This window comes from Polaromonas sp. (assembly GCF_039930745.1).
Taxonomy (GTDB): domain Bacteria; phylum Pseudomonadota; class Gammaproteobacteria; order Burkholderiales; family Burkholderiaceae_C; genus Polaromonas.
Window position 1 is genome coordinate 1 of the sequence record NZ_JBDTTH010000011.1, and the last position, 56899, is coordinate 56899.

Here is a 56899-nt window from a genome sequence, read left to right on the forward strand (position 1 = left end):
TGTTCATCTACCGCGACGAGTACTACACCAAAGACGCCTGCAAGGAACCCGGCGTGGCCGAGGTCATCATCAGCAAGCAGCGTAACGGCCCGACCGGCACTGTCAAGCTGGCGTTTATCAACCGCATCACCAAGTTCGAGAGTTTGGCGCATGGGGGCGGTGGGAATTTCTAGGAAATTCCGATGAAAAGTGATTGTGGCCCTCTATTTATGAGCGTCTATGGCTATGTATTTGATAGCTATCTGGCGACGAGCACTTCCTTTCTCCCACCTTCCAAGACTTGAGGTCTAGGCGCATCTATTGCGTCGGGGCCTCTGTTGATGCCGACTGCGACGTAAGCCTGGCAGTCAGCGTATTTCAGGAGCGGAGGAGAGTTATCCACAGGGCGTACCTCCACCAAGGTTTGTTCGCGGGCTTTCAATGACGGAATGGCTCGAGATGCTTGTCGATTCCAACTTGCAGAATCCTCCGACGACGGTGGACATGGCCGCCACACTTGGCATGGGCGTGGTTAGATTTGCCCGTGCGTTCAAGACGAGTTTTTCGGCGACGCCACATCAATACATCCAGGCGCGGCGACTGGAGCATGCGCGGGAGCTGCTTTGCCGCACTGACGCGACGCTCACCGCGATCGCGCTCGACACCGGCTTTGCGAGCCACGCACATTTCTCAACCGTCTTTCGGGCCACGACGGGCGTCACGCCCATCAGCTACCGCCGGGATGCTCTTCGGCCTGGATAATCGGCCCCGATCAGATCTTCTGCTGCATTCGCAGCGTCCTTGTGCTCAGGTGAAGGCTGCTTGCGACCAGGAACAGACTTGATTCGCGCTGCCCAGATCAAGATACGATTCGTCATTTTTATGCGTGGCCAAGTCACGCTGTTATTGATCTGACCTGACCTGATTGACGCGACATGCGCAAACAAAAAATCTTTCTGGCGACGCTTGTTGTTATCGCTACGCTTTATGTTTTCAACGCTTCCTGGCGAGTTCCGCCGGCAGAAGCAGGCGACCTGCGGCTGATTTCCCATCGAGGGGTGCATCAGACCTATCACCGCGAAGGACTGAAGAATGACACCTGCACGGCCCAGCGAATCTATCCCCCGGTGCACGACTACATGGAAAACACCATCCGTTCCATGCAGGCAGCCTTTGCTGCAGGTGCCGACATCGTCGAACTGGACGTGCACCCCACCACGGACGGACGTTTGGCGGTCATGCACGACTGGACGTTGGATTGCCGCACAGAAGGGAAAGGCGAAACACGCCGCCATGACCTTGCCTATCTGCAGACCCTGGACGTAGGGTATGGTTATACGGCAGACGGCGGCCGCACTTTCCCCTTGCGCGGTCGAGGCGTTGGCCTCATGCCTGAGTTGACGGAAGTTTTTGCTGCTGTTCCGCAAGGCCGTTTTCTCATCAACTTCAAGAGTCGCGAGGAACGTGAAGGCGACATGCTTGCTTCGCTCATTGCCAAGCAACCCGCGTGGCGGCCTGCCGTGTGGGGCGCTTATGGCGGCGACGAACCGACTTTTCGCGCTGCCAAGTTGTTGGGTGGCGACCTCAAGGTCTGGTCGCGCCGTGGCCTGGTGAATTGCCTGGGTCGCTACTTGGCACTGGGTTGGACAGGCTTTGTTCCGCAGGCTTGTAGAAACACCACAGTCATGATTCCGCTCAATGTCGCGCCTTGGTTATGGGGTTGGCCCCATCTGCTTGTTGGGCGGTTGCACGAAGCAGGTAGCGAAGTGATTTTGCTTGGCCCTCTGGAAGCAGGCGATCCCGGTACAGCGGGCATAGATACGCTGGAGCAGCTTGCGAAAGTGTCAGCCGGATTTTCCGGATACCTCTGGACCAACAGGATAGAAATCATCGGCCCCGCCGTGAAGCGATGAGGGTGTTTATCGTTGGGACTCGATCAGACAGAGGTGGATTGGTTGAGGGGCGTCGGCCACCGGCGCGATCGGCATCAAGGTTCGAGGGCATACCTGGTCGCCAACAGCACCTCGATCCTCTCTCCAATAGCAGCGCATTCCTCCGCCTCCAAACGACTGAACTGCGCGGCCCAGCTTTCTGAGAAAGCAAACTTTGGAAACTGCGGTGGCTCGCCCCATTGCCAGTCGGCATGGGTGGCCCGTGGGCTTCTTCCAAAAACATGCAGATGCATTTTCCGGTGAAGCTGTGGGGTCTTGGGTCCTGGCGGTTGGGTCAGCTCGTTGAGGGCATTGTTGCCTGCTTCCCAGTAGTTCAGACACCCTCCGGCGAGTTGAGGCAGCGCGTCCAGCATGGCTCTTCCTGTGGCGGCCACCAGGCAGGCCCATCGCGCCAATTCATCGGGCGTCAGTTCGCTTCTTTCCCACACCGGGCGCGGTGGATTCACCAGCAAATGCCCGCCATCGCTGCGGTGGTTCATGGGCTTGACCGGCAAGGCTACCGTGCCGCCCGCGCAGCTGAAAAGCGTGTGGTGAATGTCCAAGTGCAGGTCTCCGGAAGAAGTGGATGAAAGAAGAGGGCGGTGACGGATGGTTGTTCAATCGCTGCGCTGCTTCAGGCAGGCAAGGGCCGTTGCCGACAGAAGCAGCGCAGCGACGCCGTAAATCCATGCAGATGGCGCGATGGGCAACAGCAGGCCGGCCAGCACCGGGCCGGCGCCGGCCCCCATGTCGCGCCAGACCGAGCGCGTGGCCAGGGCCTGTATTCGGCCGGGACCTGGTGTGCGAAGGGCAACCAGCGGCGGCAGTAGCGGCAACAGCAGGGCACGCAAAATCACGATGGCCAATGCGCAAGACCACAGCCAGCCGAAACCAAAGCCGACCAAGGCTACAGAAGTCAGCACAGAAAAGATCACCAACAAGGTTTCGGCACCGTGTTTTTCGGCCATGTGTCCACTGGTAGAACTCAGAACAATTTCTGCCAGGTAGCGAATCGACAACAGAAGGCCTGCCACGATGACCGGATTACCCGGCAGCAGGTCGCGCCCCAGGTAAGACAGGCCGATGATGAACAGGCCGTCTAGCACGAGGCCTTCAATGAAGGAAAAGTTGTCCAGGCTGCCCGGAAATTTCAACCATTTTTTTCTGGGTGGCGGCTCTGCATGGGGGATGGTTGGCAGTTGCCGCGTGACCAGCAATGCAGACAAGGCGACCGCCGCGAACAGAAAGAAAATAACTTTGGGGCCAAACCAGAGCGCACTCACGCCACCTAAAGGCAACGCAAGCATGGGCCCCAGAGCCGTGAATGCACGGGAGCGCCCGGCACGGCGCGTGGCGCCTGCCGGTTCGGCCGTGGCCAAGGCCTGCGTCGCCAGGTTCAGCGCCGCGAAAGCCAGGCCCCACAGCAGCCGCAGGAAGAGCAAGGCGATGAAGCCGGTGAGTGTGGCGTAGCCCAGCGCACACACTGCAGCGGCAAGCACGGCGATTGTGCAGGTGCGCCGCTCACCGTTCCGGGCATAAAACCTTGCCACTGCGCCGTACCCTGCAATGCGTATGAGGCGGTTGGCGGCCAACAAAATGCCTGCTTCGGGCAGGCTGACGCCAAACGCGGAAGCGAACATCGGCAAAAGCAGGTAAAGCACCGTGTCGCCCGGCAGTGCCAGCCCGAGCGCCATCGCCGCATGACGCGAGTTGCGGTCGGGGTTGTGTGCAGTTGAAGCAGGATTCATGAGTTGAATCGTGCCGGACATCGCGTCTGCCCACAAACGACATTAGTGCGCTACACGTGTGAGAAAATCGCACGCATGTTGCCCCGCCTGCCTCCGTTGAATGCGGTCCGTGCCTTCTCGGCGGCGGCGCGGCATCAGAGTTTCACCCGGGCTGCCCTGGAGCTGTACGTGACGCACAGCGCCATCAGCCGCCAGATCAAGGCGCTGGAAGCTCATCTGGGGGTCGACCTGTTCGAGCGGAAAACCCGGCAGGTCCTTCTGACTGCAGCCGGCCACCAGTTTCACGCGCAGGTGGGGCCGGCACTGGCGCAAATAGGCGCGGCCGCCGAATTGCTCAGGGGTGCCACACCCTTGCGTGCTGTCAGGGTCAACGTCAGACCTTCCTTCGCGGTGCGCTGGCTGATCCCCAGGCTGCCAGGCTTTGTGGCGAAGCACCCAGACATCGAACCGCAAGTCATGACCAGCACCTTGCCGCCGGACAAGGCTGTTGACGAATTCGACCTCGCCATCCGGCGAGGTGCCAAGGGCTGGCCAACGGGGATGCAGATTCATCCCTTCCTGGAAGATGAAGTTCTCGTCGTGGGATCACCCGCCTTGTTCGCCAGCCGTCCCGTCACCGGTCCGCAATCGCTGGCGGCGCATGTCTTGCTGCTGTCCAAGTCGCGCAGCAAGGATTGGGAAAACTGGAAGAAGCAGGTGAACGCACCTGGGTTGAAGCCCGCCAACTGCCTGCAATTTGATCATTTGCATTTCGTTCTGCAGGCAGCCGTGGATGGGTTAGGTTTTGCGTTGGCACCGGTGTCGCTGGTGACGCAGGACATTGCTTCAGGACGCCTGGTCTGTCCTTTGCCGGAGTTGCGGATGGCTTTGAGCTGCCACTATTTTGGTTTGGCGCGGAACGCGGCCCCTGAGACGCAGGAATTTGTGCAATGGCTGATGGATGAACTGCAAGCCACGCCCCGGGTGAAGCGGCTTCCGGATCCAGTCGAGCATTCGCGGCGCTAAGCCAGCGCGGGCTTCGCCACCATTAGATAAAACACGGCCAGCATCGCCACAACGCCGGATAGCCCAGCCATTCCCACCACTGCGCGTAGCGCCAGTAGGCATCGGGCAACGCAGCTCCACCGCGCACTGCCTTTTGTGCCATCGCCACCATGCGAATCTGCAGCCACACCACAGGCCGCCAGCACGCGCCTGCAAAAACAAACAGTGCAATCGAGGCCACCAGCCAGGGCGTGCCCAGCGGCAGGCCATTATCAGCCGGGCCCGGTTTGCCGATGGAGGAATGGGGCCGTTAGCGGGAGGTTTGGATAGCTATCAAATCAATAGCTGCTCGTGCTGGCTGGGAAAGGGCTGCAGGTACAAATGACGTATAAATGAAGCCGCAGGCCAGCTGACGGGGCTGGTTTGGTTTTTGAGAGCAATTTCTGCCTCCAGCCCAATAATGGCGGGCACAGGCAGCTATGAATTCAGAAGTGTCCGCACGTCGGGGCGGTCTACTCCAAGTCTTCCATGGCCAGCATATGGTATTTCTGGCCGTAGGAAAAGGGTTGCTTTCGCACCACCATCATCACGCGTTCGGTGTCTTTTTCAGACGGTGCGTGCACCATCAGGGCGTGATGGCCTTCGCGCGCCAGGTCGACATACTTGCGGACCGTGGCGCCTTCGGTGCCCACCGACGGCAGTGAGACATCCGAGTCGCCGTCCACTTGGCCGATTTCACGCAGGATGGCCTCGGGTGTCAGCACTGTGATGGCCTGGCTTGGAAAACCGCCGTCTTCCAGCTCGCGTGCGGCCTGCTCGGCCTGTTCGGCTTCCGGAAACATGATGAAGGCGTAGCCCTTCGGGTAGAACACGCCCTGCAGGGTCAGCATTTTGGGGTGAAGTGCAAACGCTTTCATGGTGGATCCTTGTAGTGGGGACCCACCATTAATGCATGGACGCGTCACGCTGTCTGTAGGCCGGTTCGCACAAAATGCGTGAACCGGACGCGCCCCGGATTACTCCGCTAACGGGGGAAAGAAAGGGAAAGGCAAGGGCGCTTCAGGGCAGATCTTCGGCGCGCAGCGCGGGCTCCGACATCACACGGGCGACGTTGTCCAGGCTGTCGATCAGCTGGTTCGCGAAATAGCTGCTTTGGGTGTCCGGCTCCAGCGCGGCAATCACCAGGTTGGACAGGGGCTGGTTCAGCGGCACGTAGTAGCTGCCGGTGGGCGCATCAACCACGCCGCGCACCAGGGCTACTTCGGTCCTGACGATTTGTCCGGCGTCGGCGATGGCGCCGCGCACGTCCTGCCGCGCGCCGGCAGCCCGGCTGGTTTCACGGTAGATGTCGCCTAGCATGGAGCCGGGCTCGGCCACGCGCAGCACCTGCACGCCATGCAGGCGCAAGCGCTCCACCGCTGTTTTCGATCCCGCCGAGAGCCAGTAGCCGCAGGGGCGCACGCGCGTCTTGAGCTTGCGCAGCGTCAGCGCCGAGTTCCATTCCACGCGGATCGCCCTGTCGCCACCGGTGACCGGGTCCAGCATGATGAGTTCCTGCTGACCCAGGGTGGGGCCGGCCTCGACCACGGCCTCTTCCTTGCAGGCCATGGTGCTCAATTCCTTTTCCACATAAGGCTTCAGCTGACCGAGGTCGCCGGCGCGCTGGGCCGTGCTGGCAAGCACGCTGGAGATGGCGCTGACATGGGTGTGCACGCGGCGCTGCAGGTGCAGGCGGCCTATGCCCACACCACGCGTTTCAATCAGCAGGCTGACAGTGTTTTTCAAGCCGTTGACGTTGCGGCCGGTGTCGGGCTGGGTGCCGCCCATGGAGACTTTCTTGTCCGCCAGGTCGGTCGAGGTGGTGTAGTACCACTCGGCGCTCAGCCCCTGTGTCCTCAGGGCGGTCAGCAGCGGCCGGCGGAACCACTCCTCAGCGGCCTTGGTTACAAACTCTGGAACGTTGGCGGTGGTCGCGTACTGCAGCAGCGCATCGTATTTCTGGATGGCGCCGAACTTCTGCAGGAAACGGCCAACCACGGTGTATTCGTGGGCATCGACCACCACGGTGGGTCGGTAGTCACGCGTCAGGCGCGCCAGGGCCTGGGCCTCTGGCGTGTTGAGCAGCAGGTGGTCGCGGTTCATGTCCAGACCACCGGCGGTCACGCGCTGGCCGACCGCCGCGCCGTCCGGATTGGCACGCGGCACGATGATGACGTTGATACGTTCCAGCATCGGCCGCAGCAGGCCTTGCGTGAGCTCGCGCGCAATCACCAGCAGGGCCTCGCTGCCGGCCGGCTCGTCGCCGTGCTGCTGGCCGATCAGCAGCACCGTGGGCCGGCCGGAAGCCGCCAGGGCGGCGGCGTCCGCGCCGGCGGCGCGTGTCAGTACCAGGGCTTCCAGGGCTTCGCCTCGCTGCGACTGGCCCATGGGCAGAACCGCGGCTTTCAAGCCAGGTGAGCGGGAAGCCTCGGCCGTCAGGTCGCGCAGCCAGGTCTGGATTTCCGCATTCGAGGTGAAGCTGCTGCGTCCTTCCTGCAGGCCGGGCGTGTTGTAAATGATGGACGGTGCCGGAAAGCGGGCCGCCACGGCGGCACTGTAGGGTGCTTCGGCTGCCGGCGGAGCAATGACCATACCCGGCCGGACGGGCACTGGCTGGGCGATGGCGGCCGGTGCGGCGCTGGGGGCCGGCGCAGCAACAGGCGGCGCCTTGGGCGTGCCGCCCGGAGCCGGCCACGGCGGCAGCGGAACGGACGTGCAGGCGGCCAGCGAAAGCAGCAGGGGCAGCAGCAGGCCTGTGCGGCTTTTGTCCGGGGTGCGGCGCGGCGGCCGGGCCGGGGTCATTGCTTCCGGATAGCGGGGGGAAGAGGTCATCCGTGATGGCAAGTCTGTCATGGTCATGGCTGGGTAAGGAGAAAAAATAGCCGGTGCGCCCGGGCTGCTTATTATCCGGCCTGCAGCGCAGAGCAGGTGTCGGTGCCTACCCGCTGTGCGGCAATTTCACCACGCCGGCGCCCCCCGCGGGCCCGCGTGAGAAACTATGGCTTTCATGCAGACCGAACCCGCTCTCCCGATGCTCCCGATGACCCCCGGCGCTTTCCCTTCCCACCGCCTCAGCGTTGCCCCAATGATGGACTGGACGGACCGGCATTGCCGCTACTTTCATCGTCTGCTGTCGCGCCACGCCTTGTTGTACACCGAAATGGTGACTACCGGTGCACTGGTTCATGGCGACGTGGCGCGGCATCTGCGTTTCAACGCTGAGGAACACCCGGTGGCGCTGCAGCTGGGCGGCAGCGAGCCGGCCGATCTGGCGCATTGCGCCCGGCTTGGTCAGCAGTGGGGATATGACGAGATCAATATCAATTGCGGCTGCCCCAGCGAGCGCGTGCAGCGCGGTGCCTTCGGTGCCTGCCTGATGGCCGAGCCGCAACTCGTGGCTGACTGCGTCAAGGCCATGGTGGATGTGGTGGATGTGCCGGTGACCGTCAAGCACCGCATCGGCATCGACAAAACCGAGAGTTATGAATTTGTGCGCGATTTTGTGGGCCGCGTCAGCGAGGCCGGCTGCACGACCTTCATCGTGCATGCCCGCAATGCCTGGCTCAAGGGCCTGAGCCCGAAGGAAAATCGCGAAGTTCCCCCGCTGCGTTACGAGCTGGTCTACCGTCTCAAGCGCGAGTTTCCGCAACTCGCCATCGTCATCAATGGCGGCATCACCACCGGCGGGCAGGTGGCCGGCGAGCTGGAGCAGCTTGACGGTGTGATGGTGGGCCGCGAGGCTTACCACAACCCCTGGTGGCTGGCCTCATGGGATGCGGACTTCTTTGCGGATGCGCCCCGGGACCTCACGCGCGAGTCGGTCGAGGAGCAGATGGTGGCTTACATGGCGCGTGAAGCCGAGGCGCATGGCACACCCTGGCCCACCATTGCGCGCCACATGCTGGGCCTGCGCCATGGCCTGGCCGGCAGCCGCCGCTGGCGCCAGGTCTGGAGCGATCACAAGCTCAAGAGCTGGCATCCACGCGATGTGATGGCGCTGGCGCACGCACAGCCGCCTTTGATCGAAGGCGGCGCATCTTTGCTGCAAGCCGCGATGGTTCATGCCTGACGCCGCGCTGCGCGAAACGCGCCGGGCCCTGGTGCTCCTGTGGCTGGTGCCCGCGCTGTGGGCCGTCAACTACATCGTGGCACGCAAGGCGCCCGGTGTCATTGGCCCCTACATGCTGGCACTGGGCCGCTGGGGCCTGGCCGCGCTGATTCTCGTGGTGATCACGCGGGGCGAGCTGTGGCAGCAGCGGGCCGCGATTGCTCGTGCCTGGCGGCAGTACCTGGTGCTTGGCACCCTGGGCATGCTGATCTGCGGCGCCTGGGTGTATGAAGGCGCGCGTTCCACGGGCGCCATGAATATTGCATTGATCTATTCGGCCTCTCCGGTGCTGATCAGCCTGGGCGCCATGTGGTGGCTGGGTGAAGGTTTTGGTTCGCGCCAGAAGGCGGGTGTGCTGCTGGCACTGGCGGGTGTTGTCCATGTGGTCGTCAAGGGGCAGTGGACCGCCTTGGCTGACGTGCAGTTTGTGCCCGGCGATGTGTGGATTCTTGCCGCCATGGTGTCGTGGGCGGGTTATGCGCTGCTGCAGAAAAGATGGCCCAGCTCCCTGGGGGCCACCGCACGGCTGGCCGCAATCTGCATAGGCGGCACCGTGGTCCTGCTGCCTCCGGCGCTTTGGGAAACCACGCGCCCCGGGGCAGATACCTTGAGCGCTTATGCCGTGTGGTTGATGGTGGTGGCTGCGCTGATCCCCGGCGTGGGCGCCTACTGGATTTACGGCTGGGCGCAAAAAATCCTGGGTGCCAGCCGGGTGGCAGTGGCGCTTTACCTGGGCCCGCTGTACGCGGCCGCTGCCGCCTGGGGCCTGCTTGGCGAGCCGCCGGGCTGGCACCATGCCGTTGGTGCGCTGCTGATTCTGCCGGGTGTGTTTCTCGTGACGCGTCCAGCAAAGCAAGCGCTTCCGGTGCGTTCCTGAGGAATTGCGTACAGGCGCACGGTAGTTTCGGCGCCAGGCGCGACAGCACCTCCTTGATGGCCTGAGGGTTGCCACCATCGGCTCGCGTAGTCACTGGCAATCATGCACCATCTTGAGCCGCTTGCATGCCTCCATGTCAGCCTCGTTGCTTTTCTGCAATCAGCGCAGGTCAAATTTAACGCAGCGGATCCTGTGCAAGGATGAGAGAGCTACCATGAACTGCTCTGACCTTGCAATGGAGGCACCATGGACGCTGATCTTGATCACATGTCGCGGGAGCAACTCATCGCCGAAGCCAGGAAGCTCAGGCACGGCATTCGCGCGCATCGCGACAGCACCGGCCACGAACTGTGCTGGCACCACCCGGCCTTGTGGTCGCTGTTGCCGGAGAAAACGGATCCGCTTCCCGTTGTCCCTGAGTGGCCGCAGTTTCTCCTCGGATGTTTGCGTTACCGTGAATCGCTGGACACCCAGCTTCCGGATGCTCCACGAAATGATAAGCCCTTCACGCCTGAAACAACATAAAACCCTTTGCACTGTTTTTCTGTCTGCAGCTTGGCCAATAACGTTGTACGCTGTAGCCTTGGGTACCGGGAACTTTTTTTTCATTGACCCTGCACTTATCCGGTACAGCCATCAGATGTAAACAGTCGAGTCACAGCGCGGTTACCAGAAGCGATTTGGCGTCACGGGTCAGCGATCCTTCCGGTGCAGCGTGCATAGGAGGCCCTATGAATGTCGTCCGCAATTTTCTGACGCGTTACGAACAGACGCGAGAAGAAGAACTGTCCATCGAGGAATACCTCGATGCCTGCAAAAACGATCCCCTGGTTTACGCAACGGCGGCTGAGCGCATTCTTGCCGCCGTGGGTGAACCCGAGCTGGTTGATACCCGCCACGACCAGCGCCTGTCCCGCCTGTTCGGCAACAAGGTCATCAAGATTTACCCGGCATTCCGCGACTTCTATGGGCTCGAAGATCCGATCGAGCAGGTGGTGTCCTACTTCCGCCACGCCGCGCAGGGGCTGGAAGAAAAAAAGCAGATCCTCTATCTGCTGGGCCCCGTGGGCGGCGGCAAGTCATCCATTGCTGAGCGGCTCAAGCAGTTGATGGAAAAAGTGCCCTTTTATGCGCTCAAGGGTTCGCCCGTCAATGAGTCGCCGTTGGGGTTGTTCAACAATGCCGAAGACGCGCCTGTGCTCGAAGCCCAGTACGGCATTGCGCCGCGTTACCTGCAGCGTGTGATGTCGCCCTGGGCCGTCAAGCGGCTTGAAGAATATGGCGGTGATGTGCGCCAGTTCCGCGTGCTCAAGCGTTATCCGTCCATCCTCAAGCAATGCGGTATTGCCAAGACCGAGCCCGGTGACGAGAACAACCAGGACATCTCTTCGCTGGTCGGCAAGATCGACATCCGCAAGCTCGAGACCTACGCGCAGGACGACCCCGACGCGTACAGTTATTCCGGCGGGCTGTGCCTGGCCAACCAGGGATTGCTCGAGTTTGTCGAGATGTTCAAGGCGCCCATCAAGGTGCTGCACCCCTTGCTCACCGCCACGCAGGAGGGCAACTTCAAGGGCACCGAGGGGTTTGGCGCCATTCCGTTCGATGGCATCGTGATGGCCCACTCCAACGAAAGCGAATGGAAGGCTTTCAAGAACAACAGGAACAACGAGGCGTTCCTGGACCGCATCTACATCGTCAAGGTACCTTACTGCCTTCGTGTCACGGAAGAAGTCAAGATTTATGAAAAACTGATTCGCAATTCATCGCTGAACAACGCGGTCTGCGCGCCCGGCACGCTGAAGATGATGGCGCAATTCGCCGTGCTGACGCGACTGAAGGAGCCGGAAAACTCCAGCATGTTCAGCAAGCTGCAGGTGTATGACGGCGAGAATCTCAAGGACACCGACCCGAAAGCCAAGAGCTACCAGGAGTACCGCGACTACGCCGGCGTGGATGAAGGCATGAACGGCATTTCGACACGTTTTGCTTTCAAGATCCTCTCCAAGGTGTTTAATTTCGACTCCACGGAAATTGCCGCCAATCCGGTGCACCTCATGTATGTTCTGGAAAAGCAGATCGAGCGCGAGCAGTTTCCGGTCGAAACCGAGCAGAAGTATCTGGCCTTCATCAAGGAAACGCTGGCGGCACGTTATGCCGAGTTCATCGGCAAGGAAATCCAGACCGCCTACCTGGAGTCTTATTCGGAGTACGGCCAGAACATTTTCGATCGCTACGTGACCTATGCCGATTTCTGGATCCAGGACCAGGAATACCGCGACACGGACACCGGCGAAATCTTCGACCGGTCCTCCCTGAATGCCGAGTTGGAGAAAATTGAAAAGCCGGCGGGCATCAGCAACCCGAAAGATTTCCGCAACGAAATCGTCAACTTCGTTCTGCGTGCGCGGGCCAACAATGCGGGCAAGAACCCGACTTGGACCAGCTACGAAAAATTACGGACCGTGATCGAGAAGAAGATGTTCTCGAACACCGAGGATCTGCTGCCCGTGATTTCATTCAACGCCAAGGCCAGCGCGGACGAGCAGCAAAAGCACGAAGACTTTGTCAACCGGATGGTCGACAAGGGTTACACCACGCGCCAGGTCCGATTGCTGTGCGACTGGTACCTGCGGGTTCGCAAGAGTTCCTGAAAACCAGGGCATGTTGCGCGAGCGCGCCATTTTGCATCAGACCAGGGAACCCCATGCTCCAGCAAGTCATTGACAGGCGCCTGTCGGGCAAGAACAAGTCGATCGGCAACCGGGAACGTTTTCTGCGCCGATTCCGGGGGCAGATCCGGGACGCGGTTCGCCGCGCGGTTTCCGGCCGCAGCATCCATGACATCGAGCAGGGCGAAGACATCACGCTGCCGCGGCGCGACGTGTCGGAGCCTGTTTTTAGCCACGGTGCCGGCGGCAGCCGTGAAATGGTTCACCCCGGTAACCGCGAGTACGTGCGCGGCGATCGCATCGAGCGGCCGGAGGGTCGGGGCGCTGGCGGGTCGGGGCAGGGCGCCAGCCAGGACGGGAGCGGCGAGGACGATTTCGTGTTCCGCATCACGCGTGAAGAGTTCATGCAGTATTTCTTCGACGACCTGGCGCTGCCGCATCTGATTCGCACCCAGCTTCTGCCGGACGCGCCGGAATGGAAGTCGCAGCGCGCCGGCTTTGTTTCGGAGGGTACACCGACCAATCTTCATGTGGTGCGTTCCATGCGGGTGGCGCTGAGCCGGCGTATTGCGCTGGGCGGCGAATCCCGGCGCAAACTGCGTGAGCTGGAAGCGCAGCTGGCGGAAGCCTTGCGCCTGGGCCCCGGTGTGCCCGACGAAACGCCTGCCCTGAAAGCGCAGATCGAAGCGTTGCGGCGTCACCTGCGGCGCGTTCCTTTTTTTGATCCATTTGATCTGCGCTACCGCAACCGCGTCAGGGTGCCGGTGCCAACCGCCAAGGCGGCCATGTTCTGCCTGATGGACGTCTCCGGTTCGATGGATGAAGCGCGCAAGGATATTGCCAAGCGCTTTTTCATCCTGCTGTACCTGTTCTTGCAACGGCATTACGAACGGACCGATGTGATCTTCATTCGCCACCACACCCAGGCCGCCGAAGTTTCTGAGGAAGAATTTTTTCGCTCGGCCGAGACCGGCGGTACCGTGGTGTCCAGTGCCCTGACATTGATGCAGCAGATCATTGAGGCCCGTTATCCGCCCGGGGAGTGGAATATCTACGGCGCCCAGGCGTCGGACGGCGACAACTGGCACCAGGATTCGTCCAAGTGCCGCGAACTCCTGGTGGGAAAGCTGCTGCCGGCCTCCCGGTACTTTGCCTATGTGCAGGTCGGCGATGAAGACCAGAACCTGTGGCAGGAGTATTCCGAGATACTCGGCACCCATTCCAACTTCGCGATGCGCAAGATCAGCGAGGCAACGGAGATTTATCCTGTGTTCAGGGACCTCTTCAAGAAAGAAGGCGTCAGCGTATGAGCGCAGCAGAATCCGCCTCGCCCACGCAGATGACGGCGTCCGACCTGCGCGCCACGAGCCGGCGCGAGCGGCTTCCTTCGCCGTCGGACTGGTCGTTCGAGCTGATTGAGATTTACCACAGGGAGATCGCGCGAACCGCCCGGTCTTTTGGTCTGGACACCTATCCGGTCCAGCTTGAAGTCATCACGGCCGAGCAGATGATTGATGCCTATGCGGCGGTGGGCATGCCGGTGAGCTATAGGCACTGGTCCTTCGGGAAACAGTTTATTTCGACTGAAAAAAGTTATCGCCGCGGCCAGATGGGGCTGGCCTATGAAGTGGTGATCAATTCCGATCCCTGCATTGCCTACCTGATGGAAGAAAACACCATGCCGATGCAGGCACTGGTGATGGCACACGCCTGTTACGGCCACAACTCCTTCTTCAAGGGCAATTACCTGTTCCGCATGTGGACGGACGCCACTTCCATCATCGACTACCTGGTGTATGCGCGGGCCTACATCGCCGAGTGCGAGGAGCACCACGGATGGGATGCGGTCGAGCAGTTGCTGGACTCCTGCCACGCACTGATGAGCCATGGGGTGGACCGCTACCGGCGTTCGCAGAAACTGTCGCTGGCCGAGGAAGAGGCGCGCCGCAAGGACCGCGAGGCTTATCTGCAGCAGCAGATCAACGATTTATGGCGCACCGTGCCCAAGTCGGCAGAAAAGCAGGCGGACGGTGAAAAGGCCAGCCGGCGCTTTCCGGTGGAGCCGGAGGAAAACATCCTTTACTTCATTGAAAAGAATGCCCCTTTGCTCGAGCCCTGGCAACGCGAGGTGATCCGCATCGTGCGCAAGGTCGCGCAGTATTTTTATCCGCAGCGGCAGACCCAGATCATGAACGAGGGCTGGGCCACGTTCTGGCACTACACATTGCTCAACACCATGTATGACGAGGGTTTGCTGACCGATGGTTTCATGATCGAATGTCTGCGCTCCCACACCAACGTGGTCTACCAGCCGCCGGTGACGCACCCGGGCTACAGCGGCATCAACCCTTACGCGCTGGGCTTTGCCATGTTCAGCGACATCAAACGCATTTGCCAGGCACCCACGGAAGAAGACCGGCAGTGGTTTCCCGACATCGCCGGGTCCGACTGGCTCAAGACGCTTGACCACGTCATGCGGCATTACCGGGACGAGAGTTTCATCGGGCAATACCTATCGCCGCACCTGATGCGCGAGTTCCGCCTTTTTTCTGTGCTGGACGATGCCGCGGACACGGAACTTGAAGTTGCCGCGATCCACGATGAGGCCGGTTACCGGCACGTGCGCGAGGCCCTGTCGCGCCAGTTCGACATCAGTTACCGCGAACCAAACATCCAGGTCTGGGATGTGGACGTGCGGGGCGACCGTTCCCTGACATTGCGCCATTCCCGCCATGACGACAGGCCGCTCACGGAGGACGTGCAGGAAGTCATCAAACACGTGGCCCGGCTCTGGGGGTTTCGGGTTCAGCTCGAGAGCGTGGACAAACACGGCAAGTCGCTGCAGCGCTGGGATGCGAAGCCGCACGCCTGAGCTGAGCACAGGCTGCTATGCCTTGGGCGGCTAAATGGCTGCTTCCAGCCCGCTTTTGAAATGGGTCTGCATGGTTTGCATGGCGCCCGGCGAATCATGCCGGGCCAGCGCATCCATGATGGCGCGGTGTTCAGCCAGCGATTCCCCGATGCGCCCGCTTTTGAGCAGCGAGTTGTGGCGATTGAGTTTCATCACCTTGCGCAGGTCGGCCACCATCTGGTCGCGCCAGCGATTGTTGGCGATTTCCAGCAGCCGCATGTGAAAACGTTCATTGATGGCGAAAAATTGTTCGCGATCACCGGTTGCGGCTTCCAGCTGCGCATGCAGGCCCTGCAGTTCGCGAAGCTGTTCTTCGGTGGCTTGCGCCGCCACCACGCCGGCGGCGTCGCTTTCCAGCAGGGCCAGCAGATGGTAAACATCGGCCAGGTCACGCTCTGAAACTTCGGTGACGTAGGCGCCACGCCTGACCTTCATGGTGACCAGGCCTTCAGTCGCCAACACCTTCAGGGCTTCGCGCAGTGGCGTGCGGCTGATGCCGTATTCCTCAGCCAGTTTGAGTTCGTCAATCCAGCTGCCGGGCGCCAGCTCGCGGCTGAAAATCCGCTGGCGCAACAGCTCCGCCACCTCTTCATAAAGGGCGCGGGGGGTCAGTGAAACAGCGGCCATGTTTTTGGTGTTGTCAGTGGGTAGCCGGAGGGCTGGACAACGCGATCTTATCTGAAACTAAATTTTGCATCAATAATTATAAATAATGTAAACTTCCTAAATCGCCGGACGGGCCGACCAACAGACCGATTGCACACGCCATGAGCACCTCCAAACCCCTCGCCAGCCCTGAATTTGCCCACGCCAGCATGGAGGCCTGGGCCAAGGCGGCCGCCAAGTCGGCCCCCGGTGGCGACCTGAACGCGCTGGGCTGGCAGACGCCCGATGGCATCACGGTCAAGCCGCTGTATACGGCAGAAGACGTCAAGGACCTGCCGCATACCCATACCTTGCCCGGCTTCGAGCCCTTCATCCGCGGACCGCAGGCCACCATGTATGCCGTGCGGCCGTGGACCATCCGCCAGTACGCGGGTTTTTCCACCGCCGAAGAATCGAATGCGTTTTATCGCAAGGCCCTGGCTGCGGGTGGGCAGGGCGTGTCAGTGGCATTCGACCTGGCCACACACCGCGGCTATGACAGCGATCACCCACGCGTGACGGGCGACGTCGGCAAGGCCGGCGTGGCGATCGACAGCGTCGAGGACATGAAAATTCTGTTCGACCAGATTCCGCTGGACAAGGTGTCGGTGTCGATGACCATGAACGGCGCGGTGTTGCCGGTGCTGGCAGGTTATGTGGTGGCAGCCGAAGAGCAGGGTGTGAGCCAGGACCAGCTCAGCGGCACCATTCAGAACGACATTCTCAAAGAGTTCATGGTGCGCAACACCTACATCTTTCCGCCGGCGCCCAGCATGCGCATCATCGGCGACATCATCGAGTACACAGCGCAGAAGATGCCCAAGTTCAACTCGATCAGCATCTCCGGCTATCACATGCAGGAAGCCGGCGCGAACCAGGCGCTGGAACTGGCTTTTACGCTGGCCGACGGCAAGGAGTATGTGAAAACAGCCATTGCCAAGGGCCTGGACGTCGACGGTTTTGCCGGACGCCTGAGTTTTTTCTGGGCCATCGGCATGAACTTCTACCTGGAAGTGGCCAAGATGCGTGCGGCGCGCCTGCTCTGGTGCCGCATCATGAAAGGCTTCGACGCCAAAAGCCCCAAGAGCCTGATGCTGCGCACGCATTGCCAGACTTCTGGCTGGAGCCTGACAGAGCAGGACCCGTACAACAACGTCGTGCGCACCACCATCGAGGCCATGGCCGCGGTGTTCGGCGGCACGCAGAGCCTGCACACCAACAGCTTTGATGAAGCGATTGCGCTGCCGACAGAATTCTCATCGCGTATCGCCCGCAACACCCAGCTCATCATCCAGGAAGAGACCCACATTCCGAACGTGATCGATCCCTGGGCCGGCAGCTACATGATGGAAAAGCTCACGCAGGACATGGCCGACGCGGCCTGGGCCATCATTGAAGAAGTTGATGCCATGGGCGGCATGACCAAGGCCGTGGACAGCGGCTGGGCCAAGCTCAAGATCGAAGCCGCTGCTGCCGAGAAACAGGCGCGCATCGACAGCGGCAAGGACGTGATCGTCGGCGTCAACAAGTACAAACTGAAAACTGAAGATGCGATTGAAACCCGCGACATCGACAACGTGGCAGTGCGCGACGGGCAGGTTGCGCGCCTCAAGGCCGTGCGCGCCAGCCGCGACAGTGCTGCCGTGCAGGTGGCACTGGACGCGTTGACCGCCGCCGCCGAGAATAAGGATGGCAACCTGCTGGACCTCAGCATCAAGGCCGTGCGCCTGCGTGCCACGGTGGGGGAGGTCAGCGATGCTCTCGAGAAAGTCTACGGGCGCCACCGCGCCGATACGCAAAAGGTGACCGGTGTGTATGCAGCAGCCTATGACTCGGCCGAAGGCTGGGAAAACCTCAAGACTGAAATCAACGCTTTTGCCGAAGCAGAAGGCCGCAGGCCGCGCGTGATGATCTCCAAGCTCGGCCAGGACGGCCATGACCGAGGCGCCAAAGTCGTGGCCACTGCGTTCGCCGATCTGGGCTTCGACGTTGACATGGGCCCGCTGTTCCAGACGCCCGAGGAATGCGCGCGCCAGGCGATTGAAAACGACGTGCATGCGGTGGGTGTTTCGACCCTCGCCGCCGGCCACAAGACCCTGGTTCCGGCGATCATCGCCGAGCTCAAAAAACAGGGCGCTGACGACATCATCGTGTTTGTCGGCGGCGTGATTCCGCGTCAGGACTACGAGATGCTTTATGAAGCAGGCGTCAAAGGCATTTACGGCCCCGGGACGCCGATTCCGGCCAGCGCCAAGGATGTGCTGGAGCAGATCAAGGCAGCACTGAAGTGAATCCGGCCGAACTGGTGGATGCAGTGGGCAACGGCGATGCTGCCGTGCGACGCCGCGCTATTGCCAAGGCCATCACGCTGCTGGAGTCGACCCGTGCCGACCATCGCGCGCAGGGCGATGAGCTGCTGACGGCACTGTTGCCGCATACCGGCAAGGCCTTCCGCCTCGGCATCAGCGGCGTGCCCGGCGTCGGCAAATCCACCTTCATCGAGGTGCTGGGCCTCTACCTGATAGAGCAGGGCCACCGGGTGGCCGTGCTGACCATCGATCCATCCTCTAGCGTTTCGGGCGGCTCCATCCTCGGCGACAAGACGCGCATGGAGAAGTTGTCTGTTCACGAAAAAGCCTACATCCGCCCCAGCCCTTCGTCGGGCACGCTGGGCGGTGTGGCCGAAAAAACGCGCGAGGCCATGCTGGTCTGCGAAGCGGCGGGTTATGACGTGGTGATCGTCGAAACCGTCGGTGTTGGCCAGTCCGAGACCGCCGTCGCCAACATGACCGACATGTTTGTGCTGATGCAGCTGCCCAACGCCGGCGACGACCTGCAGGCCATCAAAAAAGGCGTGATGGAGCTGGCCGACCTGGTCATCATCAACAAAGCCGACATCGACGCCGACGCGGCAATGCGAGCCGAGGCGCAGATCACTTCTGCCATGCGCTTGTTCGGCTTGGTCAACAACGCCATGAGCAGTGAGCAGGCTGCCAACTTTGACAAACACTGGCATCCGCAGGTGCTCCAGCTCAGCGCGCTGCACAACAAGGGTGTCGACGGTTTCTGGAAAGCCGTGACGCAGTTCAAAGCCTTGCAGACGGCCAACGGCCAACTGACTGCACGCCGTCAGCAGCAATCGCTGGCCTGGATGTGGGAGCGCATTGATGCGGGCCTGAAGCAGACCTTCCGTCATGACCCGCAGGTTCGCGAGCGTTTACCTGGCCTGCTGGCCGAAGTGGCGCGCGGCGAGGTGGCTGCATCGACAGCTGCCAGAAGCTTATTGGCCCTGGCATCCAAGAGGTGGAACTCATGAAGAAATTTGGCATTCTTTGCGCGCTGCTTTTCCAGGCCTGCATGGCCTGGGCCAGCGGCATGGTTGCCGGTGAGTCGCAAAGCTTTGTCTTTACCGACAAAGGCTATTTTTCGGACAAGCCCGTCACTGTGCATTACTACAAGGCCCGCAGCGCCGGTCCCGATGCCAAAGTGATGATGGTGATCCACGGCGCGGAGCGCCAAGGCTCGCGCATGCGCGACAACTGGATGCCTTTTGCCGAGAAAAACAGGTTGATCGTCCTGGCGCCTGAGTTCGACGAGGCGCGGTTTTCTTCACGGTTGTTCAACATGGGCGGCATCGAGAGCCGCGACCGCAGCCAATGGTCCTTCCAGATTGTCGAGCACCTTTTTGATTTTGTCCGCGCCCAGGAAGGCCTCTCGACGCCCGACTACTTGCTGTTCGGCCATTCGGCGGGTGGTCAGTTCGTGCACCGCTTCATGCTGCTGGCCGAGGCGCCGCGTGTTTCCGTCGCCGTGGCGGCAAATGCCGGCAGCTACACCATGCCCAGCTACCCAAGCCTGATGAATGACAGGTTCCCCTATGCGCTCGACGAAGGCATCGTCAGCCCGGACAAGCTCAGGCAGGTTTTTGCGCGCAGGCTGGTCGTGCTGCTCGGTGAAACTGACACACAAACCGACGCGGCCAATCTGCCCAAGGCCAGGCAGGCCACGGCCCAGGGCGCGAACCGGTTTGAGCGCGGCAGCAACTTCTTTGCGCAGGCCACGGCGCAGGCGCAGAAACTGGGCACGCCCCTGGCCTGGGAGCGCGTGACGGTGCCGGGCGTGGGGCACGACTCACGCCGCATGAGCCAGGCCGCCGCGCGCCTTCTGTTTGAACCGGCCAGGTAAATTTTCATCGTCAATTCTCAGAATACATCATGCAAGAAATCCTTGAACAACTCGAAAAAAAGCGCTCCGCGGCACGCCTGGGGGGCGGACAGAAACGTATCGACGCGCAGCACGGCAAAGGCAAGCTCACGGCACGCGAGCGGCTGGAGTTGCTGCTTGACGAAGGCACGTTTGAAGAATGGGACATGTTTGTCGAGCACCGCTGCACAGACTTCGGCATGGAGAACAACCGGCCACCGGGCGACGGCGTGGTGACCGGCTACGGCATGATCAACGGCCGCCTGGTGTTTGTCTTCAGCCAGGACTTCACCGTGTTTGGCGGCGCACTGTCCGAAGCGCACGCCGAGAAAATCTGCAAGGTGATGGACCAGGCCATGAAGGTCGGCGCGCCTGTCATCGGGCTCAACGATTCGGGCGGAGCGCGCATCCAGGAAGGCGTGGCTTCGCTGGGTGGTTATGCCGATGTGTTCCAGCGCAATGTGATGGCCTCCGGCGTGGTGCCGCAAATCAGCATGGTCATGGGGCCTTGCGCCGGTGGCGCGGTCTATTCGCCCGCCATGACCGACTTCATCTTCATGGTGAAGGACAGCAGCTACATGTTTGTCACCGGCCCTGAGGTGGTGAAAACCGTGACGCATGAAGAAGTGACCGCCGAGGAACTGGGCGGCGCCACCACGCACACCACGCGCAGCGGCGTGGCCGACCTCGCGTTTGAAAATGATGTCGAGGCGCTCTTGATGCTGCGCAGGCTCTACAACTATCTTCCGCTGAACAACCGCGAAAAGGCCCCGGTGCGGCCCAGCGCCGACCCGGCCGGCCGTATGGACCTGAGTCTGGACACGCTGGTGCCCGAGAACCCGAACAAGCCCTATGACATGAAGGAACTGATCGTCAAGACGGTGGACGACGGCGACTTCTTCGAGCTGCAGCCCGAGTACGCCAAAAACATCATCATCGGTTTCGCGCGCATGGAAGGCCAGAGCGTCGGCATCGTCGCCAATCAGCCCCTGGTGCTGGCCGGTTGCCTGGACATCAAGAGCAGCATCAAGGCCGCGCGTTTTGTGCGTTTCTGCGATGCGTTCAATATTCCGGTCATCACCTTTGTCGACGTGCCCGGCTTCATGCCCGGCACCAGCCAGGAGTACGGCGGCATCATCAAGCACGGCGCCAAGCTGCTGTATGCGTACGCCGAATGCACGGTGCCCAAAATCACCGTCATCACGCGCAAGGCCTATGGCGGCGCTTACGACGTGATGTCTTCCAAGCATTTGCGCGGCGACGTCAACTTCGCCTGGCCGAACGCCGAGATTGCGGTGATGGGCGCCAAAGGCGCCGTCGAGATCATCTTCCGCGAAGACAAAGGCGACCCGGCCAAACTCGCCGCGAAAGAAGCCGAGTACAAGGCGCGTTTCGCCAACCCCTTTGTCGCCGGTGCGCGCGGCTTCATTGACGACGTTATCTTGCCGCATGAGACGCGCAAACGTATCTGCCGCTCGCTGGTGATGCTCAAAGACAAAAAAATCGAGAACCCGTGGCGCAAGCACGGGAATATTCCGCTGTGAACGCGCGGAGCCGGGCTCGCCTGGCGCCAGCTCTGCTGGGGCTGTTTCTCACGTGCAGCGCGCATGCGGTCCTGGATCGCGTGGACATGCCTGCCCATGAGGACGCGTTCACCAATGAGGCCGTTGTCCGCGGCGTCAAGGCGACCGCGGCGCAGTGTGCAAGCGTGCCGAATGCAGTGTGGGCGCAACCGGAGGGGGCCAGCGGCGAATGCCTTCGCTACTGGCATGCGGGCCTGAAGGAGGGGGCAAATCCGAGGGTGCTGTTTTTCTTCTCCGGAGACCTGCTGGTGCAGGACACGGTGGTTGACAAAACCTATGCTGGCACGACACCCGCCAGGATTCAGGCCGTCGTAGACACCGTGCCGCAGCGTTTCGGTGTGCCCTATATTTTTATCGGCCGACCTGGTACCTTCGGCTCCTCGGGCGCGCACAAGGAGCGCAGGCGAGCGCCCGAAGCGCGGCTGGTATCCGCCGCCATCGACGAAATCAAAAGACGCCATGGCATTGAGGAAGTAGCGGTCGCCGGGCTGAGCGGAGGCGGCCATGTGGTCGCTTCGCTGCTGGGTTATCGCTCTGACGTGGTTTGTGCGGTTCCGACCTCGGCCGTGTCCTCGCCGGGCCTGCGCATGAAGCTGCGGGGCTGGAGTGTCGATGCGACAGGGTATTCCGATTCCTACGAGCCCATGGACCACCTGGACAAGGCGCGCATGAACCCTGGATTGCGGGTTTTTGTGCTGGGCGATCCGGCCGACACGAATGTTCCGTGGGCGGTGCAGACGGCACTGGCTGACCGGTTGCGGTCCCTGGGCGTCAAGGCGGAAGTCGTCCAAGCCGAAGCCGTGGGACCCGAGCGTCATGTCATCGTCAGTTCGGCGCTGCTGATCGGCGCCTTGTGCACACTCAACCAGACCACCGAACAAATCCAGCAACGCGCGGCAAAAGGCCTCAAGGGCTAGAGCCGCGTACAGCAACGACCGAATGGAGAAAGCATGTTCACAAAAATCCTGATCGCCAACCGCGGTGAAATCGCTTGCCGCGTCATCCTCACCGCCCGCAAGATGGGCATCAAGACGGTGGCGGTTTATTCAGACGCCGACAAGGACGCGCGCCACGTCGAGCTGGCGGACGAAGCCGTCAATATTGGCCCCGCGCCCAGCCGTGACAGCTATCTGCAGGCAGAGAAAATCATTGCAGCTTGCAAGCAGACCGGAGCGCAGGCTGTGCACCCGGGATATGGCTTCCTCAGTGAAAACGCCGGCTTTGCGAAGCGCGTCGAGGAAGAGGGCATCGTCTTCATCGGCCCAAAGCATTATTCGATTGCCGCCATGGGCGACAAGATCGAGTCCAAGAAGCTGGCCGGCGCCGCGGGCGTGAATTGCATTCCGGGCGTCAACGACGCCATCGAGACGGCGGAAAAGGCGGTTGAGATTGCCAAAGGCATCGGTTATCCGGTGATGATCAAGGCTTCGGCGGGCGGCGGCGGCAAGGGCCTGCGCGTGGCTTTCAACGACAAGGAGGCCCTCGAAGGCTTCACCTCCTGCCGCAACGAGGCCCGCAACAGCTTTGGTGATGATCGGGTTTTCATCGAAAAGTTTGTCGAGGAGCCGCGCCACATCGAGATCCAGCTGATGGGCGACAGCCATGGCAACGTGATTTACCTGAACGAGCGCGAATGCTCGATTCAGCGGCGCCACCAGAAGGTGATCGAGGAAGCGCCGTCGCCCTTCATCAGCGACGCGACGCGCAAGGCCATGGGTGAGCAGGCGGTAGCCCTGGCCAAGGCGGTGAAGTACCAGAGCGCCGGCACGGTGGAGTTTGTGGTCGGCAAAGACCAGAGTTTTTACTTCCTGGAAATGAACACGCGCCTGCAGGTCGAGCACCCGGTGACCGAATGCATCACCGGCCTGGACCTGGTCGAGCTGATGATTCGCGTGGCGGCGGGTGAAAAGCTGCCGCTGGCGCAAAAAGACGTGCAGCGCAATGGCTGGGCCATCGAGTGCCGCATCAATGCCGAAGACCCGTTTCGCAGCTTCCTGCCATCGACTGGCCGGTTGGTGCGTTTCCAGCCGCCGAAGGAAACCATGTTTTCGGCGGATACCGCGCAGCTTTTGGGTGTGCGCGTCGATACCGGCGTGCAGGACGGCGGCGAGATCCCAATGTTCTACGACTCGATGATTGCCAAGCTGATCGTCCACGGCAAGGACCGTAATGAGGCGATTGCGAAGATGCGCGAGGCGCTGAATGGTTTCGTGATTCGGGGCATCAGCAGCAATATTCCGTTTCAGGCGGCGCTGCTGGCCCACCCCAAATTCATGGCGGGTGACTTCAACACCGGCTTTATTGCCGAAAACTATGCGAAGGGCTTCCACGCCGAAGACGTGCCGCATGCGGACCCGAACTTCTTGGTTGCGCTGGCTGCTTATGTGAACCGCCGCATGCTGGGCCGTGCGGCCGGCATCAGTGGCCAGTTGCCGGGGCACGGCGTGCTGGTTGGCGAAGAATTTGTGGTGGTCAACCTGGGCGCGGAGGGCAAAAACCGTTCGCAGGCTGCCACGGTGCGGGATTATCAAGCCCAATCGGGCTCCAGTCGAATAGATACGGGCGCTAACAGCTATGAAATTTGTAGCAACTGGCACTTGGGCGGCGCCCGCATCCGCGGCACGGTCAACGGCGAGCCCTTCGCCGCGCAGGTGGAGCGCGGGGTGGGCCGCAACCCGCTGGCCATCCGCATCGCGCACAACGGCACCCGGCTCGACGCCATGGTTCTTACACCGCGCGCGGCGAAGCTTCACGCGCTGATGCCTTACAAGGCGCCGCCCGACATGAGTCGTTTTGTGCTGTCGCCCATGCCCGGCCTGCTGGTCGAGGTGGCGGTTCAGCCGGGCCAGAAGGTTCAGGCCGGCGAACGTGTGGCGGTGATCGAAGCCATGAAGATGGAGAACGTGCTGTTCGCCACGGCGGATGGCGTGGTGGGCAAGGTGCTGGCCGACAAGGGCGAGTCGCTCAGCGTTGACCAGCCGATCGTGGAGTTCGTCTAAAAAATATGGCCTCCACGCTTGTCACTGCGTGAGCCTTCGGCGCGCTGCCCCTCGCACGGATAAAAGGGGCACTGCGCCTGCGGCCCGGCAAAGCCGGCTTCGCGGCCCCGGCTTGAAAAGAACTCCCGTGTGTTCGTAAGGAAAACAAAATGACACGACCCTTCAAAGTGCTGGGTATCCAGCAAATCGCAATTGGCGGCACCGACAAGCAGCGCCTGCAAAAACTCTGGGTCGAGATGCTAGGCCTGGAAGTCACCGGCACCTTCCGCAGCGAACGTGAAAACGTGGACGAGGACATCTGCGCCATCGGTAGCGGTCCCTTCAAGGTTGAGGTGGACCTGATGCAGCCGCTGGACCCGGACAAAAAACCGGCGGTGCACACCACGCCGCTGAACCATGTCGGCCTGTGGATCGATGACCTGCCCAAGGCCGTGGCGTGGCTCACGGCCCAAGGCGTGCGGTTTGCGCCGGGCGGCATTCGCCAGGGCGCTGCCGGGTTCGATATCTGCTTCTTGCACCCCAAGGCCAATGATGAGTTCCCGATTGCCGGCGAGGGCGTGTTGATTGAAATGGTGCAGGCGCCGCCGGAGGTGGTTCAGGCTTTTGCCCGGCTCGCTTCATCGTCCTGAACTGCGGTCGGAATGGGTCCGCCGGGGCCGCTCAGGGCTTTCGGTCGGCGGGCGTGGGCCTGTGGGGCCAATGCTTGTTCTGAAATGAGCGCACTTGTGCCTTCTTTTCCGGCATTGGCTTAGTCTCTGGTAAGTCCACTCAGGAGCTTGCCATGCAATTCAAGGATCTTAGCGCCAGCCTATCAGCGGCAACGGCCAGTTTCCTCTGGCCGGCACCAGGCCACCGCCCCGAAAGCGCGCCACCCGATCTGTTGCGGGCATTTGCCCTGCGCATGGCCAGCCACGGCGAATGGATCAGCAGCGCCATGATGCGGTGCGACCGCCGTTACGCAATGCGGCAACTGGCAAGCGCCCATTGCACCGATGACGACACCCTGCGCGCGATGGCCATGGCGCTGTTTCGCGATTTCGAGAACCGTCCGCCCGGGCACCCCTTGCCATTCAATGATTGAGATTTCCATGACGCGAGCTTTCATGCGGCCCGGCCTGTGGCTGATGCGGCGCCTGCCGCTTGCAGGCAAATGCCTGCTGCTGGCGGCCGGGGCAATGGCGCTGCCGGTGGCGGTACTGACCCAGTACTTGATAGCCCGGCCCAGCGGTGCCGGTCCAGCGCTGATGGCCTGGCTGGGCAGTGCCTGCCTGCTGGTGTCCGCTTATGCCCTGACCGCCTTTTACCGCAGCCTGGTCGATGACCTGGGGCAGGTGGTGCAGGCCATGGACCAGGTGGTGCGGGGTGATTTGCGTGTGGCGATGCCGGCGCGCAGCCGCGACGAGCTGGGCCGGCTGGCCCAGGCCATGGCCAGCATTGGAGCGACGGTTTCCGCCATGGTGGCCAATGTCCGCAGCAACGCCGCTTTTGTTGCCCATTCAGGCCAGAGCCTGGCTGCCGGCAACCGCGAACTGTCGGACCGTACCGAACAGCAGGCGGCCAGCCTGGAGCAGACGGCTGCCAGCGTTGCAGAGCTGGCTTCCACGGTGCACAACAATGCCCAGGCGGCTGGCCAGGCCAGCGGCCTGGCAACTGGTGTGCGGGACCTGGCCGATCAAGGCGCGTCCACCATGGCCCAGGCCATTGAAGCGGTGGAGGCCGTGCAGGGCAGCGCCAAGCGCATGGGCGACATCGTGGGCGTGATTGACGGGCTGGCGTTCCAGACCAACATCCTGGCGCTCAATGCGGCGGTGGAGGCTGCCCGTGCCGGGGAGTCGGGCCGGGGCTTTGCCGTGGTTGCCAGCGAAGTCCGGTCCCTGGCGCAGCGTTCGGCCGACTCGGCCCGCGAAATCCGCCAGCTGATCGGGGTGTCATCGGGACAGGTGGCGGCCAGTGCGGAAAAAATCCGGGCAGCAGGCGCGAACATGACCGAGATTGTGTCCGGCATCCGGGACGTGGCGGCGAACATGTCGCAGATATCGGCCTCCAGTGCCGAGCAGAGCACAGGCCTGACTGAAATTACCTCGGCCGTGCGCCAGCTCGACGAGATCACGCAGAGCAATGCCCGGATGGTGGGGCGCGCCGTCGGCCAGGCCGTCAACCTGGAGGCGCGGGCTGGCACGCTGGTGCAGTCTGTGGCATCTTTCAAGCTGCAGCAGGGCTCGGCCGAGGAGGCGGTGGCGCTGGTGGAGCGTGCTGTAGCGCACCGCCGACACACGTCGAAAGACGCTTTCCTACGCGACCTGACCCAACCCGCCAGGGGTTTTCACGACCGCGATATGTATGTATTTGCACTCGACAGTCAGGGCACCTACCTGGCCTTCGGCGGCAACCCGTCCAAGGTCGGCACGCATGTACAGGACATCGCCGGCATTGACGGCGACGGGCTGCTCCAGTCCATCATCGACCAGGCCAGCCACGAGCCGGGTTGGGTCGAATACGGCATCACCAACCCGACCACGGGCAAGGTCCAGGCCAAAATGTCTTTTGTGCAGCAGGTGGACGACGTCTTTGTGGGCTGCGGCGTCTACAAGAACCTGGTGGTGGGCTGAGGCCGCGCACGGGCGGTTGCAGACTGAGGGATTCACCCGAGAGCGCCCTGTGGCAAGCGAAGCGTAAACTGGTCTGACCTCCTGGCCCTGTTGCGGTACTAAAAGGGGGCAAGGAGCCAGTACGTGCAGCCAACCAACGTAGCCAATCCGTCCTACTTTCACAAGGTCGTCGATTGCCAATGGGCTTGTCCGGCCCATACCCCCGTTCCAGAATACATACGCCTGATAGGCCAGGGCCGCTACAGCGATGCCTACATGGTCAACTGGGTGTCGAATGTGTTCCCCGGCATCCTCGGCCGCACTTGTGACCGACCCTGCGAGCCGGCATGCCGCCGCGGCCGCGTCGAGGAAAACAATGGTGAACTGCCCGAACCCGTAGCGATATGCCGGCTCAAGCGCGTAGCGGCTGACATGAAGGACGATGTCCGCCAGCGCATGCCAAAACTCGCACCGAAAAATGGCAAGCGGATTGCCTGTATCGGTGCCGGCCCGGCCTCGCTGACAGTGGCGCGCGATCTGGCGCCGCTGGGCTATGAAGTCACGGTGTTTGACGGTGAGGCCAAGGCTGGCGGTTTCATTCGCACGCAAATTCCGCGCTTCCGTCTGCCCGAGTCCGTGATTGACGAAGAAACCGGCTATATCCTCGATATGGGCGTCGCTTTCAGGAGCGGCCAGAGGATCGAGTCGATGAAAGGCCTGCTGGCCGAAGGGTATGACGCGGTATTTGTAGGCTGCGGCGCACCGCGCGGGCGCGACCTGAACCTGCCCGGCCGTAGCGAGATCAAAGAAGACATCCACATCGGCATTGACTGGCTGGCCTCCGTGTCATTTGGCCACATCACCAGCATAGGCAAACGCGTGATTGTTCTGGGTGGCGGCAATACCGCCATGGACTGCTGTCGGTCGGCGCGTCGCCTGGGCGGCACCGACGTGAAGGTCATCGTGCGCAGCGGGTTCGAGGAAATGAAGGCCTCACCCTGGGAAAAAGAAGATGCCCAGCACGAAGGCATTCCCATCATCAATTTCCATGTACCCAAATCCTTCGAGCACAGCCAGGGCAAGCTGACCGGCATGTATTTTGAGGTGGTCAAGGCGGTGTATGACGCCAAAGGCAAACGTAGCCTGGTGCTGACAGGCGAGCCCGACGTCTTGGTCGAATGTGATGCCGTGCTGATTGCTGTGGGTCAGGAAAATGCTTTCCCCTGGATAGAGCGCGACTGCGGCATTGCTTTTGACGAGTGGGGCCTGCCGGTGCTGGAGAAGGAGACTTTCCAGTCCAGCGTGCCGAATGTCTTTTTTGGCGGCGACTCGGCCTTCGGCCCAAAAAACATCATCACAGCGGTGGCACACGGGCACGAGGCGGCGGTGTCGATTGACCGCCTGCTCAACGGCGAAGACATCGCCCGGCGGCCCGACCCGATGACCAACCTGATGTCCACCAAGATGGGCATTCACGAGTGGAGTTACGACAACGACACATCCAACGATCCCCGCTTCAAGGTGCCCTGGGCCAAGGCGGAGATTGCACTGGCCAGCATACGTGTGGAGGTGGAACTTGGCTTTGACGCCGCGACGGCTTTCAAGGAAGCGGGGCGCTGCCTGAATTGCGATGTGCAGACCGTGTTTGCTGCGCCGGCTTGCATAGAATGTGATGCCTGTGTCGATATCTGCCCGATGGACTGCATCAGCTTCACTGCCAACGACGACGAAACTGGCTTGCGGGCGCATCTGAAGGCGCCTGCTCTGAACCTGACGCAGGACCTGTATGTATCGGACGAACTCAAGACCGGTCGGGTGATGGTCAAGGACGAGGACGTCTGCCTGCACTGCGGCCTGTGTGCCGAGCGTTGCCCCACCGGCGCCTGGGACATGCAAAAGTTTTTGCTGCAAACCACGCAGGCCGGGCCGTCATGCCGGGACGGCAGCAAACCTGCTGTTCGTGCCGGAGGAGTAGCAGCATGAAAAAACGGATTGAAGCCGTCAACGACTTTGTCATCAAATTTGCCAACGTCAATGGTTCGGGTTCAGCCTCGGCCAACGAGCTGTTTGCCAAGGCGATTTTGCGCATGGGGGTGCCTGTCAGCCCACGGAATATTTTCCCCAGCAACATCCAGGGCCTGCCAACCTGGTACGAAGCGCGTGTGAGTGACAAGGGCTATCAGGGCCGGCGTGGCGGCATTGACATGATGGTGGCCATGAATCCGCAGACCTGGGACGCCGATGTCGCCGAACTGGAGCCGGGCGGCTACCTGTTTTATGACAGTACCCGGCCCATGCCACCGGAAAAATTTCGCGAAGACATTCATGTCATCGGCATGCCGCTGACGGAAATCTGCAACGCCGTCTATAGCGATCCGCGCCAGCGCCAGCTTTTCAAGAACATTGTGTATGTCGGGGCGCTGTCGGTGCTGCTGGAAATTGAACCCGAGGTGCTGGAAAAACTCTTCGGTGAGCAGTACAAGGGCAAGGAAAAATTGCTGGCATCGAATGTGCAGGCACTGCATCTGGGGCGGGACTTTGCCAGCGAACACCTGCAGAGCCCGCTGGGCATACGGGTAAAGCGCAGCAACCAGGTGGGCAACAAGATCTTTGTGGACGGAAACAGCGCAGCAGCGCTGGGTTGCGTTTACGGCGGCGCCACGGTGGCGGCCTGGTACCCGATCACGCCGTCTTCTTCGGTGGCCGAGGCCTTTCAGTCCTATTGCGCCAAATACAGGGTGGATGCCGCGACGGGCCGCAACAACTACGCCATCGTGCAGGCTGAAGATGAAATTGCCTCCATCGGCATGGTGGTGGGGGCAGGCTGGAACGGCGCGCGCGCTTTCACCACCACTTCGGGACCGGGTGTGTCGTTGATGACCGAATTTCTCGGGCTGGCTTACTTTGCCGAGATACCAGTCACCATCATCAATGTGCAGCGTGGCGGGCCCTCGACCGGCATGCCGACGCGCACGCAGCAGGCTGACCTGATTTCCTGTGCCTATGCATCTCACGGCGACACCAAGCATGTGCTGTTGCTGCCCGAAGACCCGCATGAGTGTTTCGAACATGCTGCCGCGGCGCTGGACCTGGCTGAGCGGCTGCAGACGCCGGTGTTCCTGATGACTGATCTGGACATTGGCATGAACCAGCGCCTGTGTGAACCTTTCAGCTGGGACGACAGCCGCAGCTACGACCGAGGCAAAGTCATGACGGCGGAGGAGCTGGAAGCTGGCCAGGATTTTGGCCGATACAAGGACGTGGATGGCGATGGCATTCCCTGGCGCACCTTGCCAGGCACGCACCCAAGCAAGGGCAGCTATTTCACGCGCGGCACCACGCGCAATGCCTATGCGCAGTATTCGGAACGCGGGCCAGACTACATCTACAACGTGCAGCGGCTTCTGAAGAAGTTTGAAACGGCGGCGACGCTGGTGCCGCAACCCGTGCTGCGCTCCGCTGCGCGCAAGACTCCGTTAGGCGTGATCTATTTCGGCTCCACAAGCCCCGCAATGAACGAGGCGCTGGATGTACTGGGTGAAGCCGGCATTCATCTGGATGCGATGCGGCTGCGGGCCTTTCCGTTTCCGGAATCGGTTGCGCAGTTCATTGCTGCGCATGACAAGGTGTTTGTGGTGGAGCAAAACCGCGATGCACAAATGCACTGCTTGCTGGTCAATGAGCTGGATATTGATCCGGCGCGCCTGGTGCGTGTGCTGCACTATGACGGCACACCCATCACCGCACGATTCATCACCCGGGACATCAGCGGGCATGTGAAGGCTCAGGGCAGTCCTCAACAACAAGGCAAGGAGCGCGTGGCATGACTTATCTGGCCAAACCCCGGTTGCATCACCCTTCGCTGACCGTCAACAAGGTGGGCTACACCCGGCGCGACTACGAAGGAAAAATCTCCACGCTGTGCGCCGGCTGCGGGCACGATTCAATTTCGGCGGCGATCATCCAGGCTTGCTGGGAGCTGGACATCGAGCCCCACCGCGTTGCCAAACTATCGGGCATAGGTTGCAGCTCCAAGACGCCGGATTATTTTCTCGGCGCGTCGCACGGTTTCAACACCGTCCATGGGCGCATGCCATCGGTGTTGACGGGGGCCAGCCTGGCCAACCGCGAGCTGCTTTACCTGGGTGTGTCTGGCGACGGTGATTCGGCGTCCATCGGCCTGGGCCAGTTTGCCCATGCCATGCGGCGCGGCATCAACATGGTGTACATCGTTGAAAACAATGGTGTTTATGGCCTGACCAAGGGGCAGTTTTCAGCCACCGCAGATCAGGGGTCCAAAAGCAAGAAAGGTGTGGTCAACAGCGACAGCCCGGTCGACCTGGTGGCCCTGGCGCTGCAACTGGGCGCCACCTACGTGGCACGCGGTTTCTCGGGCGATAAGGCGCAGCTGGTGCCGCTGATCAAGGGCGCCATCGGCCATGGCGGCGCAGCCTTCCTCGACATCGTCAGCCCTTGCGTGGCCTTTAACAACCACGCCGGCAGCACCAAAAGCTACGACTATGTGCGCGAACACAACGAGGCGGTCAGCCGCATTGACTTCATCAGCGCGCGTGACGAAATCACGGCAAGTTATGCACCGGGCGAGGTGATCGAGGTGCTGCAGCACGATGGCTCGCCCCTACGTTTTCGCAAGCTGCAGGAGGACTACGACCCGACAGACCGCTTCGCTGCACTGAGCTACATGAACGCACATCAGGCGCGCGGTGAAGTGGTGACGGGCCTGCTGTATGTTGATCCGCTGGCCACAGACTTGCATGTGGCGCTCAACACCAACGACACGCCACTCAACAAGCTGGGTGCTGCCCAGCTCAGCCCCGGCGCCAAGGCGCTGGACAAGCTCAATAGCTCGCTGCGCTAGGAAAAGGAGGCTGTCATGGCTGAACGGAACGTATTTCAGTCCATTCCGCACAGGCGTGTGGTGAGCCTTTCACCGCAGGCCAGCGTCTGGGAGGCCGCCTGTGTCATGACCAAGGCCAACTGCGGCAGCGTGTTGATCATCGATAGCGCGGGCGTGATGCAAGGCATCCTTACGGAGAGGGACCTGATGACTCGCGTGCTGGCCAAAGCCTTGAATGCTGAAAGAACGCCGGTGACCGAGGTGATGACACACAACCCGCTTTGCGTCGTGCCAGAGATGGCGGTATCGGACGCTGTGTTGATCCTGATCGAGCGCGGGTTCCGGCATCTACCGATTGTTTCTTCAGCCGGGCAAATCCTGGGTGTCTTCTCGATTCGCGACGCGTTGCCGCGGGAAATCGACAGCGCCGTGAGCCTGGCCGAGTTTCGCGACTCGGTGAACGACGCGCTGGGGTGACGCCAGCGCGTCCTGCGTCAGCCGCTGCTTTTTCCCGAGTCGCGTCTGGCGCGCGCGCGCGCCAGGGCTGCTTCAATCACGGCACGTTTCTGGTCCAGCACGGCAGGGTCGGTGTGTTGTGAATGCCCGGGCAGGTCGGCCAGCGCGGCCTCGGCTTTTTCTTCAAGCCTTTTCTGGTTCCGGTCCTTGTCCTGCGTGCATCGGTAGCTATGTATTTCATAGCGTTTGCGGGCCAAGATGGCGTCGGCTTCCGACCAGGCGGCCCAGCCGGTGCGTTCTCCAGTGACGTTTTCGAGGCTGATGCAGTCTACCGGGCACACGGGAATGCACAGCTCGCAACCGGTGCAATAGGGCTCGATCACGGTGTGCATGAGTTTGTTGCTGCCCAGGATGGCGTCCACCGGACAGGCGTCCAGGCAGAGGGTGCAGCCTATGCACCAGGTTTCGTCGATGACGGCGAGCTGGCGCGGGCCCTCGTTGCCGTTGTCGGGATTGAGTGCGCTTACCGGCCGGCCGGTGATCAGGGCGAGGCGCGCAACGCCTTCGGCGCCGCCGGGAGGGCACTGGTTGATGTCGGCTTCGCCCTCGGCAATCGCCTGCGCGTAGGCCGCGCAGTCAGGGTAGCCGCAACGCGTGCACTGGGTCTGGGGCAGGGCAGCGTGAATGCGCGCGACCAGCCCGTTCACTTGCGCCTTGCGGCCTTCTTCTTAGGGGTCAGCGGGGTGTCGCTTGCGGCGACCGCCGCCTGCAGCGATGCCGGATGATGGGCGGCAATAAAGGCCTTGACCTGCGGATAAACGACATCGCGCCAACGGCGGCCGCTGAAGATGCCGTAGTGGCCTGCGCCCTTGACTTCCAGATGCTTCTGCCGAGCCTTGGGCACGTTGTAGCAGAGCGCGTGAGCGGCTTCGGTCTGGCCAGAGCCGGAGATGTCGTCCAGTTCGCCTTCGACCGTGAAGTGCGCCGTCGTCTTGATGTCCTGCGGGCGAACACGTTCGAGCTTGCCTTCCACGGACCGCACGTCCCAGGTACCGTTGACCAGCTTGAATTCCTGGAACACGGTTTTGATGGTTTCCAGGTAGTAGTCGGCGTCCATGTCCAGCACGGCGTTGTATTCGTCGTAGAACTTGACATGGGCTTCGGTGCTGGCGTCATCGCCCTTGAGCAGGTCCTTGAAATAGTCGTAATGGCTGCTGGCATGGCGGTCCGGGTTCATCGCGACGAAGCCGGTGTGCTGCAGGAAGCCGGGGTAGACACGGCGGCCGGCACCCGGGAAATTGCTGGGCACGCGGTAAATCACGTTGTTCTCGAACCATTCGAAGCTTTTGTTCATGGCCAGGTTGTTGACCGCTGTCGGCGACTTCCGCGCGTCGATCGGTCCGCCCATCATGGTCATGCTCAGGGGCGTCAGCTCGCCGCGCGAGGCCATCAGCGACACGGCGGCCAGTACCGGCACGGTGGGCTGGCATACGCTGATAACGTGGCAGTTGCCGTAAGTGCCCTGCAGGTGCCGGATGAACTCCTGTACGTAGTTGACGTAGTCGTCCAGGTGGAAGGCACCTTCGGACAGCGGCACCGTGCGTGCGTTTTTCCAGTCGGTGATGTAGACCTTGTGGTCCTTGAGCATGCTGCGCACCGTTTCGCGCAGCAGGGTCGCATAGTGGCCCGACAGCGGCGCCACGATCAGCACCGCCGGCTCGCCTTTGAGTTGGGTCAGCGTTGCCGGGTCATCGGTGAAACGCTTGAAGCGGCGCAGCTCGCAAAAGGGTTTGTCCAGTTCCACGCGCTCATGGATGGCGATGTTGGTGCCATCCACATCCACCCGGGTGATGCCGAAAGCGGGTTTTTCGTAGTCCTTGCCGAGCCGGTAAATCAGACTGTAGCCGGCAGCTGCGCGCTGCGCCAGGGGGTTCTGGCTGAAGGGCGACAGTGGGTTGTTGTAAAGCTTGGCGGCGGCTTGCGCAAAGTCGACAAACGGCTCCATCAGGGAGCGCTGGGTTTCATAGACTTGATAAAGCATGGGGCTAACCTTTGTACAACGATATGCTGCAGTGCAACAAATAATAACAGGTGTGCTTATTAATTTATGGAGGGCAAACACCAATACAAACACCCTTGAAGGTGTTTCTTTGGGGCATTCCATGGAAAATCACACAGGGCGACGACGCGGGGCTGGCTGGACCCGCGCTAGCCCTCAGACCGGCAGGCAGTTCCAAAAGCCTGAATAATGCGACGCTGGGCGCGCTGGCCGCCGGCCCCACCTGTACCTGATGGACTGTTTATGACCGAGATCACCGGCGCCCTGGCGCTTGACGAATTCACTTCACTGAAAAAATCCGACCGCATGCCGGTGCTGTTTGTCGGCCACGGCAGCCCGATGAATGCCATCGGCAACAACGAATACCGGCGCAGCTGGCAGGCGCTGGGCGCGGAGTTCGGCAGCCGCCACCCGCCGCCGCAGCTGATTTTGTGCATCTCCGCCCACTGGCTGACCGAAGGCTGGTGGCTGACCGGCATGGACCAGCCCAAAACCATCCATGATTTCGGCGGCTTTCCGCAGGAGCTGTTCGACCAGCAGTACCCGGCACCCGGCGCTCCAGCTGCTGCACGCGAGATCAGCCGCTTTGTGCGGCAGCGCGGCTCGGCCCCGTTGGGCGTGGACCTGGACGCCTGGGGGCTGGACCACGGGGCTTGGTCGGTGCTCAAGCCCATGTTTCCCGACGCCGGCATTCCGGTGATGCAGCTGAGCATGGACTACAGCCGTCCGCCGTCCGAGCATTACGCGCTGGCGAAACAGCTCAAGGGCCTGCGTGAGCGCGGCGTGCTGATCGTGGGCAGCGGCAACATCGTGCACAACCTGCGCCAGGCCCAGCGCGGCGCCGCGGGCAACCAAGCTTACGACTGGGCGCTGGAATTCGACCAGACCACAGGGGGCTACCTGCAGCAAGGTAACCTCGATGCCTTGCAGAACTTCCAGAAGCTGGGCCAGCTGGCCCTGATGGCGCACCCGACCCATGAACATTACCTGCCGCTGCTGTATGCGGCAGGCGCGGTGGACAGCAGTGAAGCGCCGCGCTTTTTCAACACCAGTTTCCAGCTCGGCTCGATTTCCATGCGCTCCGTGATCTGGGGCTGACCTTTGTACCTATAGAAGAAAGAAAAGCATCATGCCAAGCCGTCAAACAGTCCAGGACTTCATCGCCATGGTGGAGCAGGGTCACTACGTCGAGGCCATCGAGCAGTTTTATGCGCCGGACGCCAGCATGCAGGAAAACAGCCAGCCACCGCGCCTCGGCCGGGACACGCTGGTCACCTACGAACGGGCAGTGATCGCGGCCTGCAGTGCCATGCGCACGCTGCCGGTCGAATCATTTCTGGTCGATGGCGATTTTGTCGTGATCCACTGGGTTTTCGAATTCACCCGGAAATCGGGCAAGACCATGCGCATTGACGAGCTGGCCCACCAGCGCTGGCAGGGCGAGAAAATTGTCGAAGAGCGGTTTTTCTACGATCCTGTGGCCGCGGTGTCGGAAGACACCGGATTTTCTTCGCTATAAAATAAGTAGCTGCTTGCGCCCGCCAGACAAGGGCTGGAGCCACTTTTCATCATAATATTTCGACCGGTAGGCCCTCTTATGCAGCCACTGGCAACCGCAGCCAGGGCCAGCGGGCCTGGTAGTCGCGAGCCTTCTTTTCGTACAGGCTGCCGTGGTCCACGCTCGGGTTGGCTCGCAGCACGCCTTCGTACAGGTCATGCAGTCCGTAAGGCGCATGGACAGTCGTCTGGCCCGCCAGCTGCCGCAAGCCCACGCTGGTACTGCCCACCAGAAAGCGGTCGATGCCTTCGCAGGCACTGCGCAGGGGCGGGCAGGGCCGACCGAACCAGGCCGGGTACCAGGTGTGCACACGGGCCTGGTTTTTGACTTCCAGCTCCACGCCCAGTTCGGCAAAGACATCCTGGGCGCGCCGGTTGATGGCGTGTTCTGCGGCCTCCGACAAATCGCCGGGGTCGAAGTAAAAGATGTCGTAATCTTTAATGCCCGATTCGGGTGAGCGGCCGTCCAGCAGGTTCCAGACGGTCTGGAACAGGCAACCCCCTACGAGCCAGGCATCAGGCAGATCGAGCTCGGGGAGGCGTTCCAGCAGTACGCGGTTGCAGCGGTTGTGCAGTGCATCCTGCACAAACCTCTGCTGCAGGTCTGCTCCGCCGATTTACATCACCTTGGCGATGGACGCGCAGACGTGGGCGATGTTCTGGCTGTTCAGCGCAGCCACACACATGCGGCCGGTGTCGGTGCCGTAGACGCCGAACTCACTGCGCAGGCGCACCATCTGGTCTTTCGTGAGGCCAGAGTAGCTGAACATGCCGATCTGGCTCGTGATGAAGCTCATGTCTTCCTTCACGCCGGCGGCTTTCAGGCCGTCCACCAGCTTGTGGCGCATGTCCTTGATGCGCACGCGCATTTCGCCCAGCTCTTTTTCCCACAGGGCGCGCAGCTCGGGGTTGTTCAGCACGTTGGCGACCACGGTGGCGCCATGGATTTGCGGGTTGCTGTAGTTGGTGCGGATGACTACCTTCATCTGCGACAGCACGCGATCGGCTTCCTCTTTGCTTTCGCAAAGTACCGACAGGGCGCCGACGCGCTCGCCGTATAGGCTGAAGCTTTTGGAGAACGAGGTCGAGACAAAAAAGGACAGGCCTGCCGCGACAAACTTGCCGATGACGGCGCCGTCTTCCTTGATGCCCTGGCCAAAGCCCTGGTAAGCCATGTCCAGGAAGGCGGTCAGGTTGCGTGCCTTGACGGCTGCAACCACCTGATCCCACTGGGCGCTGGTGATGTCGTAGCCGGTCGGGTTGTGGCAGCAGGCATGCAGCACGACGATGGCGCCAGCGGCTGCGGCGTTCAGCGCGGCCAGCATGCCGTCGAAATTGACGCCGCGTTTGGCTGCGTCGTAATAGGGATAACTTTCAACAACAAAGCCGGCCTGGGTGAAGAGGGCGCGGTGGTTTTCCCAGCTCGGGTCGCTGATCAGCACCTTGGCATTCGGGCTGAGCTTTTTCAGGAAGTCAGCGCCAATCTTCAGACCACCGGTGCCGCCTATGCCCTGGGCGGTGGCCACACGGCCGCTTTTGACCGGCTCGCTGTCGGCGCCGAATACCAGGGCCTTGACGGCGGCGTCATAGGCAGCCACCCCGTCCATGGGCAGGTAGCCGCGTGGCTTGGGCGATTCCATCATGGCTTTTTCGGCGGCCTGCACACATTGCAGCAGGGGCAGCTTGCCCTTGTCGTCGTAATAGACGCCGACGCCGAGGTTGACCTTGTTCGGGCTGGTATCGGCGTTGAATTGCTCGTTCAGGCCCAATATAGGGTCACGGGGGGCCATCTCGACGGCGGTGAAAAGCGACATGAAAATCCTCTGGAAGGGGTGGTTTATGTTTTTTAACGGCCCGGCAGCCCGTCTGGTTTACCGGGTGTTACGCAAACATCGGAGTGATCAGCGACCCCAAGGAGTCGCCCGTCGCCCAAATGTCGTATTCTGTTTGGTTACCCCAGATTTTAGCGGGCCAGGATTCGGAACTTGTCCGTCAATAATTAGGGGTCGCGCAAATGGATATTCGGGATGGGTTGCAAGGCGCAAAATCCAAGGCAAGGCTGGTGGCCTTGCCTGATTTTGCAACGCCGCAGACCGCCCGAATATCCGTTTGCCCTTCGGGTTGGGGCGAAATCGGGCGATTTGCCCACCAAATCCCTTGCATGGGCATTCAGCCCATGCTGCGGAATGTTGGCAGGCAACTCATCCCGATTGCGCCCCAACGCGCCCCCTAATTATTGACGGACAAGTTCCAATTTTTATGCCAGAACTGATTGAAGTCATACCCGATTCAACTGCATTGCCCGCCACCGGCGAGTTTGTGCGTTTTCCAGACTCGCCCTTCGAGCTCTTCATGCCTTACCCGCCGGCGGGTGACCAGCCGGTGGCCATTGAACAACTGGTCGAAGGCATCAACGACGGCGAGGTGTTCCAGACCCTGCTGGGCGTGACCGGCTCCGGCAAGACCTTCACCATGGCCAACGTAATTGCCCGGCTGGGCCGGCCGGCGATTGTGTTTGCGCCCAACAAGACGCTGGCGGCGCAGCTGTACAGCGAGTTTCGCGAGTTTTTCCCGAAAAATGCGGTGGAGTATTTCGTCAGCTACTACGACTACTACCAGCCCGAAGCCTACGTACCGCAGCGCGACCTGTTCATCGAAAAAGACTCGGCCATCAATGAACACATCGAGCAGATGCGCCTGTCGGCCACCAAAAGCGTGCTCGAGCGGCGCGACACCATCATCGTCGCGACCGTCAGCGCGATTTACGGCATTGGGGCGCCGGAAGACTACACGCAGATGCGTTTCATCGCGCGCAGCGGCGACAAGATGAACCAGCGCGATGTGATCTCGCGCCTGATCCGCATGCAGTACGCGCGCAATGATCAGGACTTCGCGCGCGGCACCTTCCGCGTGCGCGGCGACGTGATTGATGTGTTTCCGGCGGAGCATTCCGAGCTCGCCATCCGCATCGAGCTGTTCGATGACGAAATTGAGTCTCTGCAACTGTTCGACCCGCTGACCGGACGCATCCGCCAAAAAGTGCCGCGTTTCGTGGTTTATCCCAAGAGCCACTACGTCACGCCGCGTGACAAGGTCATGGCGGCAGTGGAAACCATCAAGCTCGAGTTGTCCGAGCGGGTGGCCCAGTTCGTCGCCGACGGCAAGCTGGTGGAGGCGCAGCGCATCGAGCAGCGCACACGCTTTGACCTGGAAATGCTCAGCGAAATCGGCCATTGCAAGGGCATCGAGAACTACACGCGCCACCTGAGCGGTGCGCCGCCGGGATCGCCACCCTCGACGCTGTGCGACTACCTGCCGAAAGACGCGATCATGTTCCTGGACGAGAGCCACGTCATGATCGGCCAGCTCAACGCCATGTACAACGGCGACCGCGCGCGCAAGACCACGCTGGTGGAGTACGGCTTTCGCCTGCCCAGCGCGCTGGACAACCGGCCGTTGAAGTTCGAGGAGTTCGAGTCCAAGATGCGCCAGGCGATTTTTGTGTCGGCTACGCCGGCCAACTATGAGCAACAGCATGCAGGCAAGGTGGTGGAGCAGGTGGTGCGGCCCACCGGACTGGTCGATCCCGAAGTCGAAGTGCGGCCGGCCACGCACCAGGTGGACGATGTGCTGCAGGAAATCCGCATTCGCGTGGACAAGAACGAGCGGGTGCTGATCACCACGCTGACCAAACGCATGGCCGAGCAACTGACCGACTACCTGACCGACAACGGCGTCAAGGTGCGTTACCTGCACAGCGATGTGGATACTGTGGAGCGGGTGGAAATCCTGCGCGACTTGCGGCTTGGCAGCTTCGATGTGCTGGTAGGCATCAACCTGCTGCGCGAAGGGCTGGACATTCCCGAGGTCAGCCTGGTCGCCATCCTGGACGCCGATAAGGAAGGCTTTTTGCGCGCCGAGCGCAGCTTGATCCAGACGATTGGCCGGGCGGCCCGAAACCTCAACGGCCGCGCCATCCTGTATGCCGACCGCATCACCGAATCGATGAAAAAGGCCATGGGCGAGACGGAACGCCGCCGCAACAAGCAGATTGCGTTCAATCTGGCTCATGACATCACGCCGCGCAGCATCGTCAAGCGCATCAAGGACCTGATCGACGGCGTTTACAGTGAAAAATCAGGCAAGGAAGCTGAAAAACTCGAGATCCAGAAAGCCCTGGTCGAGGACATGAGCGAAAAAGACATCGCGCGGGAAATCAAGCGGCTCGAAAAACTGATGATCGAACATGCCAAAAACCTGGAATTTGAGAAAGCTGCCAAAGTGCGGGACCAGTTGCATGTCCTCAAACAACAAGCTTTTGGAGCCCCTGGCGTGGACAATGTGCCGCTTTCCAGCGGTCCCGCAAGCCCTTGAAAACCTGACTTGAGGTCTGAGGGCGGCTCGATTTTCCCGTGTCAAGCCCCCCAGCAAGGGAACGTAGTCATGCAGGACGGGTCCAAAAAACGACACCGGACCAAGGTTCTGCTCGCCCCCGCCTCTGCAACCAGTCGTCCTGGAGGCTGGAGCGCCGAGTGAAGCGAAGCTCCCTGTGTTATACTTGACGAAAACAGTCAAGAACAGAAAAAACAACAGAAACCCTGTGCCAGCAAGGCCGATTGGCGGGGTGGGTGGGAAAAGTTCCTTGTAGTCCTAAGTACTATAAGGTGAGCCAAACGACAGTCAAGCCAACTTTTTAAGGAGCTTGAAAATGCGCCTCACAACCAAAGGCCGCTTTGCGGTCACCGCGATGATTGACTTGGCCCTGCGCCAGAACAATGGCCCCGTGACCTTGGCGGCCATCAGCCAGCGCCAGCAAATTTCGCTGTCCTATCTGGAGCAGCTTTTCGGTAAATTGCGTCGCCACGAACTCGTGGAGTCCACGCGCGGCCCCGGCGGCGGTTACACGCTGGGCCGCAAGGCTGCCGAAATCACTGTGGCCGACATTATTGTGTCGGTGGACGAGCCGATTGACTCTACCCAGTGTGGTGGCAAGGAAAACTGTCTCGGTGACGGTGGCCGTTGCATGACGCACGAGCTGTGGGCTTCGCTGAACAGCCGGATGGTGGAGTTTCTTGATTCCGTGACCTTACAGAAACTGGTCGATGACCAACTGGCCAAGGGCGTGGTCGTTGAAAACACCCCCATGGTGAAGAAAGCCATCTTCACGGCGCCAGTGGCCAAGCCGATGCGTGTCAACGCGCCCAATTCGGTGTTTGCCTTGGGCAACGCGTTCTCGAAGTCCTGAGCGGATTTGGGTTTGATGGGCGTGATCGCCTTGAACTGCCATCCTTTTTTGATGCTGCAAGCCAGCCGTGAATTGAAAAGCTAGCCACATGGAAACTCCCCACTTCCCCATTTATATGGATTACAGCGCCACGAACCCGTGTGACCCACGGGTGGTGGACGCGATGATTCCCTGGTTGCGCGAGCATTTCGGCAACCCCGCATCGCGCAGTCACGCTTGGGGCTGGGAAGCAGAAGCCGCCGTGGAAAAAGCACGTGAGCAGGTAGCCGAGCTGATTGGTGCCGACCCGCGCGAGATCGTCTGGACCAGCGGTGCGACCGAATCCAACAACCTGGCGCTCAAAGGTGCGGCGCATTTCTACAAGTCCAAGGGCAAACACCTCATCACGGTCAAAACCGAACATAAGGCCGTGCTCGACACCTGCCGCGAGCTGGAGCGCCAGGGGTTCGATGTGACTTACCTCGACGTACAGGCCGATGGCCTGCTTGACCTGGAGGTGCTGAAGGCAGCGATCCGTCCCGACACCATCATTGTCAGCGTTATGTTTGTCAACAACGAGATCGGCGTTGTTCAGGACATCCCCGCGATTGGCGCGCTGTGCCGCGAAAAAGGCATTATTTTCCACGTCGATGCGGCGCAGGCGACTGGCCGTGTGGACGTTGATCTTTCGACTTTGCCGGTGGATCTGATGAGCCTGACCTCGCACAAGACCTACGGCCCCAAGGGCATTGGTGCCCTGTATGTGCGGCGCAAGCCACGTGTACGGCTCGAAGCGCAAATGCACGGTGGCGGCCATGAGCGCGGCATGCGTTCGGGAACCCTGCCGACGCACCAGATTGTGGGCATGGGCGAGGCTTACCGCATCGCCAAAGCCGAGATGCATGAGGAAAACAAGCGCATCCGTGCCCTGCACGAACGCATGCTGGCCGGTCTGAAGGATGTGGAAGAGGTTTTCCTCAACGGCCATGCCGAAAAACGCGTGCCGCACAACCTCAACATGAGTTTCAACTTTGTCGAGGGCGAGTCCTTGATCATGGGCATCAAGGGTTTGGCGGTGTCCAGTGGATCGGCCTGCACTTCGGCCAGCCTGGAGCCCAGCTATGTGCTGCGTGCCCTGGGCCGCAGCGACGAACTGGCGCACAGCAGCCTGCGCATGACGATTGGCCGCTGGAGCACCGAAGAAGAAATCGATTACGCGGTGGCGACGATCAAGGAAAACGTGGCCAAGCTGCGCGACCTGTCGCCACTCTGGGAAATGTTCAAGGATGGCGTGGACCTGTCCACCATCCAGTGGGCGGCCCATTGAATGGAACACCCCCGAAGCAGCTTGCGCTGCCTCCCCCTCAAAGGGGCGACATCTGTGGCCCGGCAAAGCCGGTTCCACGCTGTCACTGGAAAAGAAGTGAATTGACGAAAGGAATTGATCATGGCTTATTCTGAAAAAGTGGTAGACCACTACGAAAACCCCCGCAACGTTGGTTCGTTTGAAAAGGGCGACGACACGGTAGGCACCGGCATGGTCGGTGCACCGGCCTGCGGCGACGTGATGAAGCTGCAGATCAAGGTCAATCCGCTGACGGGCGTGATTGAAGACGCACGCTTCAAGACCTATGGCTGTGGCTCGGCGATTGCATCAAGCTCGCTCGTGACCGAATGGGTCAAAGGCAAGACCCTGGACGAAGCGGCAAGCATCAAGAACAGCGCCATTGCCGAAGAGCTGGCCCTGCCTCCGGTGAAAATCCATTGCTCCATCCTGGCCGAAGACGCCATCAAGGCAGCCGTCAGCGACTACAAGCTCAAGCACACCCACTAACTTTTCACTGACCCGCGAATCATGTCCGTCACCCTCACCGACGCCGCAGCACGGCACGTCACCCGTTACATGGCCAAACGCGGCAAGGGTGTGGGCGTTCGCCTGGGCGTCAGGACCACCGGCTGCTCCGGCCTGGCTTACAAGCTTGAATATGCCGACGAAATCGCGCCTGAAGACGTGATCTTTGAAGACAACGGCGTGAAGGTGCTGGTGGACCCGAAAAGCATGGCCTACATCGATGGGACCAAACTCGACTTTGTGCGTGAGGGGCTTAATGAAGGGTTCAAGTTCATTAATCCCAATGAGCGCGACCGCTGCGGGTGCGGCGAATCTTTTCGGGTGTGAAGCTACTGCGCAGGCGTGATCGAGGCGCGGGCAGTGCTCGCAATCCTCACGTACCCAAAGTACGCTCCGGTTGCTCCGCGCTGGCCGCACCTCGCTGACGCCCGCTCGCTACGCTTCCCATCCCGAAAACGGGCTTTTCGTGACAAGTCTCCAATCCAACGATTTCGAACTCTTTGACGTGCCTGTGCGGTTTGCGCAGGAGAGCGCCGCGCTCGACGCGCGCTGGAAAGAGTTGCAGCGTGAAGCGCATCCTGACAAGTTTGCGGCGCAGGGTGCAGCGGCGCAGCGCCTGGCCATGCAATGGTCGGTGCGCATCAATGAGGCTTACCAGCGGCTGAAGAACCCACTCAAGCGCGCCATGTATCTGTGTGAGCTGCATGGCGCGCCCATCGAGGCCGAGAGCAACACCGCCATGCCGCCGGATTTCCTGGTCCAGCAGATGCAGTGGCGCGAGGCACTGGAAGAGGCGGAAGGCCTCGAAAGCCTGGAAGAAATTGCCGCCGAGGCCAATGAGAGCACACGCATACAGCTATCAAAAATAGAGCAATCGCTGGACCGCGAGAAAAATTTTCCAGCAGCCGCGCAGCAGGTGAGAAGCCTTATGTTTATTGAGCGCTTTGGCAGCGAGATTGATGCCCGCATCGACTCGCTGGGACAATAAGCTCTCACAGATCTTTTCGCGCTACCCAGAATATTCATGGCACTACTGCAAATTTCCGAACCCGGCCAGACGCCTGACCCGCACCAACGGCGTAGTGCGATTGGCATCGACCTGGGTACAACCCATTCGCTGGTGGCCAGCGTGCGTAACGGCGTGGCCGAATGCCTGTCCGATGCACAGGGCCGTGTGTTGCTACCCAGCGTGGTGCGTTATCTGCTGGACGAAAGCGGCGGCATCAGCCGCCAGGTCGGTTTTGACGCGCAAGCCGCGCAGGTGCAGGATCCGCAAAACACCATCGCTTCGGTCAAGCGCCTGATGGGCCGCGGCATCCAAGACATCGGCAGCCGTGCGCAACTGCCTTACGAACTGATCGACAAACCCGGCATGGTGACGCTGCAAACCGTGGCTGGCGAGAAAAGTCCGGTTGAAATCAGTGCCGAGATTCTGGCCACGCTGCGCTATCGGGCGGAAGACACCTTTGACGACGAGATCTATGGCGCGGTCATCACGGTGCCGGCGTATTTTGACGACGCCCAGCGCCAGGCCACCAAGGACGCGGCTCAGCTGGCCGGGCTCAAGGTGCTGCGCCTGATCAACGAACCGACTGCCGCAGCCATTGCCTATGGCCTGGACAATGCCAGCGAGGGGATTTATGCGATTTATGACCTGGGTGGTGGCACGTTCGATATTTCCATCCTGCGCCTGACGCAGGGTGTGTTTGAGGTTGTGGCCACCGGCGGAGACTCGGCACTGGGTGGCGACGATTACGACCGCGCTTTGGTCGATTGGGTGCTGGCCAAGGCAGGGCTGGCGGCCGACACGCTCACGCCCGGCGACAAAGCCGCCTTGCTGCAGGCCGCCCGCGCCTGCAAGGAAGCTTTGTCCGCTACAAATTCAGTAGCATTCTCCGCCCGTCTGGCAAGGGCTAACCTGCAATTTGACATGAAGGCCGCAGACTTTGAAGCCGCCACGGCCGGTCTGACGCAGCGCACCCTGACGGCCGCCCGCAAGGCCTTGCGCGATGCCGGGCTGGGCAAGGACGAGGTTCAGGGCGTGGTCCTGGTAGGTGGGTCCACACGCATGCCGCAGGTGCGCCGCGCGGTGGCTGGCCTGTTTGGCCGGGAACCTCTGATTAATTTGAACCCGGATGAAGTGGTGGCGCTGGGTGCTGCCATTTCAGCCAACCAGTTGGCAGGCAACAGTACCGGTGGCGACCTGCTGCTGCTGGACGTGATTCCGCTGTCTCTGGGTATTGAAACCATGGGTGGGCTGGTCGAGCGCATTGTGCCGCGCAACCAGACCATCCCAACGGCGATGGCGCAGGATTTCACCACCTACCAGGACGGCCAGACCGCCCTGGCGCTGCACGTGGTGCAGGGCGAGCGCGACCTGGTAGCTGACTGCCGCAGCCTGGCGCGGTTCGAGCTGCGCGGCATTCCGCCCATGGCTGCCGGCGCCGCGCGCATCCGCGTGACTTTTACTGTGGACGCCGACGGCCTGCTCAGTGTGAGCGCAAAAGAGCAGGGCAGTGGCGTGGAGGCAAACATCGATGTGAAACCTTCCTATGGCCTGTCCGACGATGAAATCGCCCGCATGCTGCAGGAAAGCTTTTCGACGGCCCAGCAGGACATGCAGGCGCGGGCGCTGGCTGAGGCGCAGGTGGACGCCGACCGCATGCTACTGGCGACGCGCAGCGCGCTGGATGCCGATGCCGATTTGCTGGCATCCGCCGAGAAGATGGAGATCGACCGGTTGATGGCGGAACTGGCAGCCATCCGCCAGCAGGGCGACGTCGCACAAATCGAGGCTGCCATCAAGGCCCTGGCGGCAGGGACCGAAAACTTTGCTGCGCAACGCATGAACCGCGGCATCCGCCTGGCCCTGGCCGGCAAAAACATAGCGACCGTCTGAAAGCGCGGAATTCACCATGCCCATCATCAAAATACTGCCTCATCCCGAATACTGCCCGAACGGCGCCGAGGTGTCAGCATCGGCTGGCACGTCCATCTGCGAGGCACTGCTCGACAACAAGATCAACATCGAACACGCGTGTGACATGAGTTGCGCCTGCACTACCTGCCACGTCATCGTGCGCGAGGGAATGAAGTCGCTCAACGAGGTCGATGAAAACGAGGAAGACCTGCTGGACCGTGCCTGGGGCCTGGAGCCCAACTCGCGCCTCAGCTGCCAGGCTATCCTCGCGCAGGCCGACGTGACCGTCGAGATTCCCAAGTACTCCATCAATCATGCCAAGGAAGTCCATTGAGGATTTGCCGCTCCAGCACCTGAACGGGAACGACAGGAAACTATTGATCCCTACAATCAGGCCATGCGCCAAATTGTTCTAGACACTGAAACCACCGGCCTGTCCGCTGAAAACGGCGACCGCATCATCGAAATCGGCTGCGTCGAGCTGATCGGACGCAAGCTCACCGGCAACAACCGGCATTTCTACCTGAACCCGGAGCGCGAGAGCCACGAGGACGCGCTCAAGGTACACGGCATCAGCAATGAGTTCCTGCAGGACAAGCCCAAATTTCCGGCCATTGCCGACGAATTGCTGGCCTACCTGGAGGGTGCCGAAGTCATCATCCACAACGCGCCTTTTGACATCAGTTTCCTGAACAAGGAACTCGAACTGATGGGGCGTGGCCCTGTCGGGCATTGTGTGGCCAAGGTCACCGACAGCCTAATGATGGCCAAGGAAATGTTTCCCGGCAAACGCAACTCGCTCGATGCGCTGTGTGACCGCCTTGAGGTCGACAATTCCGGGCGCACCCTGCACGGCGCGCTACTGGATGCCGAATTGCTCGCCGATGTCTACATCAACCTGACGCGCGGACAGAACTCGCTGGTGATGGAGGTGGGTGGCAGTGCACAGGAAGGTGGCTCCGTCGTGTTGATCGACCTGAGCGGATTCGATTTGCCGCTGCTGCTGGCCAACGATCAGGAGATCGCTGCGCATGAAAGCCTGCTGGCTGACATTGATAAAAGCAGCAAAGGCAAAACTGTGTGGCGCGCGCTGGCCAGCGCATGAGAAAAGCCCTTATAATCTGAGGCTGACCAAACAGGGCGGTTAGCTCAGGGGTAGAGCACTGCATTCACACTGCAGGGGTCGCAAGTTCGAAACTTGCACCGCCCACCAAAATCAAACCCCAAGCCAGTAACTGGCTTGGGGTTTTTCTTTGCCGCGGCGGTTTGAATGGTCGCTCAGAATCTATATTTCAAACCGATGGTGGTCGCATGGACGGGCTCCCGTCCGGCGCCTGCAAACTTCATCTCATGGCGTTCCCATTGCAACACGGCTGACCAGTTCTGGGCGAAGTCGAAGTTCAGGCCTGCACCCACGGAGAGCCCGAAACCGTCCTCCTTGCCAGCGGGGATGCCCGAGCCCGGCGTGGCGGAAACCTTGGTGCTGCCATAGGTCGTGCCCACCTTGCCGAACAGGCCGACTCTTTCGCTCAGGGGAAGCTTGCCGATGACGCTGAGGTTGATGCCTCGTGCTTCCGTGGTGCCGCCTCCGCGCGCGATATCGCCCATGTCGATGTAGCCGAGTTCCAGCCCGAAATTGTTGTTCAGCATGCTGCCGCCGTAAATGCTGTAGGCATCGTCCTTGTCCCCACAGCTGAACAACCCGGTGCCGCAGCCCTGGCGGTAGTTGGACTGCCCGGCACTGAAGCCGATGTAGCCGCCGGCAGGGGCATACCAGGACCCACTGCCGGAGCCGGAGGAGGTGCTGGTGGTTTGTGCCTGAGCGGAGATGCCCAAGGCCATGGCTGCTGCGCCTAGCGCCAGGCCTGGGAGGATACGTCTGAATTTTTTCACAATGACTCCTTGTCTGAAAAATGAAACCTGTTCCCTTCGTGGGGGGACAGGCACAGCTAACAAGCAAGGGTCAATCTAGGTCGGCGTCCACGACCAATGTGTCGGAAGCGCATGAAGGCACGTGTAGGACAAAAGAAAGCTGCCCGGGGACCGGGACCGGTGTTCTGTCCGGATGCGCGCAGCGTTGTGTCTCGCGACGGAAGTCGGAGCATCTGCTATAAAAATCGCAGCTTGCTACGCCCGTGGTTACTGGGCTGGAGGTATTTTCTGCTTGAATTTCGGGGAAGGCTGAATATAAAACCCCATGCGGCCGGCAATCCGCGGAGACACGGAAAACTTATTGGGCCGCCCAGCCGCCGTCCATGTTCCAGGCCACGCCGCGCACATTGTTGCCGGCGGGTGAGCAGAAAAACACAGCCAGCGCGCCCAGCTCTTCGGGGGTGGTGAACTGCATCGACGGCTCTTTTTCGCCGAGCAACTGCTGTTTGGCCTGCTCGTTGGAGATGCTGCCTGCTGCGGCTTTTGCATCGACCTGTTTCTGCACCAGCGGCGTCAGCACCCAGCCTGGGCAGATGGCGTTGCAGGTCACCCCGGTGGTGGCATTCTCAAGGGCTGTGACTTTGGTCAGGCCCACGATGCCGTGTTTGGCAGCCACATAGGCGGATTTTTCGGCTGATCCGACCAAGCCGTGGACCGAGGCGACGTTGATGATGCGACCCCAGCCCTTGCCGCCGTTGGCGGCCTGCATGGCGGGCAGGGCCAGCCGCGTGGCGTGGAAGGCGCTGCTCAGGTTGATGGCGATAACGGCGTCCCAGCGCTCCACCGGGAAGTTTTCGATTTTTGCCACATGCTGGATGCCCGCGTTGTTCACCAGAATATCGACCTGCCCGAAGCGTGCGGCGGCAAAACCCATCATCGCTTCAATCTCTGCGGGCTTGCTCATGTCTGCGCCGTGATACGCCACTTTCACGCCCAGCGCCGCAATTTCCGCCTGGGGTCCTTCGGCATCGCCGAAACCGTTGAGCACGATGTTGGCGCCCTGGGCAGCCAGCGCCTTGGCGATACCCAGGCCAATACCGCTGGTGGAACCGGTCACGAGTGCAGTTTTACCTTTGAGCATGAAGTTTTCTCCGGATGATTTACGATGCCATGAAACGCTGAAAAGCGGCTTGAACAATTATCAAGCCTGCCAACCCGATTCCATCCGCCATGACTGAACCTACGCTGAACTACGTATCCTGCCCCGATGCTTCGGGAGGCCATCGCATGGCTTACTGGGAATGGGGCGATCCGGCCAATCCGCACGTGGTGTTGTGTGTCCATGGCCTGTCGCGCCAGGGGCGTGATTTCGATGTGCTGGCGGAGTACCTGTGCGACGAGGTCCGGGTCATCTGTCCCGATGTGGTGGGGCGCGGTCAGAGTGACTGGCTGCAGGACCCCATGGGTTACCAGATTCCGCAATATGCTGCTGACATGATGGCCTTGCTGACTCATGTGCACGACCAATCACCGATTGCGACCCTGGATTGGGTCGGCACAAGCATGGGCGGGCTGATCGGTGTGGCGATTGCCGGCCAGCCCGAGCTGCCCCTGCCTGTGCCTGTCAATAAACTGGTTCTCAACGATGTGGGGCCGGCCATTGAATGGCTGGCCATCACGCGCATTGCCGCCTATCTTGGGAAGGCCGGACACTTTGGTTCGGTGCAGGAGGCCGCTGACGCGATGTGGGCCATCTCGACCAGTTTTGGCCCGCACACGCCCGAGCAGTGGCTGGCGTTGTCGCGCCATATGGTCAAGCCCGTGCCTGGAGCAGTTGACGGCAGCGTGATGCTGCACTACGACCCCGCGATTGCGGTGCCGGTGCGGGCCACGACCGAGGAGTCGGCCAGGCAGGGCGAAGCCGTGCTTTGGCAACTTTTTGACAACATTAAGGCGCCGACGCTGGTCTTGCGCGGCGCACAATCGGATCTGCTCAGCCATGCCACGGCGCTGGCCATGACGCAACGTGGCCCCCGGGCACGCCTGGTGGAGTTTGAAGGGGTCGGGCATGCACCGACCCTGATCGCCATGGACCAGGTCAGCACCGTGGGCGACTTTCTTCTCGTCTGAAAATTTTTCCTGAAAAACTGCTTGTGATGAAACATGTCGGGGCCGGGCCAGGTGCCTCGCCCAAACCGTCGTTGACTCCCTTTCCCAATGCGTCCATCGTGACGGCTACGGCAGACAGCTTGCCGGACCAGCCGCATGCGCTGGTCCGGGCCCGGGCTTTTGCCGAGCCGCTGATTGCCAGCGAAACCCTGGACACCGGTGAAAACATCTTGGCCCATGCGGACGCGGTCGCAGCCATCCTCCGGGCCATTGGCGGATCGGAAGCCATGCAGGCCGCCACCTACCTGGTTCACGCCTGTGCGCACCTGAACAAGCCGCAGGAGGTGATTGCCAAGGCGTTTGGCGCCAATTTCGCTGCGCTGGCTATGGAGACCACCAAGCTGGTCAATGTGCAGAAGCAGGCCCGCACCGCCGAGACCAGGGCGCAACTGGAAGACCCGGCTGTGCAGACCGAAAACGTTCGCAAGATGCTGCTGGCGTTTTCGCGCGACTTGCGGGTCGTCATGTTGCGCCTTGCATCGCGCCTGCAGACGCTGCGTCACTTTGCGGCGATCCGGCAACCGTGCCCGTTGACCGTGGCGAGGGAATCCCTCCATGTTTTTGCGCCCCTGGCCAACCGGCTCGGCATCTGGCAGATCAAGTGGGAAATGGAAGATCTGGCCTTCCGTTTCCTGGAGCCGGACACCTACAAAAGCATTGCCCGCCTGCTCGATGAAAAACGCGCCGAGCGCGAGGTTTTCATGGAAGCGTTGCGCGCCCAGCTGGAACGCGATTTGAATAGCAACGGCATCGCCGCGCTGGTGCAGGGGCGGCCCAAGCACATCTACAGCATCGTCAAGAAGATGCGCGGCAAGGGCCTCGATTTTGAACAGGTGTTCGACATCCGCGCGCTGCGCGTGATTGCCGCAGACGTCAAGGGCTGCTACGCGGCGCTGGGTTTTGTGCATTCGAATTTCACACCGGTGGAAGGTGAGTTCGACGACTACATTGCCAAGCCCAAATCCAACGGCTACCAGTCCCTGCATACGGTGGTGCGGGACACCCAGCAGCGTGCGGTCGAGATCCAGATCCGCACGCAGGCCATGCACGACCATGCCGAACATGGCGTGGCCGCTCACTGGGCCTACAAGGAAGCTGGCGCCAAGGGCTACAGCGGTGTGTCGGCGAGCAGCGAGTACGACGCAAAGATTGCCGTACTGCGGCAGTTGCTAGCCTGGGAGCGCGACCTGTCGGGGCCGGTGTCGGCCAAGGCGCGCGAAGCCAACCAGGGCCTGTTCGAAGACCGCATCTACGTCCTGACGCCCGATGCTGCCGTGGTTGAATTACCGCAAGGCGCGACGGCGCTCGACTTTGCCTACAGCGTGCACACTAGCCTGGGCCATCGCTGCCGCGGCGCACGCATCGACGGTGCCATGGTGCCGCTGAACACGCCGCTGCAGAACGGGCAGACCGTGGAGGTTGTCACCACGAAGGAGGGCGGCCCCTCGCGCGACTGGCTCAATCCCGAGCTGGGCTTCCTGGCCAGCCACCGCGCCAGGTCGAAAGTGCGTGCCTGGTTCAACGCGCAGGCCATGGCTCAGACAGTGGCGCGCGGGCGCGAGGCGGTGGAAAAACTGCTGCAGCGCGAAGGCAAGACCGCGATGAAGCTCGAGGATGTGGCGACCCAGCTGGGCTTCAAGAGCGCCGAAGATCTGTTCGAGGTGGTGGGCAAGGACGAGCTGTCATTGCGCACGATTGAAAACATGCTCAAGCCGCCCGAGCCGCCGCCCACACAGGATGACTACGTGCTGGCGAAAAAGCCGCGGCATGACAAGGCCGGGGAGCGCGGACGCAAGGGCGGGGTGCTGGTGGTGGGCATCGACTCCCTGCTCACACAGCTGGCCAAATGCTGCAAGCCCGCACCGCCCGATGCCATTCTTGGCTTTGTCACCAAGGGCAAGGGGGTGAGCATCCACCGCAGCGACTGCAGCAACTTCAGGAACATGGCCAGCGGCAGCCCCGACCGGGTGATCGAAGTCGAGTGGAGCCGGCCCAAGAGCAGCGACGGCTCGGTTTACCCGGTGGACGTGGCCGTGGAAGCGGCTGACCGACAGGGCCTGCTGCGCGATATTTCAGAAGTGTTTGCGCGGGAAAAAATGAACGTCATTGGCGTGCAGACCACCTCGGTCAAAGACAACCGCGGCGGCACCGCGTGGATGACGTTCACCGTGGAGGTGGCCGACTCGGGGCGGCTCAACCAGGTGCTGGCCATTGTTGCCGAGGTCGGCGGCGTGCGTTCCGCGCGGCGGCGGTGATGGCCTGAAAAAATACAGCGCCCCGGGCAAAAGACAGGATTTGCCCTGCTACAATGACGAGGTCGAACAGTCCTTAGGCGCGTAGCTCAGCTGGTTAGAGCACCACCTTGACATGGTGGGGGTCGTTGGTTCGAGTCCAATCGCGCCTACCAATTTCCTGAAGTTGTTTTCCCGTTCACTGGGCCCTCCGGTGCACACAGGGTAAACCAAGGGGATTGTGAGCATGCATACTTCCTAGAATGTCAGCAAGTCTTGTGCATCGGTACAGGCAGTCATTCACAGGAGTTCGTGCAGTGCCCAAAAGCAAGCCCAACAGTCAGTCCAGGAGCCGGTCAGCTGACGAGGCATCGCCTGCCGGCGACACGCCGGGAAAAATGTCAGGCACCAAAGGCGGCAATGGCAAGGCGGCATCGCCGCGTGTCATCAAGAAGTACCCGAATCGCCGTCTCTATGACACCGACACCTCGGCCTACATCACCCTGACCGAAATCAAAAACCTCGTCATGGACAGCGCTGATTTTGTGGTGCGGGATGCCAAAACCAATGAAGACCTGACGCGCAGCATCTTGCTGCAGATCATCCTGGAAGAAGAAGCCGGTGGCGCGCCCATGTTCACCGAGGCCGTGCTGGCCAACATCATCCGTTTCTATGGCAATGCGATGCAGGGCTTCATGGGCAGTTACCTCGAGAAAAACATCCAGTCGTTCATGGACCTGCAGGTCAAGATGACAGAGCAGTCCAAGGGCCTGACGCCGGAGGCGTGGGCGCAATTGGTCAATGCCCAGTCGCCAGCCATGCAGGGCATGATGGGCAGTTATGTGGAGCAGTCGAAAACCGTGTTTACGCAGATGCAGGAACAGATGCAGAAACAAAGCGAGCAGATGCTGGCGGCGCTGGGTCTGAAGCGCTGACCATATCCGGGCCTTTCGGGCCCTGCCTGTCGGTTGCGGGCCGGCTCTGAGACAATAGAGGGCATGAGCCAAGCCCTTGCCAATCCTCCATCTACCGCGCTGAACACGGCGCCCCGCGTCGGTTTTGTCAGCCTCGGCTGTCCCAAGGCCCTGACTGACTCCGAACTGATCCTCACACAGCTCAGCGCCGAGGGCTACCAGACCTCCAAAACCTTTGAGGGCGCCGACCTGGTGATCGTCAACACCTGCGGCTTCATTGACGACGCCGTTCAGGAAAGCCTGGACACCATTGGCGAAGCGTTGGCTGAAAACGGCCGGGTCATCGTGACCGGTTGCCTGGGGGCGAAGACAGGCGAGGGCGGTGCCAACCTGGTACGTCAAATGCATCCCAGCGTGCTGGCTGTGACTGGCCCGCATGCCACGCAGGAGGTGATGGACGCGGTGCATCTGAACCTGCCCAAGCCGCACGACCCGTTTGTGGACCTGGTGCCCAATGCGTTTGGCATCGCCGGCATCAAGCTCACGCCGCGGCATTATGCCTACCTGAAGATCAGTGAAGGCTGCAACCACCGCTGCACCTTCTGCATCATCCCGTCGATGCGCGGCGACCTGGTGTCGCGACCGATAGGCGATGTGCTCAATGAGGCGCGCGCGCTATTCGAGGGCGGTGTGCGCGAGCTCCTGGTCATCAGCCAGGACACGTCGGCCTATGGTGTGGATGTGAAATACCGTACCGGCTTTTGGGATGGGAAACCGGTCAAGACCCGCATGCTGGAACTCGTCCAGGCACTGGGCGAGATTGCCGAGCCCTATGGTGCCTGGGTGCGCTTGCATTACGTGTACCCGTACCCGAGTGTGGACGAGATCCTGCCGCTGATGGCCACCGGCAAGGTGTTGCCTTATCTGGACGTGCCACTACAGCACAGCCATCCCGATGTGCTCAAGCGCATGAAACGGCCGGCCAGCGGCGAGAAAAATCTGGAGCGCATTGCGCGCTGGCGCGAGATTTGCCCCGAAATCGTGATCCGTAGCACCTTCATTGCAGGCTTTCCCGGCGAGACCGAAGGCGAATTCGAGCACCTGCTGGACTTCATGCGTGAAGCACAGATTGACCGGGCCGGCTGCTTTGCCTACAGCGCAGTAGCAGGCGCCACGGCCAACGACATTCCCGGCATGCTGCCGCTGGAACTTCGCGAAGAGCGCCGCGCGCGCTTCATGGCGGTGGCCGAAGCCGTGTCTGCCGGCAAGTTGCAGCAGCGCGTGGGATCGACCATGCAAGTGCTGGTCGATTCAGCTCCCGGCATGGGGAAAAAAGGCGGAGTGGGACGAAGCTATGCCGATGCGCCCGAGATTGACGGCGTTGTGAAATTGTTGCCGCCCGAGAAGATCAGCAAGACGCTGAAGGTCGGTGAATTTACCAAGGCGCGGATCGTCGGCACGCAGGGCCACGATCTGGTGGCGGTGCCGGTCTGAGCGTTGCGGACAAGGCTGCAAAGGGTGCCGAATAAGCACCCGAAAAGCAAAAAGGCCACTGGGTTGACAGTGGCCTTCGCTTTGCCAGCATTTGCTGGTTGGATGTATCTGGTGCCCGGGAGAGAACTCGAATCTCCACATCTTGCGATACACGGACCTGAACCGTGCGCGTCTACCAATTCCGCCACCCGGGCACAGCCAGCAGTGTACCATTACAGAATCGATTTTCTGGACCGGGCACCAAAAAATTTCAGTCATGGCGCGAGCTCTATGGCGCATGACGCCCCGCCATTTTTTTTGCCGCGCAAGGTAAAAACAGGCATGGTGAATTTCTCGCGGGCAGCCTGCCAGCGCCAGAATTCCTTACACAATTAACCATCTCAAAAAGAGAGATCACTTATCAAAACAACTACACACAGCAGCGGCCAGGGCGCCGGACTGCTTGCCGAATTTGAAGGCACTGTTTCCGGCCACCGCGACGGCCATGGCTTTGTGCAGCGTGATGACGGCGAAGCCGACATCTACCTGCCGCCCAACGAAATGCGCGCCGTGCTGCACAAGGACCGCGTCAAGGCGCGCATCGTGCGGCATGACCGGAAGAATCGCCCCGAAGGCCGGGTTACCGAGATCATCGAGCGTTCGGCCAACCCCATCATCGGCCGCCTGCTGCAGGAAAGCGGAGTCTGGCTGGTAGCGCCTGAAGACAAGCGTTATGGTCAAGACGTGCTCGTTCCCAAGGGCGCCACCGGCGCGGCCAAACCCGGGCAGATCGTGGTGGTCGAACTCACCGAACCGCCGGCTTTGTTCGGCCAGCCGGTCGGGCGCGTCAAGGAGGTGCTCGGCGAAATCGACGACCCGGGCATGGAGATCGAAATAGCCGTGCGCAAATACGGTGTGCCGCATGAGTTCAGCGAGGGCGCGCTGGCGTTGGCCCGCACCTTGCCCGACGCGGTGCGCCCCGCCGACAAGAAGCACCGGATCGATCTGACCGACGTTCCACTTGTCACCATCGACGGTGAGGATGCGCGCGACTTTGACGATGCGGTTTATTGCGAGCCGGCCAAGGTCGGCCGTGGCAAGGGCTGGCGCCTGCTGGTCGCGATTGCCGACGTCAGCCATTACGTGGAAACCGGCAGTGCAATCGATGTTGACGCCTATGACCGGGCCACCAGCGTTTATTTCCCGCGCCGCGTGATTCCCATGCTGCCCGAAAAGCTGTCCAACGGCCTGTGCTCGCTGAACCCGAATGTCGAACGCCTGTGCATGGTGTGCGACATGCTGGTCAACGCCAAGGGCGAGGTCCACGCTTACCAGTTTTACCCGGCGGTGATGTTCAGCCACGCGCGATTTACTTACACCGAAGTGGCTGCCATCCTGGCCAACACGCGCGGTCCGGAAGCTGCCCAGCGCAGGGCGCTGGTGCCGCATTTGCTGGACCTGCATGATGTTTACCAGGCGTTGCTCAAGGAGCGCGGTGTGCGCGGCGCGGTGGACTTTGAAACCACCGAGACGCAGATCGTCTGTGACGAAGCCGGACGCATCGAAAAAATCGTGCCGCGCACGCGCAACGTCGCTCATAGGTTGATTGAGGAGTCCATGCTCGCGGCCAATGTCTGTTCGGCTGACTACATCTCTCAGAGCAAACATGTAGGCCTGTTCCGCGTGCACGAAGGCCCGACGCCCGAGAAAAAGGACATGTTGCGGAATTACCTGAAGGCGATTGGCCTGGGCATGAGCATCAGTGACGACCCGACACCGGGTGAGTTCCAGAAAATTGCCGTGGCGACCAAGGACCGGCAGGATGCGCAGCAGATCCACTCCATGCTGCTGCGCTCCATGCAGCAGGCCATCTACACGCCGATGAACAGCGGCCATTTCGGCCTGGCCTACGAGGCCTACACGCACTTCACCAGCCCGATCCGGCGTTACCCCGATCTGCTGGTGCACCGCGTGATCAAAGCGATCCTGAACAGGAGCAAATACGAGTTGCCCTTGTTGCCGACACCCGGCGAGGCCGAAGCCAAAC

General features: G+C 61.2%; 51 protein-coding genes and 3 tRNA genes (1 of these 54 cut by a window edge). 41 read left to right on the top strand and 13 right to left on the bottom strand.

Going from position 1 to position 56899, the window contains the following annotated elements; genetic code table 11:
• From ABI660_RS05995 to ABI660_RS06005, 3 genes are all read left to right on the top strand, one after another.
• Positions 1-173: DnaB-like helicase C-terminal domain-containing protein (locus ABI660_RS05995; protein WP_348066045.1), on the top strand; the 173-nt coding region annotated here is incomplete at its 5' end.
• A gap of 265 nt (positions 174-438) precedes the next feature.
• Positions 439-741 (top strand): AraC family transcriptional regulator, encoded by a 303-nt coding sequence (locus tag ABI660_RS06000; RefSeq protein ID WP_348065936.1) that lies wholly within the window; start codon positions 439-441, stop codon positions 739-741.
• A gap of 173 nt (positions 742-914) precedes the next feature.
• Entirely contained in the window at positions 915-1892 is a 978-nt protein-coding gene (locus ABI660_RS06005; protein WP_348065938.1) for a glycerophosphodiester phosphodiesterase family protein, read from the top strand.
• 74 nt (positions 1893-1966) lie between these two features.
• Here ABI660_RS06005 and ABI660_RS06010 read toward each other — a convergent pair whose 3' ends face one another.
• On the bottom strand, positions 1967-2410 hold the full coding sequence (locus ABI660_RS06010; protein WP_348065939.1) for a hypothetical protein: 444 nt from the start codon (positions 2408-2410) through the stop codon (positions 1967-1969).
• A gap of 117 nt (positions 2411-2527) precedes the next feature.
• Positions 2528-3658 carry an MFS transporter gene (locus tag ABI660_RS06015; RefSeq protein WP_348065941.1) on the bottom strand — a complete coding sequence of 377 codons (1131 nt, stop codon included), beginning with the start codon at positions 3656-3658 and terminating at the stop codon, positions 2528-2530.
• Positions 3659-3733: 75 nt separating this feature from the next.
• Here ABI660_RS06015 and gcvA point away from each other — a divergent pair, with 75 nt between their 5' ends.
• Positions 3734-4663, top strand: a complete 930-nt coding sequence (gene gcvA / locus ABI660_RS06020; RefSeq protein WP_348065942.1) for a transcriptional regulator GcvA — start codon at positions 3734-3736, stop codon at positions 4661-4663.
• A gap of 22 nt (positions 4664-4685) precedes the next feature.
• Here the strand turns inward: gcvA and ABI660_RS06025 are convergent, their stop codons facing one another.
• From ABI660_RS06025 to ABI660_RS06035, 3 genes are all read right to left on the bottom strand, one after another.
• Positions 4686-4883: a DUF2269 family protein gene (locus ABI660_RS06025; RefSeq protein ID WP_348065944.1), complete on the bottom strand. Its 198-nt coding sequence runs from the start codon at positions 4881-4883 to the stop codon at positions 4686-4688.
• A 271-nt stretch (positions 4884-5154) separates the two neighbouring features.
• Positions 5155-5559: an RNA-binding protein gene (locus ABI660_RS06030; RefSeq protein ID WP_348065945.1), complete on the bottom strand. Its 405-nt coding sequence runs from the start codon at positions 5557-5559 to the stop codon at positions 5155-5157.
• Positions 5560-5701: 142 nt separating this feature from the next.
• Entirely contained in the window at positions 5702-7483 is a 1782-nt protein-coding gene (locus tag ABI660_RS06035) for a M14 family metallopeptidase (RefSeq protein WP_348066047.1), read from the bottom strand.
• 229 nt (positions 7484-7712) lie between these two features.
• On the opposite strand from ABI660_RS06035, the gene dusA reads away from it, so the two are divergent.
• The 6 genes from dusA to ABI660_RS06065 all read left to right on the top strand — a co-directional run bounded on the left by dusA (position 7713) and on the right by ABI660_RS06065 (position 15210).
• Complete coding sequence (gene dusA, locus ABI660_RS06040; protein ID WP_348066049.1) at positions 7713-8750, top strand: tRNA dihydrouridine(20/20a) synthase DusA; 1038 nt, start codon at positions 7713-7715, stop codon at positions 8748-8750.
• Positions 8743-9666: a DMT family transporter gene (locus ABI660_RS06045; RefSeq protein ID WP_348065946.1), complete on the top strand. Its 924-nt coding sequence runs from the start codon at positions 8743-8745 to the stop codon at positions 9664-9666. The genes dusA and ABI660_RS06045 overlap by 8 nt, the downstream gene beginning before the upstream one ends.
• A gap of 246 nt (positions 9667-9912) precedes the next feature.
• The gene (locus tag ABI660_RS06050) at positions 9913-10191 is read left to right on the top strand and encodes a hypothetical protein (protein ID WP_348065948.1); all 279 of its coding nucleotides are present in this window, start codon (positions 9913-9915) and stop codon (positions 10189-10191) included.
• A 206-nt stretch (positions 10192-10397) separates the two neighbouring features.
• Positions 10398-12320, top strand: a complete 1923-nt coding sequence (locus tag ABI660_RS06055; protein ID WP_348065949.1) for a PrkA family serine protein kinase — start codon at positions 10398-10400, stop codon at positions 12318-12320.
• A 53-nt stretch (positions 12321-12373) separates the two neighbouring features.
• Positions 12374-13648, top strand: coding sequence for a YeaH/YhbH family protein (locus ABI660_RS06060; RefSeq protein WP_348065951.1), 1275 nt, complete (start codon positions 12374-12376; stop codon positions 13646-13648).
• Between the two features lie 29 nt (positions 13649-13677).
• A complete protein-coding gene (locus ABI660_RS06065; protein ID WP_348066051.1) occupies positions 13678-15210 on the top strand; it encodes a SpoVR family protein in 1533 nt (510 codons plus the stop codon).
• Between the two features lie 30 nt (positions 15211-15240).
• Here ABI660_RS06065 and ABI660_RS06070 read toward each other — a convergent pair whose 3' ends face one another.
• A complete protein-coding gene (locus ABI660_RS06070) occupies positions 15241-15876 on the bottom strand; it encodes a GntR family transcriptional regulator (protein WP_348065953.1) in 636 nt (211 codons plus the stop codon).
• Between the two features lie 140 nt (positions 15877-16016).
• On the opposite strand from ABI660_RS06070, the gene scpA reads away from it, so the two are divergent.
• The 13 genes from scpA (at position 16017) to ABI660_RS06135 (ending at position 32602) form a co-directional block, all read left to right on the top strand.
• Positions 16017-18185, top strand: a complete 2169-nt coding sequence (scpA, locus tag ABI660_RS06075; protein WP_348065954.1) for a methylmalonyl-CoA mutase — start codon at positions 16017-16019, stop codon at positions 18183-18185.
• The gene (meaB, locus tag ABI660_RS06080; protein WP_348065955.1) at positions 18182-19210 is read left to right on the top strand and encodes a methylmalonyl Co-A mutase-associated GTPase MeaB; all 1029 of its coding nucleotides are present in this window, start codon (positions 18182-18184) and stop codon (positions 19208-19210) included. Before scpA ends, meaB begins: the two co-directional genes overlap by 4 nt.
• Complete coding sequence (locus ABI660_RS06085) at positions 19207-20079, top strand: hypothetical protein (RefSeq protein ID WP_348065957.1); 873 nt, start codon at positions 19207-19209, stop codon at positions 20077-20079. Before meaB ends, ABI660_RS06085 begins: the two co-directional genes overlap by 4 nt.
• 29 nt (positions 20080-20108) lie before the next feature.
• Positions 20109-21641, top strand: a complete 1533-nt coding sequence (locus ABI660_RS06090) for an acyl-CoA carboxylase subunit beta (protein WP_348065958.1) — start codon at positions 20109-20111, stop codon at positions 21639-21641.
• Positions 21642-21727: 86 nt separating this feature from the next.
• On the top strand, positions 21728-22597 hold the full coding sequence (locus ABI660_RS06095) for a hypothetical protein (RefSeq protein WP_348065960.1): 870 nt from the start codon (positions 21728-21730) through the stop codon (positions 22595-22597).
• Positions 22598-22630: 33 nt separating this feature from the next.
• Positions 22631-24679, top strand: coding sequence for an acetyl/propionyl/methylcrotonyl-CoA carboxylase subunit alpha (locus tag ABI660_RS06100; RefSeq protein WP_348065961.1), 2049 nt, complete (start codon positions 22631-22633; stop codon positions 24677-24679).
• A gap of 149 nt (positions 24680-24828) precedes the next feature.
• The gene (locus tag ABI660_RS06105; RefSeq protein ID WP_348065963.1) at positions 24829-25308 is read left to right on the top strand and encodes a VOC family protein; all 480 of its coding nucleotides are present in this window, start codon (positions 24829-24831) and stop codon (positions 25306-25308) included.
• 152 nt (positions 25309-25460) lie between these two features.
• Positions 25461-25760 (top strand): hypothetical protein, encoded by a 300-nt coding sequence (locus ABI660_RS06110; protein ID WP_348065964.1) that lies wholly within the window; start codon positions 25461-25463, stop codon positions 25758-25760.
• A 7-nt stretch (positions 25761-25767) separates the two neighbouring features.
• On the top strand, positions 25768-27288 hold the full coding sequence (locus ABI660_RS06115) for a methyl-accepting chemotaxis protein (RefSeq protein ID WP_348065965.1): 1521 nt from the start codon (positions 25768-25770) through the stop codon (positions 27286-27288).
• A gap of 123 nt (positions 27289-27411) precedes the next feature.
• Positions 27412-29250, top strand: coding sequence for an FAD-dependent oxidoreductase (locus ABI660_RS06120; RefSeq protein ID WP_348065967.1), 1839 nt, complete (start codon positions 27412-27414; stop codon positions 29248-29250).
• The gene (locus ABI660_RS06125; RefSeq protein WP_348065969.1) at positions 29247-31094 is read left to right on the top strand and encodes a 2-oxoacid:acceptor oxidoreductase subunit alpha; all 1848 of its coding nucleotides are present in this window, start codon (positions 29247-29249) and stop codon (positions 31092-31094) included. Before ABI660_RS06120 ends, ABI660_RS06125 begins: the two co-directional genes overlap by 4 nt.
• Positions 31091-32146, top strand: coding sequence for a 2-oxoacid:ferredoxin oxidoreductase subunit beta (locus tag ABI660_RS06130; RefSeq protein WP_348065970.1), 1056 nt, complete (start codon positions 31091-31093; stop codon positions 32144-32146). Before ABI660_RS06125 ends, ABI660_RS06130 begins: the two co-directional genes overlap by 4 nt.
• 15 nt (positions 32147-32161) lie before the next feature.
• Positions 32162-32602, top strand: a complete 441-nt coding sequence (locus ABI660_RS06135; RefSeq protein ID WP_348065972.1) for a CBS domain-containing protein — start codon at positions 32162-32164, stop codon at positions 32600-32602.
• Between the two features lie 17 nt (positions 32603-32619).
• On the opposite strand, the gene rsxB is transcribed toward ABI660_RS06135, so the two are convergent.
• Both rsxB and phaZ read right to left on the bottom strand, forming a co-directional pair.
• Positions 32620-33288 (bottom strand): electron transport complex subunit RsxB, encoded by a 669-nt coding sequence (gene rsxB, locus ABI660_RS06140; protein ID WP_348065974.1) that lies wholly within the window; start codon positions 33286-33288, stop codon positions 32620-32622.
• On the bottom strand, positions 33285-34622 hold the full coding sequence (gene phaZ / locus ABI660_RS06145; RefSeq protein ID WP_348065975.1) for a polyhydroxyalkanoate depolymerase: 1338 nt from the start codon (positions 34620-34622) through the stop codon (positions 33285-33287). The genes rsxB and phaZ overlap by 4 nt, the downstream gene beginning before the upstream one ends.
• 261 nt (positions 34623-34883) lie before the next feature.
• On the opposite strand from phaZ, the gene ygiD reads away from it, so the two are divergent.
• Together ygiD and ABI660_RS06155 are read left to right on the top strand one after the other, a co-directional pair.
• Positions 34884-35738 (top strand): 4,5-DOPA dioxygenase extradiol, encoded by an 855-nt coding sequence (gene ygiD, locus ABI660_RS06150; RefSeq protein WP_348065977.1) that lies wholly within the window; start codon positions 34884-34886, stop codon positions 35736-35738.
• A gap of 31 nt (positions 35739-35769) precedes the next feature.
• Positions 35770-36159 carry a nuclear transport factor 2 family protein gene (locus ABI660_RS06155; protein WP_348065978.1) on the top strand — a complete coding sequence of 130 codons (390 nt, stop codon included), beginning with the start codon at positions 35770-35772 and terminating at the stop codon, positions 36157-36159.
• A 76-nt stretch (positions 36160-36235) separates the two neighbouring features.
• On the opposite strand, the gene ABI660_RS06160 is transcribed toward ABI660_RS06155, so the two are convergent.
• Together ABI660_RS06160 and ABI660_RS06165 are read right to left on the bottom strand one after the other, a co-directional pair.
• A complete protein-coding gene (locus tag ABI660_RS06160; protein WP_348065980.1) occupies positions 36236-36784 on the bottom strand; it encodes a nucleotidyltransferase family protein in 549 nt (182 codons plus the stop codon).
• A gap of 30 nt (positions 36785-36814) precedes the next feature.
• On the bottom strand, positions 36815-38011 hold the full coding sequence (locus tag ABI660_RS06165; RefSeq protein ID WP_348065981.1) for an amino acid aminotransferase: 1197 nt from the start codon (positions 38009-38011) through the stop codon (positions 36815-36817).
• A gap of 445 nt (positions 38012-38456) precedes the next feature.
• On the opposite strand from ABI660_RS06165, the gene uvrB reads away from it, so the two are divergent.
• From uvrB to ABI660_RS06215, 10 genes are all read left to right on the top strand, one after another.
• Entirely contained in the window at positions 38457-40571 is a 2115-nt protein-coding gene (gene uvrB, locus ABI660_RS06170) for an excinuclease ABC subunit UvrB (protein ID WP_348065983.1), read from the top strand.
• A gap of 334 nt (positions 40572-40905) precedes the next feature.
• A complete protein-coding gene (gene iscR / locus ABI660_RS06175) occupies positions 40906-41442 on the top strand; it encodes a Fe-S cluster assembly transcriptional regulator IscR (RefSeq protein WP_077595009.1) in 537 nt (178 codons plus the stop codon).
• 88 nt (positions 41443-41530) lie between these two features.
• Positions 41531-42748: an IscS subfamily cysteine desulfurase gene (locus ABI660_RS06180; RefSeq protein WP_348065984.1), complete on the top strand. Its 1218-nt coding sequence runs from the start codon at positions 41531-41533 to the stop codon at positions 42746-42748.
• A 120-nt stretch (positions 42749-42868) separates the two neighbouring features.
• Positions 42869-43255: a Fe-S cluster assembly scaffold IscU gene (gene iscU / locus ABI660_RS06185; protein WP_077595007.1), complete on the top strand. Its 387-nt coding sequence runs from the start codon at positions 42869-42871 to the stop codon at positions 43253-43255.
• 21 nt (positions 43256-43276) lie between these two features.
• Positions 43277-43600: an iron-sulfur cluster assembly protein IscA gene (gene iscA, locus ABI660_RS06190; protein WP_348065986.1), complete on the top strand. Its 324-nt coding sequence runs from the start codon at positions 43277-43279 to the stop codon at positions 43598-43600.
• 139 nt (positions 43601-43739) lie between these two features.
• Positions 43740-44261, top strand: a complete 522-nt coding sequence (gene hscB / locus ABI660_RS06195) for a Fe-S protein assembly co-chaperone HscB (RefSeq protein WP_348065987.1) — start codon at positions 43740-43742, stop codon at positions 44259-44261.
• Between the two features lie 36 nt (positions 44262-44297).
• The gene (gene hscA, locus ABI660_RS06200) at positions 44298-46172 is read left to right on the top strand and encodes a Fe-S protein assembly chaperone HscA (RefSeq protein WP_348065989.1); all 1875 of its coding nucleotides are present in this window, start codon (positions 44298-44300) and stop codon (positions 46170-46172) included.
• A 16-nt stretch (positions 46173-46188) separates the two neighbouring features.
• On the top strand, positions 46189-46527 hold the full coding sequence (gene fdx, locus ABI660_RS06205) for an ISC system 2Fe-2S type ferredoxin (protein WP_348065991.1): 339 nt from the start codon (positions 46189-46191) through the stop codon (positions 46525-46527).
• Between the two features lie 63 nt (positions 46528-46590).
• A complete protein-coding gene (gene dnaQ / locus ABI660_RS06210; RefSeq protein ID WP_348065993.1) occupies positions 46591-47298 on the top strand; it encodes a DNA polymerase III subunit epsilon in 708 nt (235 codons plus the stop codon).
• 33 nt (positions 47299-47331) lie between these two features.
• Positions 47332-47406 (top strand) — tRNA-Val (locus ABI660_RS06215).
• Between the two features lie 65 nt (positions 47407-47471).
• Here the strand turns inward: ABI660_RS06215 and ABI660_RS06220 are convergent.
• Entirely contained in the window at positions 47472-48086 is a 615-nt protein-coding gene (locus ABI660_RS06220; protein ID WP_348065995.1) for a porin family protein, read from the bottom strand.
• Positions 48087-48423: 337 nt separating this feature from the next.
• Positions 48424-49206 (bottom strand): 3-hydroxybutyrate dehydrogenase, encoded by a 783-nt coding sequence (locus tag ABI660_RS06225; protein ID WP_348065997.1) that lies wholly within the window; start codon positions 49204-49206, stop codon positions 48424-48426.
• An 89-nt stretch (positions 49207-49295) separates the two neighbouring features.
• Between ABI660_RS06225 and ABI660_RS06230 the strand changes: the two genes are divergently transcribed.
• The 5 genes from ABI660_RS06230 (at position 49296) to rimO (ending at position 54873) form a co-directional block, all read left to right on the top strand.
• Positions 49296-50195, top strand: coding sequence for an alpha/beta hydrolase (locus ABI660_RS06230; RefSeq protein ID WP_348065999.1), 900 nt, complete (start codon positions 49296-49298; stop codon positions 50193-50195).
• A 26-nt stretch (positions 50196-50221) separates the two neighbouring features.
• Entirely contained in the window at positions 50222-52489 is a 2268-nt protein-coding gene (locus ABI660_RS06235) for a bifunctional (p)ppGpp synthetase/guanosine-3',5'-bis(diphosphate) 3'-pyrophosphohydrolase (RefSeq protein WP_348066001.1), read from the top strand.
• Between the two features lie 75 nt (positions 52490-52564).
• Positions 52565-52641: transfer RNA gene (locus ABI660_RS06240), tRNA-Val, on the top strand.
• A gap of 222 nt (positions 52642-52863) precedes the next feature.
• Positions 52864-53400 (top strand): polyhydroxyalkanoate synthesis repressor PhaR, encoded by a 537-nt coding sequence (gene phaR, locus ABI660_RS06245; protein ID WP_348066003.1) that lies wholly within the window; start codon positions 52864-52866, stop codon positions 53398-53400.
• Positions 53401-53463: 63 nt separating this feature from the next.
• On the top strand, positions 53464-54873 hold the full coding sequence (gene rimO, locus ABI660_RS06250; protein WP_348066005.1) for a 30S ribosomal protein S12 methylthiotransferase RimO: 1410 nt from the start codon (positions 53464-53466) through the stop codon (positions 54871-54873).
• Positions 54874-54982: 109 nt separating this feature from the next.
• On the opposite strand, the gene ABI660_RS06255 is transcribed toward rimO, so the two are convergent.
• Positions 54983-55067 (bottom strand) — tRNA-Leu (locus tag ABI660_RS06255).
• Between the two features lie 205 nt (positions 55068-55272).
• Here ABI660_RS06255 and rnr point away from each other — a divergent pair.
• Positions 55273-56899, top strand: the 5' portion of a protein-coding gene (gene rnr, locus ABI660_RS06260; protein ID WP_348066053.1) for a ribonuclease R. 698 nt of this gene lie beyond the right edge of the window; the window shows 1627 of its 2325 coding nt (coding positions 1-1627); it begins with the start codon at positions 55273-55275; its stop codon lies beyond the right edge, outside the window.

Excerpts from the sequence above, each read along its gene's own strand:
- ABI660_RS06070 (WP_348065953.1), bottom strand. The coding sequence starts at position 15,876 with ATGGCCGCTGTTTCACTGACCCCCCGCGCCCTTTATGAAGAGGTGGCG.
- rimO (WP_348066005.1), top strand. The coding sequence starts at position 53,464 with ATGAGCCAAGCCCTTGCCAATCCTCCATCTACCGCGCTGAACACGGCG.
- iscU (WP_077595007.1), top strand. The coding sequence starts at position 42,869 with ATGGCTTATTCTGAAAAAGTGGTAGACCACTACGAAAACCCCCGCAAC.
- uvrB (WP_348065983.1), top strand. The coding sequence starts at position 38,457 with ATGCCAGAACTGATTGAAGTCATACCCGATTCAACTGCATTGCCCGCC.
- ABI660_RS06235 (WP_348066001.1), top strand. The coding sequence starts at position 50,222 with ATGAAACATGTCGGGGCCGGGCCAGGTGCCTCGCCCAAACCGTCGTTG.
- ABI660_RS06130 (WP_348065970.1), top strand. The coding sequence starts at position 31,091 with ATGACTTATCTGGCCAAACCCCGGTTGCATCACCCTTCGCTGACCGTC.
- dnaQ (WP_348065993.1), top strand. The coding sequence starts at position 46,591 with ATGCGCCAAATTGTTCTAGACACTGAAACCACCGGCCTGTCCGCTGAA.
- ABI660_RS06000 (WP_348065936.1), top strand. The coding sequence starts at position 439 with ATGCTTGTCGATTCCAACTTGCAGAATCCTCCGACGACGGTGGACATG.
- ABI660_RS06050 (WP_348065948.1), top strand. The coding sequence starts at position 9,913 with ATGGACGCTGATCTTGATCACATGTCGCGGGAGCAACTCATCGCCGAA.
- scpA (WP_348065954.1), top strand. The coding sequence starts at position 16,017 with ATGAGCACCTCCAAACCCCTCGCCAGCCCTGAATTTGCCCACGCCAGC.
- ABI660_RS06135 (WP_348065972.1), top strand. The coding sequence starts at position 32,162 with ATGGCTGAACGGAACGTATTTCAGTCCATTCCGCACAGGCGTGTGGTG.
- hscA (WP_348065989.1), top strand. The coding sequence starts at position 44,298 with ATGGCACTACTGCAAATTTCCGAACCCGGCCAGACGCCTGACCCGCAC.
- ABI660_RS06105 (WP_348065963.1), top strand. The coding sequence starts at position 24,829 with ATGACACGACCCTTCAAAGTGCTGGGTATCCAGCAAATCGCAATTGGC.
- ABI660_RS06085 (WP_348065957.1), top strand. The coding sequence starts at position 19,207 with ATGAAGAAATTTGGCATTCTTTGCGCGCTGCTTTTCCAGGCCTGCATG.
- ABI660_RS06060 (WP_348065951.1), top strand. The coding sequence starts at position 12,374 with ATGCTCCAGCAAGTCATTGACAGGCGCCTGTCGGGCAAGAACAAGTCG.
- ABI660_RS06100 (WP_348065961.1), top strand. The coding sequence starts at position 22,631 with ATGTTCACAAAAATCCTGATCGCCAACCGCGGTGAAATCGCTTGCCGC.
- ABI660_RS06230 (WP_348065999.1), top strand. The coding sequence starts at position 49,296 with ATGACTGAACCTACGCTGAACTACGTATCCTGCCCCGATGCTTCGGGA.
- phaR (WP_348066003.1), top strand. The coding sequence starts at position 52,864 with ATGTCAGGCACCAAAGGCGGCAATGGCAAGGCGGCATCGCCGCGTGTC.
- fdx (WP_348065991.1), top strand. The coding sequence starts at position 46,189 with ATGCCCATCATCAAAATACTGCCTCATCCCGAATACTGCCCGAACGGC.
- iscR (WP_077595009.1), top strand. The coding sequence starts at position 40,906 with ATGCGCCTCACAACCAAAGGCCGCTTTGCGGTCACCGCGATGATTGAC.
- ABI660_RS06125 (WP_348065969.1), top strand. The coding sequence starts at position 29,247 with ATGAAAAAACGGATTGAAGCCGTCAACGACTTTGTCATCAAATTTGCC.
- ABI660_RS06180 (WP_348065984.1), top strand. The coding sequence starts at position 41,531 with ATGGAAACTCCCCACTTCCCCATTTATATGGATTACAGCGCCACGAAC.
- ABI660_RS06005 (WP_348065938.1), top strand. The coding sequence starts at position 915 with ATGCGCAAACAAAAAATCTTTCTGGCGACGCTTGTTGTTATCGCTACG.
- ABI660_RS06165 (WP_348065981.1), bottom strand. The coding sequence starts at position 38,011 with ATGTCGCTTTTCACCGCCGTCGAGATGGCCCCCCGTGACCCTATATTG.
- ABI660_RS06065 (WP_348066051.1), top strand. The coding sequence starts at position 13,678 with ATGACGGCGTCCGACCTGCGCGCCACGAGCCGGCGCGAGCGGCTTCCT.
- gcvA (WP_348065942.1), top strand. The coding sequence starts at position 3,734 with ATGTTGCCCCGCCTGCCTCCGTTGAATGCGGTCCGTGCCTTCTCGGCG.
- phaZ (WP_348065975.1), bottom strand. The coding sequence starts at position 34,622 with ATGCTTTATCAAGTCTATGAAACCCAGCGCTCCCTGATGGAGCCGTTT.
- ABI660_RS06115 (WP_348065965.1), top strand. The coding sequence starts at position 25,768 with ATGACGCGAGCTTTCATGCGGCCCGGCCTGTGGCTGATGCGGCGCCTG.
- ABI660_RS06045 (WP_348065946.1), top strand. The coding sequence starts at position 8,743 with ATGCCTGACGCCGCGCTGCGCGAAACGCGCCGGGCCCTGGTGCTCCTG.
- ABI660_RS06155 (WP_348065978.1), top strand. The coding sequence starts at position 35,770 with ATGCCAAGCCGTCAAACAGTCCAGGACTTCATCGCCATGGTGGAGCAG.
- iscA (WP_348065986.1), top strand. The coding sequence starts at position 43,277 with ATGTCCGTCACCCTCACCGACGCCGCAGCACGGCACGTCACCCGTTAC.
- ABI660_RS06055 (WP_348065949.1), top strand. The coding sequence starts at position 10,398 with ATGAATGTCGTCCGCAATTTTCTGACGCGTTACGAACAGACGCGAGAA.
- dusA (WP_348066049.1), top strand. The coding sequence starts at position 7,713 with ATGCTCCCGATGACCCCCGGCGCTTTCCCTTCCCACCGCCTCAGCGTT.
- ABI660_RS06030 (WP_348065945.1), bottom strand. The coding sequence starts at position 5,559 with ATGAAAGCGTTTGCACTTCACCCCAAAATGCTGACCCTGCAGGGCGTG.
- ABI660_RS06110 (WP_348065964.1), top strand. The coding sequence starts at position 25,461 with ATGCAATTCAAGGATCTTAGCGCCAGCCTATCAGCGGCAACGGCCAGT.
- ABI660_RS06015 (WP_348065941.1), bottom strand. The coding sequence starts at position 3,658 with ATGAATCCTGCTTCAACTGCACACAACCCCGACCGCAACTCGCGTCAT.
- ABI660_RS06090 (WP_348065958.1), top strand. The coding sequence starts at position 20,109 with ATGCAAGAAATCCTTGAACAACTCGAAAAAAAGCGCTCCGCGGCACGC.
- ygiD (WP_348065977.1), top strand. The coding sequence starts at position 34,884 with ATGACCGAGATCACCGGCGCCCTGGCGCTTGACGAATTCACTTCACTG.
- ABI660_RS06225 (WP_348065997.1), bottom strand. The coding sequence starts at position 49,206 with ATGCTCAAAGGTAAAACTGCACTCGTGACCGGTTCCACCAGCGGTATT.
- ABI660_RS06035 (WP_348066047.1), bottom strand. The coding sequence starts at position 7,483 with ATGACCCCGGCCCGGCCGCCGCGCCGCACCCCGGACAAAAGCCGCACA.
- ABI660_RS06095 (WP_348065960.1), top strand. The coding sequence starts at position 21,728 with ATGCCTGCCCATGAGGACGCGTTCACCAATGAGGCCGTTGTCCGCGGC.
- ABI660_RS06010 (WP_348065939.1), bottom strand. The coding sequence starts at position 2,410 with ATGAACCACCGCAGCGATGGCGGGCATTTGCTGGTGAATCCACCGCGC.